Origin of the sequence: Nonomuraea sp. NPDC050783 (assembly GCF_040802095.1) — a bacterium.
Taxonomy (GTDB): domain Bacteria; phylum Actinomycetota; class Actinomycetes; order Streptosporangiales; family Streptosporangiaceae; genus Nonomuraea.
Genome location: NZ_JBFAHK010000028.1, coordinates 1 through 56,642, shown reverse-complemented (window position 1 = coordinate 56,642; position 56,642 = coordinate 1). Strand labels below are relative to the sequence as shown.

The 56,642-nt window shown below is 71.7% G+C and carries 50 protein-coding genes and 5 pseudogenes (1 of these 55 running past the window's edge); 28 read left to right on the top strand and 27 right to left on the bottom strand.

The window, feature by feature from the left end:
- Window positions 1-725, top strand: the 3' portion of a protein-coding gene (locus tag AB0H75_RS43650; protein WP_367806685.1) for a hypothetical protein. The gene continues 262 nt to the left of window position 1, outside the view; 725 of the gene's 987 nt are visible here — the last part of the coding sequence; its start codon lies off the left edge, out of view; it ends in the stop codon at window positions 723-725.
- A 102-nt stretch (window positions 726-827) separates the two neighbouring features.
- Here AB0H75_RS43650 and AB0H75_RS43645 read toward each other — a convergent pair whose 3' ends face one another.
- Window positions 828-965 carry a helix-turn-helix domain-containing protein gene (locus AB0H75_RS43645; RefSeq protein ID WP_367806723.1) on the bottom strand — a complete coding sequence of 46 codons (138 nt, stop codon included), beginning with the start codon at window positions 963-965 and terminating at the stop codon, window positions 828-830.
- Between the two features lie 290 nt (window positions 966-1,255).
- On the opposite strand from AB0H75_RS43645, the gene AB0H75_RS43640 reads away from it, so the two are divergent.
- Window positions 1,256-2,050 (top strand): integrase, encoded by a 795-nt coding sequence (locus AB0H75_RS43640; protein WP_367806683.1) that lies wholly within the window; start codon window positions 1,256-1,258, stop codon window positions 2,048-2,050.
- Between the two features lie 998 nt (window positions 2,051-3,048).
- On the opposite strand, the gene AB0H75_RS43635 is transcribed toward AB0H75_RS43640, so the two are convergent.
- The 6 genes from AB0H75_RS43635 to AB0H75_RS43610 are packed head-to-tail and all read right to left on the bottom strand — an operon-like array spanning window position 3,049 to window position 9,592.
- Window positions 3,049-3,768, bottom strand: a complete 720-nt coding sequence (locus AB0H75_RS43635) for an alpha/beta fold hydrolase (protein ID WP_367806681.1) — start codon at window positions 3,766-3,768, stop codon at window positions 3,049-3,051.
- Complete coding sequence (locus AB0H75_RS43630; RefSeq protein WP_367806679.1) at window positions 3,765-5,180, bottom strand: alpha/beta hydrolase family protein; 1,416 nt, start codon at window positions 5,178-5,180, stop codon at window positions 3,765-3,767. The genes AB0H75_RS43635 and AB0H75_RS43630 overlap by 4 nt, the downstream gene beginning before the upstream one ends.
- 8 nt (window positions 5,181-5,188) lie before the next feature.
- Window positions 5,189-6,451, bottom strand: a complete 1,263-nt coding sequence (locus AB0H75_RS43625) for a hypothetical protein (protein WP_367806677.1) — start codon at window positions 6,449-6,451, stop codon at window positions 5,189-5,191.
- A complete protein-coding gene (locus AB0H75_RS43620) occupies window positions 6,448-7,572 on the bottom strand; it encodes a PDZ domain-containing protein (RefSeq protein WP_367806675.1) in 1,125 nt (374 codons plus the stop codon). The genes AB0H75_RS43625 and AB0H75_RS43620 overlap by 4 nt, the downstream gene beginning before the upstream one ends.
- A complete protein-coding gene (locus AB0H75_RS43615; protein WP_367806673.1) occupies window positions 7,569-8,354 on the bottom strand; it encodes a DUF692 family multinuclear iron-containing protein in 786 nt (261 codons plus the stop codon). Before AB0H75_RS43615 ends, AB0H75_RS43620 begins: the two co-directional genes overlap by 4 nt.
- On the bottom strand, window positions 8,351-9,592 hold the full coding sequence (locus tag AB0H75_RS43610) for an MFS transporter (RefSeq protein ID WP_367806671.1): 1,242 nt from the start codon (window positions 9,590-9,592) through the stop codon (window positions 8,351-8,353). The genes AB0H75_RS43615 and AB0H75_RS43610 overlap by 4 nt, the downstream gene beginning before the upstream one ends.
- 352 nt (window positions 9,593-9,944) lie before the next feature.
- Between AB0H75_RS43610 and AB0H75_RS43605 the strand changes: the two genes are divergently transcribed.
- The gene (locus AB0H75_RS43605) at window positions 9,945-10,214 is read left to right on the top strand and encodes a hypothetical protein (RefSeq protein WP_367806669.1); all 270 of its coding nucleotides are present in this window, start codon (window positions 9,945-9,947) and stop codon (window positions 10,212-10,214) included.
- A gap of 37 nt (window positions 10,215-10,251) precedes the next feature.
- On the opposite strand, the pseudogene AB0H75_RS43600 reads toward AB0H75_RS43605, so the two are convergent.
- Window positions 10,252-10,374 (bottom strand): annotated as a pseudogene (locus tag AB0H75_RS43600) (IS3 family transposase); the annotation flags it as partial.
- Window positions 10,375-10,459: 85 nt separating this feature from the next.
- On the opposite strand from AB0H75_RS43600, the gene AB0H75_RS43595 reads away from it, so the two are divergent.
- The 3 genes from AB0H75_RS43595 (at window position 10,460) to AB0H75_RS43585 (ending at window position 13,026) form a co-directional block, all read left to right on the top strand.
- Complete coding sequence (locus tag AB0H75_RS43595; RefSeq protein WP_367806667.1) at window positions 10,460-11,257, top strand: tyrosine-type recombinase/integrase; 798 nt, start codon at window positions 10,460-10,462, stop codon at window positions 11,255-11,257.
- 256 nt (window positions 11,258-11,513) lie between these two features.
- Window positions 11,514-11,720, top strand: coding sequence for a hypothetical protein (locus tag AB0H75_RS43590; protein WP_367806665.1), 207 nt, complete (start codon window positions 11,514-11,516; stop codon window positions 11,718-11,720).
- Window positions 11,721-11,784: 64 nt separating this feature from the next.
- On the top strand, window positions 11,785-13,026 hold the full coding sequence (locus tag AB0H75_RS43585; RefSeq protein WP_367806663.1) for an MFS transporter: 1,242 nt from the start codon (window positions 11,785-11,787) through the stop codon (window positions 13,024-13,026).
- 429 nt (window positions 13,027-13,455) lie between these two features.
- On the opposite strand, the gene AB0H75_RS43580 is transcribed toward AB0H75_RS43585, so the two are convergent.
- A complete protein-coding gene (locus tag AB0H75_RS43580; RefSeq protein WP_367806661.1) occupies window positions 13,456-13,671 on the bottom strand; it encodes a hypothetical protein in 216 nt (71 codons plus the stop codon).
- Window positions 13,672-14,848: 1,177 nt separating this feature from the next.
- On the opposite strand from AB0H75_RS43580, the gene AB0H75_RS43575 reads away from it, so the two are divergent.
- The 3 genes and pseudogenes from AB0H75_RS43575 to AB0H75_RS43565 all read left to right on the top strand — a co-directional run bounded on the left by AB0H75_RS43575 (window position 14,849) and on the right by AB0H75_RS43565 (window position 17,465).
- Window positions 14,849-15,943, top strand: coding sequence for a serine hydrolase domain-containing protein (locus AB0H75_RS43575; protein ID WP_367806659.1), 1,095 nt, complete (start codon window positions 14,849-14,851; stop codon window positions 15,941-15,943).
- Between the two features lie 624 nt (window positions 15,944-16,567).
- Window positions 16,568-17,191: pseudogene (locus tag AB0H75_RS43570) on the top strand (BTAD domain-containing putative transcriptional regulator).
- On the top strand, window positions 17,109-17,465 hold the full coding sequence (locus tag AB0H75_RS43565; RefSeq protein WP_367806727.1) for a hypothetical protein: 357 nt from the start codon (window positions 17,109-17,111) through the stop codon (window positions 17,463-17,465). The pseudogene AB0H75_RS43570 and the gene AB0H75_RS43565 overlap by 83 nt, the downstream one beginning before the upstream one ends.
- A 309-nt stretch (window positions 17,466-17,774) precedes the next feature.
- Here AB0H75_RS43565 and AB0H75_RS43560 read toward each other — a convergent pair whose 3' ends face one another.
- On the bottom strand, window positions 17,775-18,836 hold the full coding sequence (locus AB0H75_RS43560) for a hypothetical protein (RefSeq protein WP_367806657.1): 1,062 nt from the start codon (window positions 18,834-18,836) through the stop codon (window positions 17,775-17,777).
- 658 nt (window positions 18,837-19,494) lie between these two features.
- Here AB0H75_RS43560 and AB0H75_RS43555 point away from each other — a divergent pair.
- The 4 genes and pseudogenes from AB0H75_RS43555 to AB0H75_RS43540 all read left to right on the top strand — a co-directional run.
- Window positions 19,495-19,674 (top strand): annotated as a pseudogene (locus AB0H75_RS43555) (DUF4158 domain-containing protein); the annotation flags it as partial.
- A 182-nt stretch (window positions 19,675-19,856) separates the two neighbouring features.
- Entirely contained in the window at window positions 19,857-20,339 is a 483-nt protein-coding gene (locus tag AB0H75_RS43550) for a hypothetical protein (RefSeq protein WP_367806725.1), read from the top strand.
- Between the two features lie 229 nt (window positions 20,340-20,568).
- Window positions 20,569-21,531, top strand: coding sequence for a hypothetical protein (locus AB0H75_RS43545; RefSeq protein ID WP_367806655.1), 963 nt, complete (start codon window positions 20,569-20,571; stop codon window positions 21,529-21,531).
- Window positions 21,532-21,709: 178 nt separating this feature from the next.
- A complete protein-coding gene (locus AB0H75_RS43540; protein WP_367806653.1) occupies window positions 21,710-26,767 on the top strand; it encodes a DNRLRE domain-containing protein in 5,058 nt (1,685 codons plus the stop codon).
- Between the two features lie 48 nt (window positions 26,768-26,815).
- On the opposite strand, the gene AB0H75_RS43535 is transcribed toward AB0H75_RS43540, so the two are convergent.
- Window positions 26,816-27,154, bottom strand: a complete 339-nt coding sequence (locus AB0H75_RS43535) for a hypothetical protein (RefSeq protein ID WP_367806651.1) — start codon at window positions 27,152-27,154, stop codon at window positions 26,816-26,818.
- A gap of 658 nt (window positions 27,155-27,812) precedes the next feature.
- On the opposite strand from AB0H75_RS43535, the gene AB0H75_RS43530 reads away from it, so the two are divergent.
- The 5 genes from AB0H75_RS43530 (at window position 27,813) to AB0H75_RS43510 (ending at window position 35,040) form a co-directional block, all read left to right on the top strand.
- Complete coding sequence (locus AB0H75_RS43530) at window positions 27,813-28,019, top strand: LacI family DNA-binding transcriptional regulator (RefSeq protein ID WP_367806649.1); 207 nt, start codon at window positions 27,813-27,815, stop codon at window positions 28,017-28,019.
- A gap of 90 nt (window positions 28,020-28,109) precedes the next feature.
- Window positions 28,110-30,284 carry a DUF6351 family protein gene (locus AB0H75_RS43525; protein WP_367806647.1) on the top strand — a complete coding sequence of 725 codons (2,175 nt, stop codon included), beginning with the start codon at window positions 28,110-28,112 and terminating at the stop codon, window positions 30,282-30,284.
- 292 nt (window positions 30,285-30,576) lie between these two features.
- Window positions 30,577-31,653, top strand: a complete 1,077-nt coding sequence (locus AB0H75_RS43520; RefSeq protein WP_367806645.1) for a LacI family DNA-binding transcriptional regulator — start codon at window positions 30,577-30,579, stop codon at window positions 31,651-31,653.
- A gap of 85 nt (window positions 31,654-31,738) precedes the next feature.
- A complete protein-coding gene (locus tag AB0H75_RS43515; protein ID WP_367806643.1) occupies window positions 31,739-31,948 on the top strand; it encodes a hypothetical protein in 210 nt (69 codons plus the stop codon).
- A gap of 227 nt (window positions 31,949-32,175) precedes the next feature.
- On the top strand, window positions 32,176-35,040 hold the full coding sequence (locus AB0H75_RS43510; protein ID WP_367806641.1) for an exo-alpha-sialidase: 2,865 nt from the start codon (window positions 32,176-32,178) through the stop codon (window positions 35,038-35,040).
- 399 nt (window positions 35,041-35,439) lie between these two features.
- Here the strand turns inward: AB0H75_RS43510 and AB0H75_RS43505 are convergent, their stop codons facing one another.
- From AB0H75_RS43505 to AB0H75_RS43495, 3 genes and pseudogenes are all read right to left on the bottom strand, one after another.
- The gene (locus AB0H75_RS43505) at window positions 35,440-36,351 is read right to left on the bottom strand and encodes a GDSL-type esterase/lipase family protein (protein WP_367806639.1); all 912 of its coding nucleotides are present in this window, start codon (window positions 36,349-36,351) and stop codon (window positions 35,440-35,442) included.
- Complete coding sequence (locus AB0H75_RS43500; protein ID WP_367806637.1) at window positions 36,348-37,328, bottom strand: S8 family serine peptidase; 981 nt, start codon at window positions 37,326-37,328, stop codon at window positions 36,348-36,350. Before AB0H75_RS43500 ends, AB0H75_RS43505 begins: the two co-directional genes overlap by 4 nt.
- Before the next feature lie 20 nt (window positions 37,329-37,348).
- Window positions 37,349-37,554 (bottom strand): annotated as a pseudogene (locus tag AB0H75_RS43495) (carboxylesterase family protein); the annotation flags it as partial.
- Window positions 37,555-37,706: 152 nt separating this feature from the next.
- Between AB0H75_RS43495 and AB0H75_RS43490 the strand changes: the two are divergent.
- Window positions 37,707-37,862: pseudogene (locus AB0H75_RS43490) on the top strand (IS630 family transposase); the annotation flags it as partial.
- Between the two features lie 9 nt (window positions 37,863-37,871).
- Here AB0H75_RS43490 and AB0H75_RS43485 read toward each other — a convergent pair.
- Window positions 37,872-38,282 carry a bleomycin resistance protein gene (locus tag AB0H75_RS43485; RefSeq protein WP_367806635.1) on the bottom strand — a complete coding sequence of 137 codons (411 nt, stop codon included), beginning with the start codon at window positions 38,280-38,282 and terminating at the stop codon, window positions 37,872-37,874.
- A gap of 281 nt (window positions 38,283-38,563) precedes the next feature.
- A complete protein-coding gene (locus tag AB0H75_RS43480) occupies window positions 38,564-39,049 on the bottom strand; it encodes a hypothetical protein (protein WP_367806633.1) in 486 nt (161 codons plus the stop codon).
- A gap of 32 nt (window positions 39,050-39,081) precedes the next feature.
- Between AB0H75_RS43480 and AB0H75_RS43475 the strand changes: the two genes are divergently transcribed.
- The 4 genes from AB0H75_RS43475 to AB0H75_RS43460 all read left to right on the top strand — a co-directional run bounded on the left by AB0H75_RS43475 (window position 39,082) and on the right by AB0H75_RS43460 (window position 41,166).
- Window positions 39,082-39,237, top strand: coding sequence for a trypco2 family protein (locus AB0H75_RS43475; RefSeq protein WP_367806631.1), 156 nt, complete (start codon window positions 39,082-39,084; stop codon window positions 39,235-39,237).
- Window positions 39,234-39,368 carry a hypothetical protein gene (locus AB0H75_RS43470; protein WP_367806629.1) on the top strand — a complete coding sequence of 45 codons (135 nt, stop codon included), beginning with the start codon at window positions 39,234-39,236 and terminating at the stop codon, window positions 39,366-39,368. The genes AB0H75_RS43475 and AB0H75_RS43470 overlap by 4 nt, the downstream gene beginning before the upstream one ends.
- Window positions 39,369-40,397: 1,029 nt before the next feature.
- Window positions 40,398-40,706 carry a DUF6355 family natural product biosynthesis protein gene (locus AB0H75_RS43465; RefSeq protein ID WP_367806627.1) on the top strand — a complete coding sequence of 103 codons (309 nt, stop codon included), beginning with the start codon at window positions 40,398-40,400 and terminating at the stop codon, window positions 40,704-40,706.
- Window positions 40,678-41,166, top strand: a complete 489-nt coding sequence (locus AB0H75_RS43460; protein WP_367806625.1) for a CHAT domain-containing protein — start codon at window positions 40,678-40,680, stop codon at window positions 41,164-41,166. The genes AB0H75_RS43465 and AB0H75_RS43460 overlap by 29 nt, the downstream gene beginning before the upstream one ends.
- Before the next feature lie 230 nt (window positions 41,167-41,396).
- On the opposite strand, the gene AB0H75_RS43455 is transcribed toward AB0H75_RS43460, so the two are convergent.
- From AB0H75_RS43455 to AB0H75_RS43445, 3 genes are all read right to left on the bottom strand, one after another.
- Complete coding sequence (locus AB0H75_RS43455; protein WP_367806623.1) at window positions 41,397-42,290, bottom strand: CU044_5270 family protein; 894 nt, start codon at window positions 42,288-42,290, stop codon at window positions 41,397-41,399.
- Between the two features lie 2 nt (window positions 42,291-42,292).
- Window positions 42,293-42,793, bottom strand: coding sequence for an RNA polymerase sigma factor (locus AB0H75_RS43450; protein ID WP_367806621.1), 501 nt, complete (start codon window positions 42,791-42,793; stop codon window positions 42,293-42,295).
- 431 nt (window positions 42,794-43,224) lie between these two features.
- Window positions 43,225-43,986: a helix-turn-helix transcriptional regulator gene (locus tag AB0H75_RS43445; RefSeq protein ID WP_367806619.1), complete on the bottom strand. Its 762-nt coding sequence runs from the start codon at window positions 43,984-43,986 to the stop codon at window positions 43,225-43,227.
- Between the two features lie 116 nt (window positions 43,987-44,102).
- On the opposite strand from AB0H75_RS43445, the gene AB0H75_RS43440 reads away from it, so the two are divergent.
- Together AB0H75_RS43440 and AB0H75_RS43435 are read left to right on the top strand one after the other, a co-directional pair.
- Window positions 44,103-45,182, top strand: coding sequence for a zinc-binding dehydrogenase (locus AB0H75_RS43440; protein ID WP_367806617.1), 1,080 nt, complete (start codon window positions 44,103-44,105; stop codon window positions 45,180-45,182).
- A 294-nt stretch (window positions 45,183-45,476) separates the two neighbouring features.
- Window positions 45,477-46,040, top strand: coding sequence for a hypothetical protein (locus tag AB0H75_RS43435; RefSeq protein ID WP_367806615.1), 564 nt, complete (start codon window positions 45,477-45,479; stop codon window positions 46,038-46,040).
- A gap of 491 nt (window positions 46,041-46,531) precedes the next feature.
- On the opposite strand, the gene AB0H75_RS43430 is transcribed toward AB0H75_RS43435, so the two are convergent.
- Complete coding sequence (locus AB0H75_RS43430) at window positions 46,532-47,971, bottom strand: amidohydrolase family protein (protein WP_367806613.1); 1,440 nt, start codon at window positions 47,969-47,971, stop codon at window positions 46,532-46,534.
- A 296-nt stretch (window positions 47,972-48,267) separates the two neighbouring features.
- On the bottom strand, window positions 48,268-49,137 hold the full coding sequence (locus tag AB0H75_RS43425; RefSeq protein ID WP_367806611.1) for a LysR family transcriptional regulator: 870 nt from the start codon (window positions 49,135-49,137) through the stop codon (window positions 48,268-48,270).
- Window positions 49,138-49,233: 96 nt separating this feature from the next.
- Here AB0H75_RS43425 and AB0H75_RS43420 point away from each other — a divergent pair, with 96 nt between their 5' ends.
- Complete coding sequence (locus AB0H75_RS43420) at window positions 49,234-50,073, top strand: TIGR03620 family F420-dependent LLM class oxidoreductase (protein WP_367806609.1); 840 nt, start codon at window positions 49,234-49,236, stop codon at window positions 50,071-50,073.
- Here AB0H75_RS43420 and AB0H75_RS43415 read toward each other — a convergent pair.
- Entirely contained in the window at window positions 50,060-51,208 is a 1,149-nt protein-coding gene (locus tag AB0H75_RS43415) for an amidohydrolase family protein (protein ID WP_367806607.1), read from the bottom strand. The genes AB0H75_RS43420 and AB0H75_RS43415 overlap by 14 nt on opposite strands.
- A 115-nt stretch (window positions 51,209-51,323) precedes the next feature.
- On the opposite strand from AB0H75_RS43415, the gene AB0H75_RS43410 reads away from it, so the two are divergent.
- Complete coding sequence (locus AB0H75_RS43410; protein ID WP_367806605.1) at window positions 51,324-51,902, top strand: TetR/AcrR family transcriptional regulator; 579 nt, start codon at window positions 51,324-51,326, stop codon at window positions 51,900-51,902.
- A gap of 73 nt (window positions 51,903-51,975) precedes the next feature.
- Here the strand turns inward: AB0H75_RS43410 and AB0H75_RS43405 are convergent, their stop codons facing one another.
- Window positions 51,976-52,935: an NADP-dependent oxidoreductase gene (locus tag AB0H75_RS43405; RefSeq protein ID WP_367806603.1), complete on the bottom strand. Its 960-nt coding sequence runs from the start codon at window positions 52,933-52,935 to the stop codon at window positions 51,976-51,978.
- 83 nt (window positions 52,936-53,018) lie between these two features.
- Between AB0H75_RS43405 and AB0H75_RS43400 the strand changes: the two genes are divergently transcribed.
- Window positions 53,019-53,471, top strand: coding sequence for a winged helix-turn-helix transcriptional regulator (locus AB0H75_RS43400; RefSeq protein WP_367806601.1), 453 nt, complete (start codon window positions 53,019-53,021; stop codon window positions 53,469-53,471).
- A gap of 32 nt (window positions 53,472-53,503) precedes the next feature.
- On the opposite strand, the gene AB0H75_RS43395 is transcribed toward AB0H75_RS43400, so the two are convergent.
- From AB0H75_RS43395 to AB0H75_RS43380, 4 genes are all read right to left on the bottom strand, one after another.
- Window positions 53,504-54,856: an FAD-binding oxidoreductase gene (locus AB0H75_RS43395; protein ID WP_367806599.1), complete on the bottom strand. Its 1,353-nt coding sequence runs from the start codon at window positions 54,854-54,856 to the stop codon at window positions 53,504-53,506.
- Window positions 54,857-54,886: 30 nt separating this feature from the next.
- Entirely contained in the window at window positions 54,887-55,828 is a 942-nt protein-coding gene (locus AB0H75_RS43390; RefSeq protein WP_367806597.1) for an NmrA/HSCARG family protein, read from the bottom strand.
- A gap of 124 nt (window positions 55,829-55,952) precedes the next feature.
- Complete coding sequence (locus AB0H75_RS43385; protein WP_367806595.1) at window positions 55,953-56,159, bottom strand: alpha/beta hydrolase; 207 nt, start codon at window positions 56,157-56,159, stop codon at window positions 55,953-55,955.
- Between the two features lie 45 nt (window positions 56,160-56,204).
- Window positions 56,205-56,642: zinc-binding dehydrogenase (locus AB0H75_RS43380; RefSeq protein WP_367806593.1), on the bottom strand; the 438-nt coding region annotated here is incomplete at its 5' end.

Sequence of the window (56,642 nt, the reverse complement as noted above, 5' to 3'; positions counted from 1 at the left end):
GGTTGCGGTTGCTCGACTACGGGTTCATTCCGGCGCTGGGCATCGGCGCCTACTGGACGGTGTTCGTTCTGGCCATCCATGGGGTGTGGAGCATCGCGGTGCCGATCTCGATGGTAGAGGCGGGCTCACGCCGGTCGGACACGCCCTGGCTCGGCAAGGTCGGCCTCACCGCGTCAGCCGTCCTGTTCCTGCTGGGCGGCGCGGCGCCCATCGCCCTTGCCGGTCCGGCCATCTACCCGTTGTCGGCCGCTCAGATCATCTGGACGCTGATCGCGGCCGTCGCCCTGATCATCGCCGCGTTCCTGTCCGTTCGATTCCGCCGCCTCCGTCTCCCGGCTACGCCGGCCAGCCCGTGGGCCGTCTTCGCGATCACCATCGCGGCCGGGCTGGCGTTCTGGCTCCCCACTCTGCTCGCCATGGCGGGAATCGAGCTGGAGTCCATCGTGCCCGCGTGGGTCACGGTCGGCTTCTACCTCGCGCTTTACGCGACAATGGCGCTGCTCATCCTGCGCTGGTCCCGGCGCATGGGCTGGGGGCCCTGGCACAGGTTCGCCCTGGGCGCTGCCGGCCTGATCACCTACGCCTGGCACGGCTTCCCTCAGCCGCCGAGTTTCCCCGCGCCCGCCAATGTGGACCTCATGGGCAATGCGGTCTTTGCGCTGGCCGCCCTCGGGCTGCTCGCCTTTGTGGTGGTACGGCTCCGCCGCACCGCTCCGGCAACTTAACCTTCAACCTTGGCGTTTGGGAGATCGCTCCAGGTCCCTCAAGAACAAGCTCGGCCTGGCCTTGGCGTCGTAGTAGGTGACCGGGGCAGCACTGGGCTCCTCCTACGCGGAGACCAGCTTGTCGGGATCGAGGTGGCGGTAGATCGTGGCGCGGCTGACGCCGAGCCGGTCGGCGATCTGCTGAACGGTGTAGCGGCGCTCACCGTCATCGCCCTTCATCTCGTACAGCGCGCGGGCCATCCCCACCCGTGAGCGTCCAGGGCCGCCGGCCGACTGGGTGCACGATGTGCTGCTCGCCTGGCCGGCGGCGCAGCGGGCGGTCCCGCGCTGCTGGTCGCCGCAGTGGTTTTGTTCGTGGGAACTGACCGCAGTTGCTCGTGAGTCTTGACCGCACTTGGCGGCTGGAAGCATGATCGACGTTCGCGAGGAGTGACCGCAGTTTGGCGGCTGCGGGTCCGCGTGTCGGAATCGTTTCGGCGCCACGGCGGATGCCCCATCTCCGCCTTGATCGGAGGGAGGGGCGGCAGGACATGCGGGTGACGATGATGAGCGCTCCAAAACGGACTGACCGCGCGAATGAGGACTTCACCTGCGTAGGACCGACGGCAGCGGTGCTGATTGACGGCGCCGGCATCCCCGGCACCGAATCGATCTGTCGGCACGGCGTCGCCTGGTATGCCGATCGCCTGGGAAGCAGCCTCCTCAGCCTTTTGTCACTCGTGCAGGACCGCAGTGTTTCTGCGCTGCTCGCCGAGGCCATCGAGCAGGTGACCAACGATCATCGTGACACCTGCGACGTGGCCAACCCCATCAGCCCGTCGGCGACCGTAGCCATCCTGCGCCTGTCCGATGGCCTCCTCGAGTACCTGGTGCTCGGTGACTCGGTCCTCGCGCTCGACAGAGCAGATGATGCGCCGCTCGTCGTATCCGATCCCCGGGAGGTGAGCATCAGCCGGTCGTACCAGCCCGCGATCGAGGCCGCCGCCAAGGGGAGCGACGAGTACCACCGGCTCCTGCGAGACTTACGCGCCCACCGCAACCAGCCAGGCGGCTTCTGGCTGGCCAAGGACGACCCGCGGGCGGCAGCCGAGGCGATCACCGGAAGCTGCCCGATCTCCGAGCTGTCCGGCGCCGTCCTGCTCAGCAATGGAGCCAGCCGTATCGTGGACCGGTTCCAGCTCGCCGACTGGCCCGAGGTGATGGCCCTCCTAGCGTCGAGCGGGCCTGCCGAAATCATCCGTCGTGTCCGGCAGGCGGAGGCGCGCCAGGCAGTGGCGGCGGACGATGCGACGATCACACACTGCACCGACCTCGGCGAGGCCTGACCGTCGCCGGCGGAGCCGGACCGGTGGTCAGTTCTGCTGGGCTGCGTGGGTCTGGGCGAGGCGGTAGGAGTCGGTGCCGGTCTCGATGATGTTCCCCGTCAAGTCTGCGTGTCGAAGCTCTTGCCGCTGTCCCACGTCATCCTGATGACCGAGACAAGACGTGAGCCGGGACGGGTGCCGTCCGAGCGAGGGGCGCGGAGGAAGGGAAGACGAACCAGCCGCTGTGTCCTGAGGTGCCGGAACCGGCGGGTTCGTCCGGGGGCCTTGGCGCTCTTCGGTCTGCCTGCCCCGAGAGCGGGCGGGCATCGGCGGGGTGGCCACGCAAGGCCGTCAGGACCAGGGCGGCCACCTCGCGTACCCGGTCGGCATCGTCGTGCATGATGCGGATCTGGACCATCACGGGGGCGGCCGGAATACGCCGGAAAGGGGCCAGGGGTTGCTGTAGCCGCAGCTCAGCACGGGTTCGGCGGTGGACGCGACATCCTCTGAGGTGGGTGACCCAGGGTCGCTGGTGGCGGCTCTTGGCCTGCAACTCCGTGGCGGTACGCCCGCCTGGTGACGGGGTAGATGTCGGCGGCCGCGGGCGCGCGAGATCTGGAGTCAGGGGCGCGCCGGTCGGCCAGGAACACCGGCGCGGCGGAGCCGGAGGCCGAGGTCTTCGACGTCGAGAGGGAGAGGATTTCCTCGGCACGGGCGGCGGTTTCGTACAGCATCCGCCACAGCAGGCGTTCTCGCAGGTTCTGCGGCGTTGCAGGCGGTGAGCGGGGTTGGCGGCCAGCACGTCCTGGCACTGGGCCCGGATGGTGAAGGAGACCAGCGCGGACAGGTGCCGGTTCCAGGTCGCGCCGGCCCCGGCCTTCATCGCGCCGGCCGCGGTCTTCACGTGCTCCATCATCGCGGCGTAGTCCTCCGGCTGGAGTTCGGCGACCGGCCGAGGGCCGGCGAGCGCGGGCCACGTGTCGGGTCGGCGGATCCCGGGGTTGCGGATGCCGGGCATCTCATGGTGTGTGGTCACCGCGCGGGTCGAGTGCGCTGGTCACGATCTTCTCCAGGGTGCCCTCGGCGCGCAGCGCTCTCGCGATCGCGTGGCCCGAAACATCGTGGGTGACCACGCGCACGCCGGGCAGCCCGGCGAGCCGCCGCACGGCGCGCTCGTCCGCGTCGTGCCGGCCGACATGCAGGAAGATCCGGCACTCGTACCGCCGCCCCCCGAGGAAGGCGCGCAGGTCGTCGTACGGCTCCCGGGCGTGCCCCCGCCACCAGCGCCGCAGCAAGGGCGTTGACCAGCGGAAGTCCCTGGCCGCCCAGCGGTGCAGCGGCCTGAGGTCGGTCTGCGGGCTGAACGCGTGGACCTCGTCCACGCCGGCCAGGACGCCCGCGACGACGGCGGCGAACCCGCCCGCCGAGGCGCCGACGAAGACCGTCCTGGTCGCGCCGGCGCCGTCGGCGACGCGGGCCAGCCGGGCGGCGACCTCCGGCAGCGAGCCGCCCAGCCCGCGCACGCCGGACCGGTACCAGACCTGCCGCAGGTCCCTGACGAAGCAGGTGGAAACATCCATGGACCGCGTGAGCCCCACGAACTCGTAATGCGGCACGGGGGCATCGCCGCGCAGGCCGGCGAACGCGACCAGCAGCGGCCGCTGCGGGGCGGCGTCCAGCAGGAACTCGCTGACGGCGGCGCGCGCGAGGCTGAGTGCCTCGCCCGGAGGTGCGATCATCGCCCGGGTCTCCTCTCCGTGAGCCAGGCCGCGAGGCCCGCGTACGCCCGCGCGGCTCCCTCGTCGGTGACGATCCCGTGTCCTTCGCCGGGCAGTTCCAGCAGCGTGTGCGCGGGATGGCCGGTCCCCTCCGCGCGGATCGCCGCCAGGGGGATGCGGTCGTCGGCGCGCCCGTGGACGGCGAGCAGCGGGACGGCGGCCAGAGCGTCCAGATCCGGCCCCGGCAGCGGGCGCGCCTCGCGGAACGCCTTGACCGCCGGATGGGACGAGGCCTCCAGCGTCTCCGGGGTCAGGAACCCCGACAGCGCAACCAGGCCCGCGCAGCGGACGCCCGCGCCGATCGCCCTTCCCGCCAGGTACGCGCCGTAGCTCCACCCCGCCAGTACGAGGGGCAGACCGTCGTCCCTGGCCTCGGCGAGGCGCGCCACGTCGAGCGCGTCGTCCACACCGTAGCGGCACGCGTTCGGCGAGAACCGGGAGCCCAGCGAGCTGCTGCGCGGGTTCACCGCGAGGACTTCCCAGCCGAGCCGGCACAGGAAGGCGACGAGCGGCGAGTAGACAGGCCACACGGCGGAGTGCGGGCCGCCGTGCAGCATCATGATCCGCCCGATCGGGTCGCCGGGCGGCGTGTGGACGACCGCGCAGGCGTCCTCGACGAAGACGGTGCTCACCGTGTAGGGACGGTCGGCGAAACCCGGGGAGAAGGCGTTCAGCTCAGCGGCCAGCTCCGGCACGCTGTCCGCGGCGATGACCGACGTGGGGGTGTAGGGGTCGGCCCAGACGGCGGCGGCCCGCCCCGGCGCGGCGATCAGGTTGGCGAGGGCTCCGACGGGCAGGGGTAGGCGTTGCGTGACCTGGCGGGAGCGCAGGGACCAGCCCACCAGCTCCTGCCGCGGCCACGCCTCGTACCGGAGCCACAGCGTGTCGTCCTCCCAGGCGGGGAGCCCCGCCGTGGGGGCCCGCCACCTCGCGACGACCTCGCCGCTCCTCGTGTCGCTGACCTCGCAGACGCTCATTCCCGGGTACGCGCGCCGCTCCCGGTAGGCGAACGGCTCCTGCGGGTGGAGGACCCCCAGATGGCCGGGTTGTCCAGGGATATCGCGTTCCGTCCAGGCGCGGCCGCTGTAGCCCGCGCCGCGTAGGACGTCCCCCGACACCGGGTCGCCGCTCCACGCCCGCAACTCCGCGTCGCCGCTCTCGATGTGGTGCAACCATTCGCCCGCCGGCACGTGCCGCTGCCAGCCGCCGGGCCGCAGCTCGTACAGCCAGCGGCCGGAGTGACGGTCCCCGACGGCGAAGAGGCGTCCGCCGAGGACCGCCAGGCAGCGTTCGGTGCCCGACAGGGCGCCGACCCGGGCCTGGTCGAAGTCGGGGCTGAGCGCGGACGCGGGGTTCGTGACACGCTCCCCCAACGGGACGATCATGGCGCCCCGCGCAGCCGCGCGTGCCCGGCCGCGGCCAGCCCGGCGATCGCCCCGGCCAGCGCCTGCCGCAGCTCGCCGGACGGGGGCGTGGTGGGTGGGGTGGACGCGAGCGGGGTGGTCACGATCGCTTGGATGGTCGCGACCGTTCCGGCGCCGCCGACGTACGTCATGCCCACCGCCGCGATCGCCGCCTCCGTGGTGAGGCCGCAGCGGGCGGTGTTCGCGGCGATGTCCCGCCAGGTGCCGGGGTCGTCCGGGTCAATGGACAACATCGTCGTCGCCCACCTCGTCACCTCCCCGGCGTCACGGGCACCGCCGGCCGCCTTGAGGTGTGACTCGGCGACGATCTTCATGTTCTCCGCGGCGACCAGCCGGTCATAGCGGGGCCGCGTCCGGCTGAGGCGTTCCAGCTCCAGGGCCGTCTCCAGCGAGCGTTCCATGGCGGCGGCCTGGCCGGACGGGTCCGTACGGCGCAGGGCGACCAGCGCGGCCAGACGGGAGACGCGGCTCTGGAGCAGCGCGCGGAGGAAGCCGTCGAGGTCCGCCTCGGCCTCGGCGTACCCACCCCGCGCGGCGTCCACCTGGGCCGTCGCGTTCTCCAGGTCGCCCCGCAGGCGTACGGCCATCGCGCCGAGCTGCACGCGGGCCAGGACGCGCAGCACAGGGTCGGTGCTCTCCGCGACGCCCTCCAGGATCGGGCGGGCCAGCGGGTTGTAACGGCGCAGCAGGGCGCGGCCGACCTCGTACAGGACCCGGGAGCCCGCAGCGGTGCGCGGGTGGTCGGGCGTCGCGCGCGGGACGAGGGAGATGACGGTCGCCTGCTCGGTCAGGCAATTGAGGCAAGACAGGAGTTCCGCCTGCCGCTCCGGGGGCAGCTCGGCGAAGGCGGCGATGCCGGCGCGCAGCGCGGTAAGCGCCTGGCCGGCCCCGTCGCTCGCCGCCGCGTGCAGGTCGGCGTCCGCTTCGGCGAGCCCGAGGGCGCGGACGAGTGACGCCCGCAGGCCCGACGGTGTCAGGATGGACGACATCGGGACGCCGGCGCCGCCGAGGTCTCCGGTGGCCAGCAGCGGGGCGTGGCGGAAGTGGAGCGGGCCCCGGTCGCTCTCGCGGAGCGTCAGCATCGTCTCCCAGACGACGCGCGCGACCGCCGCCGGCGCCGCCTCGACGACGACCGGGAGGGGCGACGTGCCCGGGGAAGTGACGGGGCTCTGCGGGGCCGTGGTTGAAGTTGCCGCGTTCGGAGTGGTGTGAGGGGTCATCGGCGGGGCGTCCACTGGTCCCCCTGCCTGATCAGGAGCCGCTGGCGGGCTTCTTCGACGCCTTCGACCGTCACCGTCACCGTGCGGTCGCCCAGCTCGAACGCGCCGCTCTCGCCCGGCTTGCGCTCGTCGATCCAGTCGTGGAAGTCGTCCAGCGAGGCCAGCGGCAGCCCTTCGACGGACCTGATGACATCCCCGGGCCGGATGCCGGCCTGCTCGGCGGGCGAGCCCTGGACGACGTCGTAGACGAGCAGCCCCTGTCCGGGCGCCCCGCCGACGAACTGCAGGCCCGCCAGCGCGTACGGGGTGGGCTTGCCCGGCCGTTCCTCCAGGTGGGCGGCGAGGTCACCGATGCCCTGCCGCCAATGCCGGGAATGCCCGTCGAACTCGAAGAACCCGACGCCCTCCGCCGGGAACCCGGAGTGGATGAGCCACAGGTCGCACTCGGGCCCGACGTCCATGCCGAACATCGCGAACGACGGCTGGATCTGGAACGACATGTGGGTGACGTCCTTGCCGAAGGGCAGCACCCAGTCCAGGGCCAGCAACCGGTAGGGAATCACCTTGCGGACGGTGCCGGTGAAGCTGAGGAACTTCTCGCCACTGACCTTGCCGCGCGCCTCCCACGTCAGGTGGAACGGCGCGCCCTCCTTCAGGGGCAGACTGGCGTCGGTGAGGCCGAGCCAGCGGGTCAGCCCCTCCTCGGTGGCCAGCGCGCGCCAGATCGTCTCGCGGTCGGCGCGGATGTGCTGGATGAAGTCGATGGTGTTCTCGGTGCGGGGCCATGGGTGCAGGTTCGCCATGTGGGCTCCTCGGTCAGGTGTCGGATCGGATGATGGTGCGGTACGTGTGCCAGGCGGCGGGATCCAGGCGTACGGGGCCGATGCCGCTCTGGTGGCGGAAGCCGGGACGGGCCCCGTCCGGCTGCCGGGCGCGGAAAAGGCGTCGGTGTCCGGCCGCAGCCGCTCGCCGAGAGCCGCGAAGAGCGCGGCGGCGAGGGCGGGGTGGCCGGCGTACAGCTCGTTGCGCAGGATGCGCAGAGCGGACAACGCGAGGACGCGCTCGCGGCTGCCCGGCGGCAGCGCGGCCACCAGGCGCGGCGCGGGGTAGGCAACGCTCACGCTCCGACCCCCGCGGTCAGGCGGGCGCGGCGCAGGTCGGCGCGCCATTCGTCGAGGTCGTCGATGCGGTCGCGCTCCACCGTGAGCGTGGCCACCGCGTCGCCGGCCGACTCCAGCAGCCGCCACGCCTCCTCCGCGACCGGCCGATCATGGGAGTCGACGATGAAGGAGGGGTCCAGGTCGGAGGGACGGTAACCGCTGATGTGGCAGTGCGCGACGGGCGGTCCGCAGGTCAGCCAGTCGGCCGCCGGGTCAGCACCGTTGCGCTCGGCCACGAGCGCGTTGGACAGGTCCAGCAGGGGCCGGATGCCGGTGGCGCGCGCCAGCTCGGCGAAGAACGCGACCTGTCCCCCGCCATGGGGCGAGCAGGAGGGGAAGTTCTCCAGCAGCAGGTCGTAGCCGAGCAGGTCCTGCCAGCGCGCAGCGGCCTCCAGCAGCGGGCGGGGGCGGTGGTAGTCGGCCTCCACCATGTCGGGCAGGAACTGCCCGCCCGCCATGTGCACGCCGAGGTGGTCGGACACGTACAGAGGGCGGACGGCGGCCAGTAAGGGACGCATCCTGGCGGCCAGCTCGGCCAGCTCCTCGGCGGTCCGGTGCAGGAAGCGGGAGGACATGATGTGGATGGCGGCGGGCCTGCCGTCGAGCTCGCGAGCCAGCAGCACGGGGTCCACGCGCAGGAAGTTGTCGAGCATCAGCTCGTAGTAGCCGATCAGCCCCTCGTCCCAGAAGGCGTGCGCGAACGCGAACCCTCTCGGCGAGGTGACGTTAACACCGATGATCATGTCTGTTCCTTCGACATCGACAGGACGTAGCCGTGCGCGCCGCCGCGCAGCGCGCCGTCGCTGAGCAGCCAGCAGGTGAGTGCCAGCAGAAGCAGCGCGCCGCCCAGCAGGAAGGGCCGCGCTCCCCCACCGGCCACGACGGGCACCATGACCAGCGGGCCGAGCGGCATCAGGACGCGGACCAGCATCCGGTAGGCGCCGACCGCGCTGGCCTTGACCTCGGGCGCGAAACTGCTGTCCAGGTACGAGATGCGCGCGATGCGGGCCATCCCCTGCGGCAGGAAGAACAGCGCGACCCCCGCCAGCAGGCCGGGCGTCCCCGCCGGCAGGGCGAGGACCAGCAGCCCGGCCGCGCGCAGCGTCGGCTCCAGCACCACCGAGCCGAGCAACCAGGGCCCGTGGCGCAGGTAGGTGCCGAGCAGCGAGCCGGCGAACGTCGCGAGGATGCCGGCCGTGCCGGCCCAGGCGATCCGGTCGAGCGGCAGGGCGCGTTCGGTCACCAGGAGGGGCACCGCGAAGACCACGGCCACGCCGAGGACGTTCATGACCGCGAGGGCCAGCGCGGGCCCTCTGACCAGCGGTGCGCGCAGCACCAGGCCCAGTCCGAGCGAAAGGGACGGCCGCTCGCGCGGCGGGCCCGCCCCCGCGGGGGCGCTCGCCTTGAGCCGTCGGGCGACGGGGATCATGAGCAGCGCGCCGGCGGCAAAACTGACGGCGTCCAGCAGGATCAGGGTCCGCGGCCCCACCGTGCCGACCAGCAGGCTTGCCAGGACCGGGCCGACGGCCAGCCCGGCGCTCATCAGCGTGCTCGTCCAGCTCAGCACCCGCGCGGCCAGGTCGGGCCGGTCGGGCGGCGTGAGCTGGGAGACGCGCGCCTGCCAGACGATCCCGATGGTCAGGCTCAGCCCACCGAGCGCGAAGGCCGCGCAGTAGGCGGCCGGCACCGCGTGCGGCGTCGCCCAGGACGCCCACACCGCCAGGCAGCAGGCGGCCGAGGCGGCGAAGGCGGCCAGCAGGACGTGGTGGTTGAGCGCCCGGTGGCGGTCCAGCCAGGCGCCCAGCAGGCCGCCGAGCAGCGGCGGCGCGGAGATGAGGAAGCCGAGCAGGCCCAGGTTGAGCCGGTCGTCCCCATCGACCGCCCGCACGAGGTAGACGTAGTGCAGCAGTTCATCGCCGATCACCGAGATCGTGAGCGCCGACGAGCCGAGTACGAGGTACGGCGGAAAGGCACGAGACATCGGTTCCCCCACGAATTGAAAGACGAGCCCCGGGCCGGCGCCGGGCCCGGGGCGTCATCTCAATCGGTCACCAGAAGGCTCAGTAGCACTTCTGGCAGATGACGACGTTGAACTCGTCCTCGACGATTTCCTCGGTGACGAACTCGGTGGTGTTGAGAACGGCGTCCATATCGCGACACCATGCTGTCAGGGCCATTCCTGCCAGCCCGGCAGCTACGAAATTGGGGTACCGTCGTCGGCACAACGACAAAACACTTTCGCGAGGGGGTGGAAATGCTTCTGCATTACGTATGTGAATTCATCGTGCTGTGCGGCCAGGTCGGCGACGGATTCTCGTGGGGATAGTGGCGGTGTGCAGCTCGTGCTGATCAAACTCAGGGCGAAGGACGAGCGCGCGGGTGAGGCGCCGCTGCAGCGGATCACGGACGCGTTCTGGACGCACGCGCGCAGCGACGACCGCTTGGAGCACGTCTACGTCAGCGCCGACGGCGACGGGCTCGGGGTCGCCATGTACCTCGCCCACACCGATCCGTCGGCGGCGCGCGCGGCCGCCGTCACGATGTGCTGCCGGGTGCTGGACTGCTCTCCGGCGCTGTTGTCATGGAGGTTCGAGTGGAGATGACGCCCATGACCAAGGCAGAGACGACCCGGGCCGCGCCGCGCTCCGCCCGGGCCGGCGCGGCTTTGCGCCACCGGTAGAAGCCCGAGCGTGACACCTTCAGCACCCGGCACAGCCGCTTCACGCCGAAGGCGCCCGCGTGGTCGTCGACGAACTCGAAGCGGTCGCAGGAGCCCGGGTCCGCTTCCGAGACTACGAAGCGCCGTCCGGGTGCCCGCCCCACCCGGCTGCCGCCCGCCTACGACGGGGTGCTCGGCGAGTACGCCGCGGCGCTGGAGCGCGCGCCGCTGTCGGCCGAGACCCGGCGCGCCTACCGCTCGCGCGTGCGCATGTTCCTGTCCTGGCTGGCCGACCACGCCGCCACCTATTCTGCCGATCCCCTCGCCGATCGGCAGGCACGGGACTGGGCCGTACGCGACTACCGCATGTGGCTGCTGCGCGACGGCCCGGCCAGGCGCAGCCGCGTCTACGTCAATTCCGTCCTGACCGCGCCGGCCGGCCGCGCCCGCGTCCGCTGGCTGCGCGCTGTGGAGGCGCAGCTGTCGCCCCGGGGCCGGTGCATCGCGCTGATCCCGTACTACGCCGGCGCGCGCATCAGCGAGGTCGTCCGCCTCGACGTCGGCGACGTCCAGATGTCGGCCCGCAGGGGCAGGCTGCGCCTGTACGGCACGGGCGGCAAGTTCCGCGAGGTCGACATCCACCCCAAGCTCCGCAGCGAGCTGCAGCTCTGGCTGGATGAAGGCCCCGACTGGCCCCACGCGGGCGACAACCGGGCCCTGTTCCTCAACGCCAAGGGCGGACGGCTGAGCGCGCGGGCCGCCGGCGGCATCATCGCCGAGATCGCCCAGACGGCCGGGCTGGATGATCCCACCACCGTGCACGTCCTGCGTCACACGCTCGCCACCACGCTGGTCCGCGGCAGGACCGACCTGGTCGTGGTTGCCGAGATTCTTGGCCACGCCCGGTTGAAGACCACCCGCCGGTACAGCTTGCCGTCCGACAAGGACAAGGAAGACGCCCTCAGGCTGATCATGGTTGACCGCTGACCGCATGCCTGCCTGCCTGCGGAAACGGGCGTCGAGATCGACTCATGGCCGGTTTTCCCCGTATCTCGGCTGGACCCGCGATTCGCCAAGAGCTGCGCAAGACGATCACCGAGGGTGCAGATGCAGAGATCCGGTTTTCCGTGGGTGAGCCGTGCTGGTGGCGATCCAGGACCGGTGCGTCGAGGTGATCACCGTGGTCACCACCGGCCGGGGCGCCCCGATCCGATCACGGGTCCAGTGCGGATCATCGACCTGAATGTACGCCGACGAGAGCGGCTCGGCCGCGTACTCCAAGAACGGCAAACCGCCCGTGCTCCACACGGCTCATGTGGTGATCTTATGGCGCTTCATGTGGGGATTTTATGACGATGAGGGAGATCATGGTCGGCGGATGACAGCCATGATCGGGAGGGAGGTGTCCCATGACCCGCAAGGACAGCACCTGGGGCTGATCTCGAAGTGAAGCGCGGCCGGCCTGCGTAGTGTGCGTAGCCGGCCGCTTTCCTGTGATGCGTTATGGAGAGCGAGTGAACCGCCCGGTGACCGATGCGGAACGGCCGGCGCGGTACCGGGACCTGTTCGCCTTGACCGAGTACCGCGCGGTGTTCGCGGCAAGCGCCCTGTCCTGGATCGGGGACTACCTGTGCAAGGCCGCGGTGACGCTGTTGGTCTTCGACCGCACCGGCTCGGCCCTGGCCTCGGCTACCGCCTTCGGCCTGGGCTACTTGCCGTGGCTGACGTTCGGACCCGTGCTCGCGGCCATGGCCGAACGCTTTCCCGCGCGCTCGGTGATGGTCTGCTGCGACCTGATCAGAGCGGCGCTGATCGCGCTGGTCGCCCTTCCCGGCATGCCCGTCCCGGTGCTGCTCGGGCTGCTGTTCGTCAGCGGCATGCTGGCCCCGCCGTTCGAGGCGGCCAGGTCCGCCCAACTGCCGCAGATCCTGACCGGTGACCGGTACGCGCTCGGCCTGGCCTTCAACAACTCCGTCTTCAACCTGGCCCAGGTTGCCGGATACGCCGCCGGTGGGCTGATCGGCAGCTACAGCTCGCACCTGGCGCTGGCCGTGAACGCCGGCACCTTCCTCGGTTCGGCGCTGCTGCTGCGGCTGTGGGTCAGGCTCCGGGCGGCGACGCTTGCCGCCGCGCACCGCACCGGTCTGTGGCGCGAGACCAGGCAGGGGTACGCCGTCGTCTTCAGCGATCCGCTGATGCGGGCAATCGCGCTCATCTGCTTCGGTGTGGCCGCCTTCGTGGTCGTGCCGGAGGGCCTCGCGGTCTCCTGGGCAGCCGAGATCGACGCCGGCACCGGCACGGCGCAAGGTCTGATCATGGCGGCCAACCCGCTCGGTGTCGCCATCGGTGGCCTGTTGCTGACCCGGCTGCTCGCGCCGGGCCTGCGGACCAGGCTGATCCGGCCGCTGGCCGTCCTCGCGCCGCTCACCTTGGTGCCCGCGCTCCTGGACCCGCCTCTGGCCGTGGTGCTGCTGTCGGTCTGCGCCTCGGGAGTGGCCATGTCGCTGCTCATGCCCGCCGCCCAGGCGTTGTTCAACTCCGTACTGCCGCACCAGTTCAGGACCCGCGCCTTCGGTGCCATGGCGGCCGGTCTCCAGATCGCCCAGGGCGCCGCCATTCTGGCTACCGGCGCGCTCAGCGAGCGCTTCCCGACCTCGCTGGTCATCGGCGCGTGGTGCGCCGGCGGCGTGCTGCTGATGGCCTTCCTCACGATTCGCCCCCTTCTCACCCCTGCAGCCGACCCGATGGCCGAGTGAATACGCCGTCGTGTTCGCTCAGGGCTCCAGCAGCAGAAGGGAATCCCCGTGCGTGCCTGGTGAAAACCGTCGCGGCTTGCGGTCGTCAGCACAGCAGCCGCAGGTCTCGCCTGCACGGCAACCTCGGCGGCGATCGCCGGCCAGAACCAACGCCGTGACACTGTCGGCGATCTTCCGGAGGAGGGTTCAGGCTGGTGGGGGTGTCGGCCGGGGATGGGGGGCTGGTCGAAGAGACGAGGTCGATGTCGCTGAGTCCACGAGCGAGCGCGGGGATCTCCGCGAAGACGGTGGGCCAGCCCTGGACGGTCTGTCCGAAGGGCTTTCGCGGCCACCCGTGCCAGATGCTCGTCGCGGTCCGCCGCGTGCTCGCTGGGCGCGCCCGCGGCCAGCGTCGTTGATCGCCGCTGGATCGCTGATGTGACATTCGGGTCAGTGATCGTAGGGGATCAGGGATCGTTCCACGGGTGCGCCGATGGTCCAGTTGTGCCAGATGACGGCGCTGAGGGCGAGGATGCGCTGGCGTAACCAACCGGGGAAGGGCAGGGCGGGTCCGGGTTCGTCTTCGCGGGCCGGCCGGATCAGCCGGTGGCCCAGATCGGCGGCGGCTTTTGCGATGCCGGCGCCGGCGAATCCCTCGACGCACACGATCGGGCACGGCCCGGGTGCGATCGGGGTGACGTGCAGCAGGTGCAGCGCCCTGCTCGGAACTCCGGCGAGAACTGCCTGCGACGTCTTGCCACGTGCCTACCTCTTCCAGACTTCTGTCAGCTCATGTAGCCGACTGTCCGGAATCTGCTGGGCACCTCAGTCCGGGCTGGTAGGAGAGCAGCCGCCGCAGCGTTCACGGGCGACGGGTCCGGCGGTGAGGGTGAGTTGGTCGCGCAGGTGGCAGAACTCGTGGAAGGTCCGCCAGAGGTGGGCGTCGGTGCCGGTGGGAGCATCTCCAGGTGCCGACATAGATCGCCAGGTGGCATCGCGGCGGCGGGACCGTAGGCGCGCCTTGGAGATCACTACCTGGGCGTAGTGCTGCCCCATCGGTCATCGGGACGCTGGATCTGGCGGCGGACGGCGTGCGCGTCCTCCCGCCGTCCGATGTCGGGGCCGTTCACAGCGACGAGCCAGGTTCCTGGTGCGACGGGGGCGCAGCAGCCCGGCTTCGGTTCGCATCGGTTCGGCCGGCACACGCCGAGGCCGGCGATCAAGCGCTCAAAAGTGTGGGCACGGGTGCTGATTCGCGGTCCACGGACTGTCGCTGCCGCGCCGGTACCGCTCGTAAAATCCCCCGGGCATGAGCGTACGGGCCGGTGGTGTACCAGGTCAGGCCCGGGTGGCGGGTCTCCAACTCGTGCAGGGCCAGCGTGCCGAACCCGCAGTACTGCCACACTGCCGCTCAGGCGAGAAGCTGATCTTCTTCAGCAGGCCGACGCCGCAGGGCTCGCAGATCGCGTACTGCACCCGTCCGAGCGAACCATTGCCGCCGGCGGCGGCAGGCGCTGCAGGAGCGGTATGCGAGCCTGCCCGAAGTGGCCGGTCGGTGTCCCCTGTCCCCTGCTGACCTCCTCGGGTGCGTGCGGCGATCACCCCAACCGGCCGGCAGCCCGCCGCCAGGTGGCCGTTCTCCTTCAACAGCCTCGCGCACGCGGCGGTCGTGCCTGGTGGAAACACCGGGGAAACGGCCGACGCTCTACACCTGGTCCTCGAACGTTGCGGCGCCGGAAGACCTTCGCATCGCCTTCGCGTGGCGCTGCCGGCGTCTCAGAAGAAGGGAACTTTGGTGACAAGAGTGACTGCACGAAACCTGACTGCTGTGGGATGTGCCGCGTTGGCTTTCGCCACGGCGTTGCCTGGCACCTCGATGGCCACGGCCACCGTGGCCGAAAGCGCCGGCCGGCCGAAGATCGCCGATGTGCAGAAGGCGCTGGAGACGGTGGCCGCGACGCCCGGCGTGGTGGGCGTCATCGGGGAGGTGTACTACGACGGCAAGCGCATCGGCAAGGGCTCGGCCGGTTCGCGCCTGCTGGACGGAAAGGGCGGCAGGATCCCGTCCGATGCCCGATACCGGATCGGCTCGCAGACCAAGCAGATGACCGCCACCATCGTCATGCAGCTGGTCAAGGAGGGCAAGCTGAGCCTGGACGACAAGCTCAGCGAGGTCCTGCCGCAGGTGGCCGAGCAGGATCTGGTCGAGTACGCGTCCGACATCACCGTACGCCACCTCATCACCCTGACCAGCGGCATCCCGGAATACCTTCCCTCCGCGCCGTTCGACTTCACCACCCGCTACACCCCCATCCAGCTGCTGGAGATCTCCCGCAAGAGGCAGCGGCCGGTGGAGATCGGCACGTGGAACTACTCCAACACCAACTACCTCCTGCTCGGCATGATGATCGAGAAGGTCACCGGCCACAGCATGGCCGCCGAGTTCCAGCGGCGTCTGTTCGGCCCGCTGAAGATGACCGAGAGCTATCTGCCGACCAAGCCGCCGCAGGGCATCGAGGGCCCGCACGGGCACGGCTACTGGGCCGACGAAACCGGCAAGCTGCGCGACGTCGACCGGCTCAACGCCAGCACCCTGCTCACCGCCGGAGGCGTGATCTCCACCGCACGTGACGTCAGCCGCTTCCAGCAGGCGTTCCAGCAGGGCAAACTGCTGCCCGCCGACCTGCAGAAGGTCATCACCGACCCGCCGCCCGGCCAGGCCCCGCTGCCGCCCGGCGGCCCCTGCGCGGGCAACCCCGAACTGCTTCCCGGACATGGCGGCGCTGCGCCCGGCTTCGCCGCCACCACCTACACCTCCTCCGACGGCCGCCTGCAGTACGCCGTCTCCACGACGGTGGCCGGCCGGGAGCCGGAACGGGAGGCGGCCATGCGGGCCGTCTCCCAGTCCGTCAAGGCGGTGTTCTGCCCGTCGAAGTAGCACGGCAACGTCGTGATCAAGGGCTCGTGAAACAGGCGGCCCGGTCTCACGGCGCGTACGTCAGGCGCAGGCCGCGACCAGTACGTGAGGGTTCAGCCGGTTTTCCGGTTGGGCACCTCGCGGGGTCCGGTGTTCAAGCTCGTCGCGGTGTGGACGGACAGATCGATGCCCCTGGGGGAAGTACCGGCGGCGCTGACCGCTGGCATTCTCCCGGGTCACCGCAGGCGAGGGGGGATCCCGCCAGGTTGACTGACCTGTGTCTCTGGTGTGCCTGTGCGATTCGTCCTCACCGCCTCCCTCGCGGCCGGCCCGCAGAGGGCGGCAGACAAAGAACATCCTGGGCGGGTGACTCATGAGTGCAGGCGGCGGCCGTGGGCGTGGCCCAAGCGGCCATCGTCGTCTGAGGTCTTGACCCCTTCTCAGGCCATATGGAGATGATCTCGATAGGCGTGTGAGGAGTGTCCAGGAAGTGCTGCGACCGGAGCACTTCCTGGACGCACGCTCGAGACGGACGTGGTCGTGACGATCGCTGACGGTGGCCGCCCATTCTCGGATTCCGGACGCCCTCTTGTGAGAACGCAAGTGATCCGCTGGAGAGGAACCGCGTGGAGTCGACATGACCTGATGGCCAAGGTCCTGGGGCCGGTGCGACTCCACGGGACGGAAGGAACGGCTGGTGGAGACGCTGTGGGACGCCCCTCCCCCTCCGATCGGCAGTTCCGCACGGCTCTGGCGCTGTGGCGTGGGGAGCCCGCCGAGAGCGCCTGGCTCACTGGTCCGCTGCTGGGCCGAGTGACCGAACCGAACGAGCGTCTTGTCGCCGCAAGACTCGGGTGGGCCGAGACGAAGCTCGCCCTGGACCGGCCTGAAGAAGTGATCGAGGACCTCCGGCCGCTCATGGCCGAGCAGCCGCTGAACGAGCACGGGTGGCGGCGGCTGATGCTGGCGTGATCGCGAGCGGGGCAACGCGACAAAGCCCTTGACTCCTTCCGGCGCGCTCGTTCGGTGCTCATCGACGAGTTGGGCGTGGAGCCGGCCGAGGAACTTCAGCGGCTCAGCGCCGCCGTCCTGGCCGACGCCGTGCCGACGGCCGACGCCCCTCGGCAGGCGCGGGACGTCCCGGTGGAGGACGCGGAGCGGCGGCGTCTGCCAGTTACCGCCGGCCTTGCCGCTGTGCGTCATCTCGGGGCAGGACGGCGTCGGCAAGTCGGCCCTCGCCGTGCACGTCGCGCATCAGCTGCGGCGTGACTTCCCGGACGGGCAGTTGGACGTCAACCTACGCGGCGGTGGTCCACATGCCGCCGACCCCGAGGAAGTGCTGGGCCGGTTTCTACGCGCGCTCGGGCTGGACGACGCCGCGGTCCCCACCGGACTGGACCAGCGGGCCGAGCTGTACCGTGGCTTGCCGGCCGACGGCCGCTACCTCGTCGTGCTGGACGACGCCCGCGGCGCGGTCAGGTCCAGCCCCCGCTGCGGGGCACGCCCGGGTGCGCGGTGCTGGTCACGGCCAGGCATCGGCTGACCGCTCTGTCCCAGCTCGCCACGCGGCTGAGCGACACCCGCGAACGGCTGGGCCCGCTCTCACACGGCTCCCAGGCGGTACGCGCCGGCCTCGCGGTGGGCTGCCACGGGCTCACCGCTCCGGCGCGGCGGCTGTTCCGCCTGCTCGGCGTTGTGGGAGCGCTTGCTGTTCGCATCGTTGAGCGCGGCCAGACCTCACGAGGTCACGAACACTCGCGATCACTTCTCGCGGGCGCGACTGCCCGTGAACGCCTGGTCGGGGCGCCTACCACAGCAGCTGCCGCGCTGGGCCGCCTGTCCGCCGGGCCGGTCAGCCGGTGTAGTCGGTGGTGTGGGCGGTGCCGGCCGGCCACAGGTACTTGCCGTTGTCGGCCGGCGAGTAGCGAGTGTTGCCGTCGCCGGCGCGCGCCTGGACGAGGTTGTTCCGCCAGGTGGAGCCGCGGGCGGTGCCGCCCCAGATGTTGCCGTACAGGAAGCCGTAGAGCTGGCGGAGTTCGGCCGAGAACACGTTTCCGGTCACGGTGATGTTCTTGGCGTTGTTGATGGTGCCGATGCTCAGGGCGTAACCCCATCCGGAGATGTAGTTGTCGGTGACGGAGACGTTCTGGTAGACGCCCGTTCCCTGCAGGGCCAGGGCGTTGGTGTTACCCAGGGAGGCCAGGGTGTTGTGGCGGACGATCATGTTGCCGCCGTCGCCCTCGCTCTGCGGGCCGATGCCGTCGTGGTGGTAGACATCGTGCGCGGTGTCGGCCATGTCGTGGATGTAGTTGTTCGTCCATGTCGAGGGGCGGCCGGGGAAGCCCGTCACCATGATCATCCCAGCGTTGCCCCAGATGTCGTTGTGGTCCATGACCGCGACGGCCTCCTTCATCGTCGTCGCGAGCTGCCAGGAGTCCTCGAACGGCGTGCCCGGTGCGGCGTGCGCGGACGACACCGTGCCGTCGTTGCCGGGAGGCATCGCGTAGGAGCTGGGCTTGAACGTCGAATACAGGAACGTGACGTTGGTGTCGGAGTAGATCTGCACCAGGTTGTCGTTGGGGTTCGTGCCCTCGAACAGGCAGCCCACGAAGGTGAGATTGTCACCATAGATGTACGTCTTCAGGGCGGTGAAACGAGTGAAGGCGATCACGCTGTTGTCGGGGAACTCAACGCGCAGCGGCTTGTCAGGGCTCATGCCGGCCCGGTAGTCGGTGAGCTTCCCGGGATAGGCGCCCAGGCCGAGGCCGCCGGCGTTGGCGGGGGTGTGGGCATAGCCGGTGTTGGAGAAGTCCGGCCAGTGTCCCGAGCCGTCGTTGGGCCGCGCGTCGATGGCCGAGCGGGGGGTCGCTTCCTTGACGGCGGCGTGGCCGTCCGGCGTGTCCGTTCCGGTCACCAGGGCCGAGGTGAGCAGAACCGCGGCAGTGACAGCGCCGGCCCAGCGGATCAGGCGGTTCGCCGAGAAGCGGCGCGGCCGGAGTGAATGCGGGGATGACAACACGATGAACTCCCGAATGTCGCTGAATGACGGAGCTTCGGCGCGATCGCCTCGATCACACGATGGTGCGGCCGAACCAGACGTTGCGCGCGCGGAAGCGGGTATCGCCCATGGGCGCGGGCACCTGGTCCTCCCATCCGGGCCGCCCTTGCTCAGGCCGCCGGCGTAGGAGCCCATCCGCAGGTCGAGGATGAGCCACATGGGCTTGCCGATCCAGTCGCCCCTGTGGATCGCCCCGGACTTGCACCAGATGGGGCATCGGGGAGGGCCCGGGCTGGTCGCCGTGGACTCGGAGAGCCTGGTGGCGGTCATGGTCGGGGCCCCCCGCGAGCGAGAGCCGGCCGGCGTCCATCTCGGCGGTCGGCGCCGCGGGTCGCGCGGCGCGCGGACGCGGCCCGCGCGAGACCGGGAACGGTGGCCGGCCCTGGGGAGAGGCCGCCCAGGGCCGCGGCCGAGGTCAGCAGCCGACGTCGATTGATGCCCTGCTCCTGATGCCCTGCCCCGACATGACTCCCTTTCTTACCAGGTGTAATGCTGCCGACAGATCACACAGCGCATGATCGCCGACGGCGTCCCACAACCGCCACAGAGCCGGTACATTCGCCTCGTTATCGAGGCGCCACCGCTGTCAGACCTGGAGAAGTTCTTCTTCCTGGACAGCTTCGACCGGCATGTGATCGCGCGGTCGAGGGCCGATTCTCACCGGCTGGGCGTGGCCGTCCAGATCGGGACCGTTCGGTTCTGTCACCACGGCCGAGGGACGAGCGGTCGTTACCAGGCACCTATTGAACGACGTGCTCGCCATGATCACCGACGACGGGAACGACCCGCTGGCGTTCCTCCTCGACCAGTGCACGCTCCCCCCAACGGCACACGCCCTCCGCTCCTGACCCTCCTGAGCCCGCGAACGCCCTGCAGATGCTCGCGCGGGCCGCCGTCGAGCTCCACGGCACGTACGGCGACCGCGAGCAGGTGCTCACGAGCGCGCAGACAAACGTGGTCATCAGGGCCGCCCAGCTCCTGGCCGACCTGAGCGAGTTCGACGCCCTACCTGCCTCACCCCAAGGCGGCTCGGCCATGGACGGCCTTGCCGACCACGAGATCGTCGGCCTGGTGACGACCGCAGTGGAGTTGTGGGAAACCTACGGCGACCCCAACGACATCCTGTCCGCGTTCCAACGCGAGATCCTCGTCCGCGCCGCCGGCTTCCTGACCAGCCCGACCAACGCAGACGATGATGATCGGAATGTCATCGAAGCCGTCCAGCGACGGCTTGCCCGTTCCCTTGCGGGGCGTCCTGCCTGGCGACCGGGGCGCCGGCCGGGGTGGCTTCGGCGACGATCGGCTCTTCCAGCTTGCCGACCGACGCGAACGACAAGCGCTGCACGGTCGTGGCGGTGAAGTTCCGCTCGGACATCGCCGCAGGCGCTGACACCGGGCTGTCGCCACGCCGGCGCAGGGTCCGGCGGGCCTGCTCCGGCGTCCCCCGGCGCGGCGCGGTTCGAAAGACGACATCCGGAAGACGGGAAACGTTTACCGATCATCAACCCAAGATCACCCGATTGGCAGTCGGCGATCTTTACGTTTGCGGCGTTTGCGTACTTCCCCCACCGCATGTGGAAGGACATCCATGCGCAAGTCCGCTCGGACGTTCATCGTCGCCTTGACGGCCGTACTGGCCGTCAGCAGCGCGAACGTCATCGGAACCCCCTCCTTCGCGCAGGACGGCGACCCCACCCTGGCCGCCCTCACCAAGGTCGTCCCCGACATCGTCGAGGAGGCCAAGACCGTCCCGCCGACCGTGATCCCCGAAGGCGACGTCCAGCGCCCCTTCGCCGCCGCCACCGACGCCGACCACACGCTGTCGGCCTCGGTCAGCGAGAACGAGATCGGCATCGGCATGCCGGAGGCCAGCGGCGCCGGCAACCAGCCGCTGCCCGGCTTGGTCACCTACGCCGCCAAGCAGCCCAGCGTCACCTACGCCCACCAGCGCACCGGCCAGGTCGCCCGCGCGCTGACCGTCATCCACGACGCCTCCGCGCCGACCGAGTACCGCTTCCCGATCAGCGCGCCTGAGGGCTCCATGCTGGAGGTCGAGGACGACGACGGCACGGTCCTCATCTACAACAACGACTTCTACCTGGCCGAGATCGACCTGCCCTGGGCCAAGGACGCCAACGGCAACCCGGTACCGACCTCGTACCGGGTGGAGGGCATGACGCTCGTCCAGACCGTCGACCACGCGGGCGCCGCCTACCCCGTGGTCGCCGACCCGGCGCTCAAGCTGCAGTGCGAGTGGTGGAAGGCCATGTGCCGGGTGATCTTCTCCAAGAAGCTCACCAGCCAGATCTACGGCTCCTGGCTGTACGCCGGGGCGGCCGGCGCGGCCAAGGTGGCTGACGCCGCCTGCGACAAGGCCAAGAACAGCAAGATCAAGCTGGCCTGCAAGGTGCTCTTCGCGGCGGGCATCGCGCAGTACATCTACAAGATCCGGGAAGCCGCCAACAAGAAGCAGTGCTTCGCGCTGCGGATGCAGTACCCGGGCCCGATCGTCTGGGGTGAGGTCCGCAAGAAGAGCTGCCAGAGCAAGTAGATCGCCCCTGTGACAACCTGACGCCCCCGCCGATCCGGCGGGGGCGTCGCTCTACCCCGGAGCTCTCATGTCTGCCCTCCTGCCGCGGGCTCTCGCCGGTGGCCTCGCCTTCTTACTGCTTCCCCTGACCGTGCCCCCATCGCCGGCCGCCGCGGAACCTCCCGCCGCCGCTCAGGCCGTGGACGACCCCAGCGACCCGGCCCGGGTCGCCGCCGGGCCGAGCGCGCCCGACGAGGCCTCCGCCCGCCTGTCCGCCCGCCTGACGGGCCGGCGGGTGGAGGTGGCGGACGCCCGTACCGAGACCACCACCACCTACGCCGACCCGGACGGCACGCTGACGGTCGACACGTTCGCCGGCCCGGTCAGGTTCCGCCGCGACGGCGCGTGGACGCCGGTGGACGTCGCGCTCACCAAGGCCCCGTCGGGCGAGGTCGTGCCTCGCGGCCACGGCAGGGCGCTCAGGTTCGGCGGCGGGCGGACCGGCCTCGGCACCCAGCGGGCGGGCACGCCCGCGCTGACCGACCTGATCACGATCGGTGAGGGGGCCGCCAAGGTCACCCTGCAGTGGAAGGGCGCGTTGCCGGCGCCCCGCCTGAGCGGTGAGACGGCCACGTACCCGGACGTGCTGCCGGGCGCCGACCTGGTCGTCACCGCCACCCGGACGGGCGCCGAGCAGTTCCTGCTGCTGAAGGCGCGCCCGGCGGCGCCGCTGACGTACACGCTGCGGCTCAAGGCGCCGGGCCTCACGCCGCGCCAGGCCCGGGACGGCGGGGTGGAGCTGGTCGGCGCCGGAGGAAAGGTCGCCGCCACCATTCCCGCGCCGGTCATGTGGGACGCCTCCACGCACCCGGTCTCCCGCGAGCACCTGCGCCGGGCCCCCGTGGCGATGAAGGTCTCCGGCGACGACCTCGTCCTCACCCCGGATCCGGCCTTCCTGGACGACCCCGCCACGACGTACCCCGTCACCGTGGACCCCTCGCTCAACCTGGGCCAGGTGTTCGACACGTTCGTCCAGGAGGGTTACGGGACCGACCAGTCGGGCGCCACGGAGCTGAAGATCGGCGACAACGGCGGCGGCCAGGTCGCCCGCTCGTTCATCACGTGGAAGACGCCCGGCATCGTGGGCAAGAAGATCATCTCCGCCACGCTGAAGCTCTGGAACCACCACTCGTGGTCCTGCGACGCCCGCACGTGGGAGGTCTGGTCGGCCAACAAGTCCTCGACGGCCTCGCGCTGGCCGGGCCCCGCGATGATCAAGGAGTACGCCTCCTCCACGCAGACCAAGGGCTACGGCAGCGGCTGCGCCGACGGCTGGGTCACCGCCAACGTCACCTCACTGGCGCAGTACTGGGCCGACCAGGGCTACAAGGAGTCCGGCATGGGCCTGCGGGCGAGCAGCGAGTCCGACGAGTACGCCTGGAAGCGGTTCCACTCGGGCAACGCCCCGGCGCACGTGCCGGTCATCTCGGTGACCTACAACTCCTACCCGGACACGCCGGTCTCCACCTGGGTCTCGCCCTACGTCGACTACGGCGGCACCATCTGGACGAACACGCTCACCCCGCAGCTCCGCACCCACGTGCGCGACCCCGACGGGGGCAACGTGCGCGGCAAGTTCGACCTGTACCAGGGCGAGACGATGCTGCTCGACGACCACTACGGCGCGTACGTGGCCAGCAACGGCTTCTCCGGCGCGACCGTGCCGGCGGGCAAGCTGGCCAACGGCAAGTCGTACATGTTCCGGTCGTGGGCCCAGGACGGCTCGCTGGTCTCGAAGCTCTGGCAGACGGCGTACTTCACCGTCGACACCGTCAAGCCGCCCGCCCCCGCAGTCACCTCCACCGACTATCCCGGCGACGGGAGCTGGAACGGCGACGCGGGCAAGGAAGGCGTCTTCACCCTCGCCCCCACCAGCACCGACGCCGGCTGGGTCGCCTACAAGCTCGACAGCGGCGCCACCACCAAGGTGACCACCGTCGGCCAGGCCGTCAAGGTCAAGCTCACCCCGCCCACCACGGGCGCCCACAAGCTCAGCGTCCACACCCTCGACAAGGCCGGCAACGCCTCCCCGGCCACCACCTACACCTTCAACGTCGGCTCCGGCACGGCCGTGGCCTCGCTCGCCGCCCCCGCGGACGGCCTGCGCACCACCGGCGTGGTGCCGCTCGCCGTGACGGGCACGGCCTTCACCCAGGCCACCTTCCAGTACCGGCGCTCCGAGAGCGACGCCTGGGCGGACCTGCCCGTCGCGAACGTCACCGGCGCGGACGGCAAGCCGCTCACCGCCTGGCCCGTCGCCGCCCCCGGCACCCTGTCCGGGCTCACCTGGGACGCGGGCACGCAGCTCGGCGACGCCGTGCTCCAGGTACGCGCGGTCGTCACGGGCGCCACCACCGCCGAATCCGACCCGGTCGAGGTCGTGGTGGACCGGCGCGCCACCCAGGCGGCCACGACGGAGGTCGGCCCGGGCGTGCTCAACCTCCAGACCGGCGATTACCACCTGCGGACCACGGCGGGCGGCCCCTTCGGCCTGACGCTCACCCGCACGGCCTCCTCCCGCGACGCCGGCTGGTCGCTCCCGCTGCCCGCGCTCAGGGAGACCTCGCCCACCTCGGTCGAGCTGACCCGGGCAGACGGCACGGCGGTGCGCTTCACCAGGGCCGGCGACGGCTGGAAGCCGGAGCCCGGCGCCGAGCACCTCACCCTCACCGGCACGTACACGCTCACCGACGCCGGCGGCGAGGTCACCACGTTCACCCGGCAAGGCGACCTGTACGTCCCCGAGGGCCACGCCTACGACCAGGGCCGGCCGAAGTCGATCACCCGCTCCGGGCACACCCTGGAGCTCGGCTACGACGCCGCGGGACGCCTCGCCACCGTCTCGATCGAGGGCGCGGTGATCACCCAGTACGGCTACGACGGCGCGGGACGGCTCGCCGAGGTCTGGGACCCGCGCATCAGCCCCGCGCTCAAGACGCTCTACGGCTACGACGCCGCGGGCCGCGTCACCTCGCTCACCCCGCCGGGCGAGCTGCCGTGGACCTTCGCCTACGACGGCGACGGCCGGCTGCGCACGGTCACCCGCGCCACGCTCAAGCCCGGCACCGCCGACCAGGTCGCCGGCGAGGCAAGGACCACCGTCACCTACGGGGTGCCGCTCACCAGGGCAGGCGGCGGCCCCGCCGACGTGACGGCCGGGGAGATCGCCGCCTGGGGGCAGTCCTCGGTGCCCGTGACGGCGACGGCGGTGCAGCCGCCCGGCCTGGCCCCCACCGTGACCTACCTCGACGCGTCGGGGCGGGCGGTCAACGTCCTGACGCCCGGCGGGCACCTGTCGGCCACCGACCACGACCGGTTCGGCCACGTCGTGCGCGAGCTGACCGCCGCCAACAGGGAGCTGTCGCAGCGCGACATAACCGACTACCGGCTGGCCGAGCTCGCCATCACCGGCTACGCCACCGACGAGCGCGCCGAGCTGCTGTCCACCCGTTCCGTCTACGACGCCACGGGGCGGCGCAAGCTCCAGGAGCTGAGCCCGGTCCACATCGTGAGCCTGGAGTCCGACGTGGACGACCTGCCCGCCGGGTACGCCATCGGCGCCAGGACCCGCACCGTCCACACCTACGACGAGGGACGCCCGGCCACCGCGACGGCCCGCGACCTGCCGACCACCGTCAAGGTCGGCGCGGCGATCGTCGGGCGCGAGTCCAAGCCGGACGCGGACGTCCGCACCACCACCATCACCTACGACTGGGCCACCGGGCGGCAGGTCAGGACGGTCCGCGACCCCGGCGGCCAGGCCATGACCACCGACGCCCCCGTCACCACCCGGTACGCGGCCACCGGCGACGGCCCGTGCGGCGGGCGGCCCGCATGGGCGGGCCTGGTCTGCCAGGAAGGCGGCAGGACCTACACCTACACCGCCTCCGGCCTGCCCGCCACCGTCACCGAGGGGGACACGGTCACCGTGCTCGGGCACGACGCGGCCGGCCGGCTCGTCACCGTCAAGGCCGGCGGCGAGGCCGAGACCGGACTCGGCTACGACCCCGGGACCGGCCGGCCGGCGCAGCGGTGGCGCGGCACGGAGAAGGTCGTCACCGCCTACGACCGGCTGGGCCGGGTGATCTCCCACACCGACGCGGACGGCGGCCAGACCCGCACCGCGTACGACGACCTCGGCCGCCCGGTCAAGGTCACCGACTCCGCCCCGTCCACGAGGGTCTACACCTACGACGCCACGATCGAGCCGCGCGGCCTGCCCACCTCGGTGACCGACTCGGTCGCGGGCACGTTCACCGCCCGCTACGACGCCGAGGGCCGCCAGGTCGAGGGCGACCTGCCGGGCGGCCTGCACTTCCAGGGCGGCTACGACGAGCGCGGGCAGGGCTTCGCCCGGATCTACACCCGGGACGGCCTGGAGGGCCCGGTGATGATCGACCAGGTCGGCCGGAACGTCCACGGCCAGGAGGCGCTGAGCATGCGGACCGACCTCATGGCCGAGCGGCAGCTCGGCTACGACAAGGCGGGCCGGCTGGTCTCCGCGCTGGACATGGCGTTCCCGACGTGCACCCTGCGCCGCTACGGCTACGACGGGACGGGCAACAGGACCCGGATGGCGGTGCAGTCGTCGGAGGAGGACTGCCCGGTGGCCGACGACCCGGCCGCGACGATCACCACGTACGCCTACGGCCCCGACGGCAGACTGAGCGGCGACGGCTACGCCTACGACGCGGCCGGCCGCACCACCGCGCTGCCCGGCGGGCGTACCATCGGCTACTTCGCCGACGGGCTGCCGTCCCGCATGACCTCCGGCGAGCGCAGCCTGAGCTGGGCGCGCGACCCGGCGGGCCGGATCCGTTCGGAGACGGCCGGGACGGGCGCGGTCACCGTCCACCACTACGCCTCCGACGACGACCGGCCCTCCTGGACCTCCGGGAACAACGGAGTCACCCGCGTCGTCCCCGGGGTCGGCGGCGACCTGGCCGCGCTCACCGGCGCGGCCGGATCGGTGCGCCTTCAGCTGCTCACCGTCGGCGGGCACGTCGGGACCGAGCTGGAGCTGGGCACGGGCATGGCCACGGTGGTCGGGTACGACGAGTGGGGCGTGCCGTCCCTGCCGATCCGTTACGGCTGGCTCGGCGGGGCCTACCGCCCGACCGCGCTGGACGGGACGGTCCTGGTGGGGGGCCGCGTGTACGAACCGGCGCTCGGCCGCCACCTCCAGCGTCCGTACTGACCACACCCGGTGAGGCCCGGGTGATCCGTCACCCGGGCCTCACCGGGCTCAGGCCGCGCAGTGGCCGGCGGGCTTGACGGACAGCACGGTGTGGGCGCGCGTCACCGCCTTCCTGGCACCCAGGGTGTAACCGTAGGGCGTGCCGCTGACGCAGTAGGTCACGCCGGTCTGGTTGGACACCTGGGAGACCTGCAGCCCGTCCGGGAAGGACCGGCTGCCACCCTGCTCGACCAGCACGGGCCTGGCCGAGGACGAGCTCGGCTGGAGGCACAGGTAACCGGCCGGGCAGGTGGCCCGGCCGGTGGCGGAGGCAGGCTGGGCGGCGAGGGTGGCGGCCGTGGCCAGCGCGGCCGCGGTGGCGGCGAGGAGCTTGCTCTTGATCTTCATGTGGTCTTGGTACCGGGCGGGACTGACGCCCAGGTGAACGATCTTGCTCCTCCCGGCGAACTTCCGGTCGGACCGCCTCAGGAGATCGGGCGCCGCCAGGAGAAGCGGCCGGGCCCGGTGCGGTACGCGGTGCCGTCCGGGAACCGGATCCGCGTCCGGGAGCCTGCGGGGACGCCGGCCGAGGTGGCCGCCCTGGAGGTCCCCTGCCGACGGCGATCCTGCCCTGGGGACCGTCGAACGTGCCCGCCGCCCACGTGATCGACTCGTCCGGCACGCCTCCACGAGCGGCGTCACCGCCTGGTCACCCTGGCTGATGAAGGGTCCTCGGTTCGAGCCGGCTCGCGGCGCTCATCTGGGGGACGTACGCGGTGAAGGAGTTCCAGAAGCCGGTGTTGGAGCGGGGGTAGTCCACTGGCACGTTCGGAGAGTGTTGCCCGCCGTGGCCGCGACATCTATGACGGGCCTCACGCTGACCGGCCAGGCTCCCGCGAGCCGGGCTGGAGGTCGCCCACTTCGCCCCGGCGGCTGCGTACGGCCTCCTCGCCACCATGGTGGGAGCGCGCACCCGGATGGTTGACCAAGTCATCTATTGACGCGACCGAACTCGGTGCCTAGCATTTCGGCACCATTCCTAATACGTATTAACCAGGAGTTTCAGATGGCTCCTCCCCCACGGCACCGCCGCGCCACCCGGGCGGACATCGCCAGGCACGCGGGTGTCTCCCAGGCGACCGTGTCGCTCGTGCTCAGCGGCGGCGCGATCAGCGACCAGATCGCCGAGTCGACGCGGCAGACCGTCCTGGTGGGACGACACCTTCTCCCTGCCGTCCATCCCGCTGCCGGAGAACACGGGGTGCTCCGATGACCTCGGCGACCTCTCCCTGCTCTCCAGCGCCGACGCCGTCCGGTTGCTCCCCGTCAGGTGAACCGGATTCCATCGACACCGGAGGTAACAATGTCTCTTCGTGGCGCAGGCGCCCGCTGGCGCGCCTGGCGGGCGATCCCCGTCGTGGTCGTCCTGCTCGTGATCGCGCCGGTCAGCGGCGTCCAAGCCGCACCCGAAGAACCCGGTCTGCTACGGATCGTGTCCCTGTCCGGCCCCGCCGGGACCGTGAGCGGCGACGATGTGCTGATCCGGGTGGAGGCCAAGGGACGCTTTCCCCTCGATCGGATCACCATCAAGCACGACGGGAGGGACGTGACGCACCTGTTCACCCCCGACCCGCAGCGGCACCACTTGACCGGTCTGGTCACCCGCTTACAGCCGGGTACGAACCACCTGGCCGCCGCCATCCGGGGCGACGTGGGCCGCGCAGCCCGCCTCACCGTCGTCAACCACCCGATCACGGGCCCTGTCATCAGCGGCCCGCACGAGCAGCCGTACATGTGCGCCACCCAGCGCTTCCGGCTCCTCGACGGAACAACGCTGGGCGCCGCCCTGGACGCCAACTGCTCGGCCGCGACCCGGGTGGACTACGCCTACCGCTCTACCACGGGAGCCATCAAGGCGCTGCCCGACCCGGCCGTACGCCCGCCCGACCTCGCCCAGACCACCACCTCGGACGGCGTGAGCGTCCCGTTCCTGATCCGGATCGAGACCGGAACGATCAACCGGGCCATCTACCAGATCTCCATGCTGCACGACCCGGCGGACGCCGCGCCCACCCGCTCAAGCCCGAGCCAGGGCTGGAACGGCCGGCTGATCTACACCTTCGGCGGCGGGTGCCGAAGCGGCTGGTACGTCCAGGGATCGAACACCGGCGGCGTCACGAGCCCGGAGATGCTCGGCCGCGGATACGCCGTCGCCTCCTCGTCGCTGAACGTGATGGGCAACAACTGCAACGACCTCCTGTCCGCCGAGACCATGATGATGGTCAAGGAACACATCATCGAGCAGTACGGTTCACCGCGTTTCACGATCGGCTGGGGCTCATCGGGCGGTTCCTACCAGAGCTACCAGATCGCCGACAACTACCCCGGCTTGCTCGACGGCATCATCGTGGGGCAGAGCTTCCCCGACGTCGCCTCGGCCACCAACTTCACGCTCATGGACGCCCGGCTGCTCGACCTGTACTTCAAGGAGCGGGCGCCCGGCGCGTTCACCCCCGAACAGCAGCGTCAGATCGCCGGGTTCAGGGTCTCCGCCGGCATTCCCAACCTGAGCGACGGAGCTGCACGGCTGGACCCGGACGGCGAGTTCGCATCCTACGTACCGGCCGCGCTGCGCTACAACGCCCTCACCCGTCCTGACGGTGCCCGCGGAGACGTCTACGACCACACCGTGAACGTCTACGGCAGGGACCCCGACACCGGCTTCGCGCTCCGGCCGCTGGACAACGTGGGCATCCAGTACGGCCTTTCCGCACTCAACCGGGCAGTCATCACCAAGCAGCAGTTCCTCGACCTCAACGCCGGGATCGGCGGCCTGGACATCGACGCGGACCACATCCCGCAGCGCACCGTGGCGGATCTCCCCGCCACCCGCGCGGCGTACGAGAGCGGCCGGATCCTGTCCGGCGCAGGCGGGCTGGCGGCCACTCCCATCATCGACTACCGCGCGTACTCGGACGACACCACCGATGGCGACATCCACATGATGGTGCACGGATTCTCCACCCGCGCCCGGCTCGTGACCGCGAACGGAGACGCGCGGAACCACGTGATGCTCGTGGAGGACAACCAGTTCGGGGGCTTCAGCCTGAACAGCCCGGTGCTGCGCGGCGCCTTGGCGAGCATGGACGCCTGGCTCACCGGCATCACCGCCGACACCTCGGCCGAGAGCCTGCGGAGCAAGGTACTCCTGCACAGGCCGGCCGACCTGACCGACGCCTGCTGGACCCCGGAAACGCCGCCACGCAAGATCAGCCAGGCGCTGTCGGCGGACAACCAGGGTGAGTGCGGCGCGCTGTTCCCGGCCTTCGGCACGCCGCGGCTCGAAGCCGGTGCCCCACTGGCCGACGACGTGGTGAAGTGCCGGCTCAAGCCCGTCGACCTCACGGACTACGACGTCGAGTTCACGGCGGCCGAGGTCACCCGGTTGCGGAGCGTCTTCCCGGACGGGGTGTGCGACTGGTCGGCGACCGGCGTGGAACAGCGGCCGCTCAAGGGGACCTGGCTCACCTTCGACTGACCATCTGTACGTGTCCGTGGGCGGCGCGATCGTGCCGCGGGGGGGCGTGGCCCGCCCGTGGCCGCTCACGACGATCATGCCGTAGCGGCAGACGTCGACCACGGAACCGGCGGCGACCTCGACGGGCACCGCGGATGAAGCGTTCGTCACGGCTCCATCACCGACGTCGCGGCCTCGTTGCCGCCGTGGTGCGAGCGCGCATCGGGATGGCTAAGCGAGTCATCTGTTGACGTGCCCGAGATCGAGAATTAGCCTTTTGTCCACTTCTTAATACGTATTAACAAGGATTCACATGGCTCCTCCCCGGCCGCAACGCCGACCCACCCAGGTGGACATCGCCAGACGCGCGGGTGTCTCCCAGGCGACCGTGTCGCTCGTGCTCAGCGGCGGCGCGGTCAGCGACCAGGTTGCCGAGGCAACGCGGCAGGCGGTCCTCGCGGCGGCGGCCGAGCTGGGCTACTCGGTCAACATCGCCGCGCGCAGCCTCAAGGGCGGGCGCAACCACCTGCTGGGCCTGTACACCTTCGAGCCCGTCTTCCCGACCGATCAGCGCGACTTCTACTTCCCGTTCCTGATGGGCGTGGAGGAGGAGACCGCGCGGCAGGGCTACGACCTGCTGCTGTTCAGCTCGGTCAGCTCGGGCGACCGGGCGATCTACAGCGGCGGGGTGAACCGGCTCAAGCTCGCCGACGGCTGCGTGCTGCTCGGCCGCAACGTCCGGCGCGAGGAGCTGGCGGAGCTGGTCAGGGAGGACTTCCCGTTCGTCTTCATCGGCCGCCGCGAGCTGCCGGGCGCCGAGCTGTCCTACGTCGCGGCCGACTACGTGACGGCCACCAGCGACCTGGTCGCCGAGCTCGTCCGGCTCGGCCACCGGAGGATCCTCTACCTGCGCGAGCCCGCCGGCACCGAGCCGACCCGCGACCGCGAGGCGGGCTACCGCCAGGGCCTCGCCGCCGCCGGCATCGAGGTGGACGAGTCGCTCATCCACGAGCTCGCCGACCCGGCCGACCTGTCGCCCGCGTTCGCCGAGCACTGGACCGGCACCGCCGGGGTCACCGCGATCCTCGTGGAGCCCAGCGAGGACAACCGGCTGACCACCGCCCTGGACGCGACCAGCAGGGCGGCCACGATGCGCTTCCCCGATGACTGCTCGATCGCGCTGCTCGGCGACCCGCCGTCGTGGACCCCGGAGCTGCGGGACTGGACCCGCTTCTCCCTGCCCCGCGCCGACATGGCCCGTACGGCCGTGCAGATCCTCATCGACCTGCTCGGTGCGCCGCGCGGCGCGGCCCGACAGGTCACCCTGCCCTGCAGCTTCGTGCCGGGCGACTCCGTCGGCCCGGCGCCCGACCGGAGGTGGCCGCGATGATCAGGATGATCGTCCGCCGGCTGCTGAAGGGAGCAGACGTGCTCCGCACCAGGCTGGATCCGCGTATCCGGACGGAGGCCAGGTCATGACCTCGGTGACGAACGGCACCGTGATCCTGCCCGGACAGGTCGCCACGCGCCGGTGGCGCCGGGGTGCGCCGGCCCGGCCGCCGTACGTGGTGATCACGCCGTACGTGCCGATGGCGGCGATCGGGCCGCTCCCTATCGCCTCCGACCCGGTGCACACCGTGGCGGACAGCCGCGCCCCCACGCCAGCCTGCTCCCGGCGCGGGTAGCGGGCTTGGCCGGTGTCCCCTGCTGCCTCTACGGTCGGGTCCGCCACCGGCGCAAACAGTGGTGTTCACCTCCGTTCCTCATGCTGCCTCGATCAGCCGGGGCCCATCTGCGAAGAAGCGGGTGGATTCCGGCAGTGTGACGGCGCAGCAGCCCACCCTGTTCTGGTAGCGACCCCATCAGGAGGATCGAGATGTCACGTCCGCCCCGTGCGCGGCCCGGAGTGCTGGTGGCGCTCCTGCGTTTGACACTGGTGTCGTGCGTAGTGGCCCTGGGGACTCTGTTCTCTCCGGCGCCTGCCGCGGTCGCGGTGCCGCCGGGTGGCGGCTCGTTCAGCGAGACCGAGCTGTGGGACGCGACTGATACCGATGACCCGTACGTACGCATGCATGTGCAGGCGTTCGCCGTGGTTCCGGCGGGAACACTCCTGCCCGCCTCGGGCGGCCAGGAGGCCCTGGCCGGCGATGTCGTGCTTGCCGTCACCGAGGGGCGTAAGTCCGACTGCGACTGCGCCAAGAAGGACCTGCTGCTGCGGCGCAGTCTGGACGGCGCGCGTACCTGGTCCGCCAGTGTCGTGGTGGTCGCCGACGACGCGCCCGAGGGTGACAGCATTGGCAGCCCGTCGTTGCTGGTGGATGGGCAGACAGGTGCGGTGTTCCTGTTCTACCGCGGCGCGGACGCGTCGACGTTCGTCAAGCGGAGCGACGACGCCGGCGCGACCTGGGGTGCACGGGTGGACCTGAGTTCGCTGTACGCCACCAACCCGAACGGCTGGACGAGCCAGGCCCCCACCCCGGGTCACGGGATCCAGCTCGTCAACGGCCGGCTGCTGATGCCCGTCAGCCACAAGGCCTCCGGCTCCGAACCCCACTATGGGGTCGATCTGCTGCTCAGCGACGACCACGGGATCAGCTGGCGGCGCAGCGCGCCGATCCCGTTCTCCACGAGCTATCCGATCGGCGAGAGCCGGGTCTTTCAGCGCAGCGACGGTGCGGTTGTGATCAACGGCCGGTGGGGCGCGGGCGGGACCCATTACCGCATCACGTCGACCAGCACTGACGGCGGGGCGACATGGTCTCCGCCGGTGGTCGACGGCTCGGTCGAGCAGTTCGTCGCCGTCGACGCCGGTCTGATCCGGTACACCCGCGGACCGGTCAACCGGATCTTGTACAGCCGGCCGGATGCCGCGGCGCGGGAGAACATGACCGTCTCGGTCTCCTACGACGAGGGCGCCAGCTACCGCTACAGCCGGGTGGTCAATCCTGGCCCGTCCTACTACTCCGACCTCGCGTCGCTGTCCGACGGCACGATCCTGCTGATCTACGGACGCGACGGCGATTCGCGCGCCTTCCCGGAACGCATCACGGTGGCTCGGTTCGACCTTGAGTGGCTGACGAACGGGCGCGACAGCCTGGCCAGTGGGCCGGGATTCGCCCAGCGCGAATACGAGCTCGCCGTCCCGCAGGCCCGGACCAACACCGGCGGCGCGCCGCGTCTGGTCTCGGACGCCAATGCCGGAGGCGGCAAGGTCATCCGGCACGAGGCGAACGGTCTCGGTGACTACGTCGAGGTCCCGTTCGACGTCGCGATCGCGGGCAGCTATGAGGTGTCCGTACGCCAGCACCGTCGCAGCGACCGGGGCCGGATCCGCACGAGCGTCGACGGGACGGATCTGCCGTACAGCCGGGTCGATCCGACGATGACGACGGGTGAGGGCTTCCGGCTCTATCCCCTGGGCGTGGTCACGTTGACCGCAGGCACGCACTGGATCCGGTTCACCCTTGTCGACGCGGGCCGTGGTGGCGGGAAGGTGATCGCTCCCGATCAGCTCATGCTGATCTCGGGCGGGCCCGCCGCTGATCCGCCGCGAACCGTCGCGGACAACAACGCGCCGACCGGCTTCGACATCGTGTCCGGCACGTGGGACACCAATGCGACCGGGGTGGCGGGGTACTACGGGCAGTTCTACGCGACCCATCCGGCGGGTACCGGCGGCGCGGTGGCGCGGTTCCGGCCCGACGTGCGGATGACCGGGACGTACGAGGTGGCCGTCCGGTATCCGGCGCACTCGAACCGGGCCTCGAACGCGCCCTACGTGGTCAAACATGCGGACGGGCAGGCGACCTTCCGGGTCGACCAGCGCACCGAGGGCGGACGGTGGGTGGTGCTGGGCGCCTTCTCCTTCATCGCCGGCGACACGGCCACCGTCGAGTTGTCCGACGACGCGGACGGGTACGTCGTCGCCGACGCTGTGCGCCTTGTCCGGCTCGGAGGCGTCGCGGACAACAGCGCGACCGGCTTCGAGATGGTGTCCGGCTCCTGGAATCCGGCGACCGGCGTGTCCGGGTACTACGGGCAGGATTACCGGACCGCTCCGGCGGGCACCGGCGCGTCGAAGGTCCGCTGGCGGCCGGACGTACCGGAGAGCGGGGTGTACCAGGTTGCGGTCTGGTACACCGCGGACGGGAACCGGGCGTCGAACGCGCCGTACGTGGTGAACCACGCGGGCGGGGCGACGACGATCCGCATCGACCAGCGGACTCGGGGTTCCCAGTGGGTGTCACTGGGCTACTTCCTGTTCGCTGTCGGCACGGGCACGGTCGAGTTGTCCGACGACGCGGACGGGTACGTCGTCGCCGACGCGGTGCGGCTCATCTATCAGGGCACGGTGGCCGACAACGCCTCGACCAGCTTCTCCGTGGTGGCCGGTACCTGGAACACCAACGCGCAGAGCGTGCCCGGGTATTACGGGCGGGACTACGCCACCAGCCCGGCGGGCACCGGCGCGGCAAGGGCGCGGTGGACCCTGGCGGTGCCGACGAGCGGGGTGTACCAGGTTGCGGTCTGGTACACCGCGGACGGGAACCGGGCGTCGAACGCGCCGTACGTGGTGAACCACGCGGGCGGGTCAGCAACGGTCCGGGTCGACCAACGGTCCCGCAACGGGCGGTGGGTGTCGCTCGGTGAGTACTCGTTCGCTGCCGGCGTGGCCACCGTCGAGCTGGCCGACGACGCCAACGGATACGTCGTCGCCGACGCGGTACGGATTCTGTACCAGCGCAGCATAAATGCATCGGATTCGGATATTCATTGACCCCTTTTCGTGCGCCCAGCAGAGCAGGAGGTGAAGCCATGACATAGCGGCTGATCTTTTGTTCGTGAGCTCATCGTCGCTTGCCGGTGGAAGTCCGGTCCGGGTAGCTGCCGCCAGGGTTGACGTCCACGGGAGTCGTGGATGAATCGATCGTCGAGTGATCCTGTTTCTGCAGGTTGAGCGCTACCCGGCCCAGCCCGCCGACAGCTGATCCGCCACGCTGCTTTCCGCACGCCGTCAGCGTTGCGCTCGCCCGGCACTATCCCCGCTCCTCCCGATCACGACGCCCCATCGGGGCGGCAACGCGGAGCGGATCGCGGGGTGGGCCGGGAGGATCGCCGCCGAGCTGCGGTGACACCGGCTCGGACGGGACGGCTCGGGCCATCGGGGCCCGGGCCGTCACGGGTGGGTGCGGAGGTGCTCCACGACCAGTCCGGCTACGGCCGTCATGCCCGTCAGGGTCGGGTGGTACGGCACCGCCGCCTTCCGCCGCAGGAGCGAGCCCTCGTAGCCGGTCACCCACGGTTCGGGTGACAGCGGGCCGTGGCCGAGGCTCGCCGCCGAGGCGCGGACCAGCTCGGCCCCGCTGCGTTCGGCGGCGGCGGCGAACGCAGCGGCCAGCAGCTCGGCCGTGCGGGCGGCCTGGCGCAGCTCGGCGGGCGTGAGCGGCAGCAGGGGCGCGGGGACGACGGCGGCCCGCTCGCAGCTCCCCACGATCGTGAGATAGTCCACGAACAGCACCCGCGCGGCCGGCGCCCGCCGCCGCACGGCTTCGCCGACAGCCGTCATGGCCCGCTCGGCTGCCTCCACGCGGTCGCCGTCCACCTCCAGGGACACGCGGTCGCGCACCCAGCGGGCGGCCATGCGCGAGAGGCGGCCGCCCCGGTCCCGGTCGGCTCGGTCCCGGTCGGCTCGGCTCCGGTCGGCTCGGTCCTGGGGGTCGAGGCGGCGGGCGATGGCGGCGGCGAGCCCGGCCTTGATCAGGCCGCCGATGTAGCCGAGGTCGTTGCCGCCCACGGTGATCGTGACGAGCGCCGTGCCGGCCGTGACGGCGCCGACCTGCGGCGGCACCCCGCGCCGGCCCTCCAGGACGTCGGCCGTCGTCGCCCCCGAGCGGGTGACGTCCGTCAGGCGCAGACCGAGGGCGTCGGCGACCTGGTGGGGGTAGTTGCGGCCGGACCTGCCCGCCCGGCGCTCGACGATGGGCGGAATGCCGGGGCCGGCGGCGAACGAACTGCCGATCGCGACGTAGAGCGCGCCCTCGGCAATGCGACGCGACGCTCCCGCGCCCGCCTCCGTCTCTGCGTTCACCCTTGGGCCCACCGCTGGGTCCACCGCTGGGTCCACCGCTGGGCCCACCACTGGGCCCCGGGCCGCGTCCGGTCCAGGGCCCGTCCCGTCGTCCGCCGTCGCCATGCGTCCTCCCTCGTCGTCGCGTCCGCCACACCCTGCCCTGGACCGCCTCCCGACGGCAAGATCGAGGCCTGGGCTTGCGGCTCGCCCCGCCGGCCGACGCGGCCGCGCGGGAGGAGGTCAGGCGGGCCGCGGCCGGGCTGCCCGAGGAACTGCTGGAGCAGGTCGCGGCGGCGTACGGGGGGCGGCATCGAGGCGTGGGAGCCGGTGGCGGTGCCCCTGCCGTCGGCGTGGGACGAGCGGCGGCTGCCCGAGCCGTACGGGTCGACGGAGGAGCTGGTGCGTGGCCTGGTGGCCGTCACGTGGTCGGACGATCCCCATGAGGTAGAACACCTTCTGGCGGGGCCGGCCACCTGGCCGGCGCGCGACCGCGGCGGGCTGCGGGTGGCGTTGCGTCCGTGGGGGGGAGCCGCGGCCACGCCGCGGTAACGCCCGTCGGACGCCGCGCCGCTCCCGGCGATCGTCGAGGCCACGTGGGTGCCATGCCCGACCGGGTCCCTCTCGTCGGGCTCATCCGTGAAGTCCTTCCCGCCGCTCACCCTGTCCACCGGGTCGGCGTGGGTGGCGTCGATCCCGGTGTCCAGGACCGCGACCTTGACGCCCTTGCCGGTCAAGCCGCCGGCCCGGTCCACGGATGCGCCGATCTGCGGGACGCTGGTGTCCAGCGACACCTTCCCGGGCCCGTCCAGCGACACCTTCCGGAGCCCGTCCAGCAAGCCGGCCTCCAGCAGCGGCACCGCGTCGTTCGGGACCACGCGCAGCCTGCCTCCGCTCTCGTCGGTGCTGAGCAACACGACCGAACCGGTGATCGCGGCCTTGCCGTTGGCGGTGAACAGCCGGGTCTCCTCGGTGGTCGTGGTCACCAGCAGCGGCACCCGGGCGGCGGCACCTGGCCAGGATCGCCACCGAACGCCGCCACGTTCTCCCGCACCCATCGCAGGGCGGCGATCTGGTCGCGCAGGGCCAGGTTGGCGGGCACGCCGTCGCCGTACCAGAGCCCGGGCAGCCCGAGCCGGACACGAACGCGCCGCCGTGCAGGAACACCAGCACCGGCCGGCCGCCCTCGCAGGAGGGTGTCCAGACGTTGAGGCACAGGCAGTCCTCACCGGAGGTGGCGGGGTCGAGCTCCAGGCCGGGCACCTCGTCGGCGGTGAGGCCGCGCAAGGTGCCCAGCGGTGTGCGGGCGAGCGTCATCGGGCGAGGCCGAGGAAGGCCGTGGCGTTGCCGCCGAGGACGGCGGCGCGGGCGGCGTCGTCCAGACCCGCGCCCTGCATGCCTACCTGCGCTGGCGCAACGCCCACGCCCGCCATCCCGATGTGCCGGCCGCCCAACGCCGCGAACGCGCCCGTTTCCGCAGTGAGCAAGGCATCCATCGGGGAGGCCGCGCCCGTGCCAAAGCCGCGGCATGACGTGGGTGGCTATCGGGGGCGGATCCCCAGGTGCTGAGAGATGCGCAGTAGGTAGCCGTCGGGGTCCTGCACCGCGAACTGGCGCACGCCCACGGCGTCGACGGTGCGCTCGTACCAGCGCTCTTCCAAAGGCAGCCACATCTCGTAGCCGGCGGCAAGCAGCGTGGTGTGAATCTGGTCCACGTCATCCACTTCGACAGTGAGGTTGATCCCCCGCCCGTAGGGGTGGTCCAGCTCCGCGCGCGGGTAGAGACGGTCTCGGCTCAACGGCTGCTCCAGCATCAGATCCGCCCCACCACGTTCTAAGTAAGCAAATCGCTCCTGGGGACGCTCGTAGCGAATCCTGAAGCCCAGCAGGCGGTAGAAACCCAGGCTGGCCTGGATGTCGGAGCAGATCAGTTCAGGAACAAGTCGAGACACCTGGTCACTCTGGCAGTTCCCCGAACACTCCAGCAATCTCATAGTCGTGCCATGGGGCTTTCGAGGAGCACCATCAACCGGTGATCGTTTCCGGTCACAGCACAGCCTCAGGCTGCACGGTTCGTTAGCCGGCAACCGTCAGAAGCCTAGCGGTCCGGCTCGTAAGTCATTCGAGGGTCCACGCGGTCGCTGGTAGTGCGGCAGGCTGATGGTCACAGCCAACGGGCTGTTGGAAGTGGCGCTCCTTCTGTTCGTGTCGCTCGATCCGGGCCGGCAGGTCCTCAAGGCCGGCCGGGGTGAACTTCCATCTGAAGGCCGGTGAAGTCGTGGGGTGTGACCACCCTGCGCCGCACGATGGAAAAGAAGATCTCCACTTGGTTCAGCCAGGATGCGTGCACGGGCGTGTGGACCATCACCGCGTGGGGGAAGCGGGCGGTGAGCCGGTCGGCGGCTGCCTTGCCACAATGGGAGGAGCCGTTGTCCACGACCCAGAACACCCGCCGGGCCGAGGCGTAGGGTTCTTGCGTCACGACCTGCTCGGCCAGGTCCATGAACGGGATGATGCCCGTCTTGGGCGAGCAGCGCCCGAACACGCGGGCCTGGACCGAGGTCTTCTCATCGGCGGAGATCACGTACTCGTTGCCGGCCAAGGGCCGGCCGTTCCAGAGGCGCTGGCAGAGGTCGAGCACGTGGGTCGCCTTGGTAGCGAAGTCAGGGTCGCGGATGAAGATCCAGGCGGATGAGCGGAGGGTGAACGCGATGGACAACGAGCTGACTCAGGCGGTGGAGGGGCTGCGGGATGAGCTGGCGGCGGCGGTGGCCGGAGCCGGGCAGCCAGATCGCGTTCGCCGTGGGGCCGATCGAGCTGGAGTTCGCGGTGGAGCTGAAGGCCGACGCCAAGGCCAAGGCGGGTTTCAAGGCGTGGGTGGTCACCGCCGGGGCGGAGGCCGGGTGAGCCGGGGCCGTACGCACAAGGTGAAGCTCACGCTGACGCCCAAGCACCCCGACGGCGGCGACGTACTGACCGCCGGCACCGCGGATCGGCCGGCCGGGCCCGGTGATGTGTCCGGTCACCTCGAACCCTGACCCGCACGCCCCGGGCGCCGGCATCGTTCGGGGACATGGCCAGTGAAGGCCACGGCCCGCGACCAGGGCCACGAAGCAGATCAGGAGGCGCCGAGGCGAGACGGCAGATGCCGGGAGGGCGAATGCAGCGACCGCGGGTGGTGGGCGTGGATGCGGCCCGGCCGGCCGCAGGTCTATGCCGGCGAGGTGGTGGGGCAGGGAGCCACGGGCAGGCGTGACGATGCGGCGCTGCTGCTGATCAGGGACGACGCCTGGCGGCCGCCGGCGGGCGGGCCGGCGCGCTGGGGGCCGGCCTGTCGGGAGCGGCGCTGTTCTGCGGCAAGTTGCCGGCCGGGGGCGGTCAGCGGCGCGCCGGCCGCCGTTCGGCGTCCGGCCAGCGGCGCGCCGGGTGAGCCGAGGTGGCCCGGATGGCGGCGTGGTTGTCCCGGTCGGTGGCGAGGGTGGGGGCTCGTTCGGCGGCGAAGCGGGGGTGGCACCCGACGAGGTCGGCGAGGACGGGGGCGGGGATCTCGCGGAGGAGTTGACTGAAGGCCGCGGTTCGGCTGGTGTGTGTGACGCCGAGATCCCGGAGCCGTCTGCATAGGTGGCTGGGGGTGATCGGACGGTGGGGGTGTTGGCCGAGAAGCAGCCAGGGCGAGGTGGGGTTGGCGGCGCCATCTCGTCCGAGGATCGCGAGCGAGCTGATCATCCTGGCCGTCTCTGGAAGGCCCTCCGCTCGGGTTCGGGCGATGGGCTCCAAAGTAACGTCGGTGCCTTGTCCCTGGAGACCCACGCCCCGATCCGCGCCTGGAAACGACTGCACGGTCATGCATGACGGCTCTTCGGAGGCCAAATGATCTTCTGTCCGGGCTTGGCCACCGAGTGGACGCGTCTGGCCGCGTCTGGCCGAGTCTGTCCGCAGCCCTGTTGGACACCGTCACCACGTGGCTTTGCTGATTCTCAAGACGGTGCCGGCCACACACCTCGGCGGCTCCATGACACGACTGACGGTCATCCGGACCTGAGGTCCTCCACAGAACAGGAATCAACATGCGTGCTCAGATGAAGACGGCCGCCCTCGCCCTCACCGCCCTCACCGTCCTCACCGCACTCGCCACGCCGGCCGATGCGCGGTCAGATGGTATGCGGCCCACTGCGCTGAAGGGCGAAACGTGCGGCCACTACACCACCCCGGTGCTGGAGTACTACCGCAACTGCGCTTCCCAGAGCGAATACATCTGGGTCACCTACAGGATCGAGAGCTACAACAAGCACATCTGTGTCCTACCGGGAACGCAGGTGCAGCTCGGCAACCTCTTCAATGTCTACGGTGTCTATCACGACAGCTGGGGCTGCTGACGTTCAGGCCGAGCGGGGGGCGCAGGTGCTGTCGGCCAGGCGGGTGCCGGTGGTGGTGCTGGACGTCTGCCGGTCCTGGCAGGTCGGCAGCCAGGTGGAAGCGGCGGTGGCGACCCGGCTGGTGCAGGGCGGGGCGGCCTCGGTGGTGGCGATGGCCTACAGCGTGTACGCCATCGCCGCGGCGGAGTTCATGACCGTCTTTTATGAGCGGCTGTTCGCCGGGGACCGGGTCGCCGATGCGGTCACCGCCGGACGGGCCCGCCTGGCCCTGCACGACAAAAGGCCCAGCCCCAAGGGTCCGCCGCCGCTGGCGGAATGGATGGTGCCGGTGCACTGCCTGCGCAGCGGCCCCGCCAGGACCGACAGGCGGCAGATGAGCCGGCGCCGAACGGCGCGTTCGTGGGCCGCGACGACCTGTTCCACGGCTTGGAGGCTGCGGCCCGGCCGCACCGCGTGGTGATCCTGCGCGGGCCCGGCGGGACCGGCAAACGGAGCCGGCCAAGGCGTTCGGCCGGTGGTGGCGCGATACCGGTGGCGTCGACCGGCCGGACTTCGTGATCTGGGACTCGTTGGAGCCGGGCCTGCCCTCCTTCGGCCTGGAACGAAGGTGTGCTCCGGAGCTGACGATGGCCCGGCGTGCAGCCGGGAGCATCGCCACGGGCTCGCTCCTGCGGGGAGCAGAAGCACACGTCACTCGGGCGGGAGCTGGTCCGTCCACTCGGCGTCGATCGTCCGCATGCCGTCCGGGTCATGGGCCATTCCGCCTGTGAGCGGCGCCCATACGGAGGTTTCGCGGATCCGTCCGGTGTCGGGGTCGACGACCATGGTGCCCATCCCGGAAGCCATCGGGACCTGCAGGCGCCGCCCGCCCTCTGTCTCGCCGAGATCGACGACTCCGGGTCGTGAGGCGAGCGCTCGATAGGCGGCGGCACGGACCTGGGGCGAGACCGGCGCCTCACTGATCAGCGAGATCAGCGACTCCATGGCGAGGCCGTCCTGTTCGGCGGCTGTGATCGGTTCCCTGCTGGAGCGGACACCGCTTGCAGGGACAGCCGACCAGAGCCGGGTGTACAGGGCCTTCTCGTCGGCGGGCAGCGACCGCAGCTCTTCGAAGGTCATGCGCAGCGGCCCCACCGCGAAAGGCTGAGGCTTCGTCGGCCACTCCAAGAGCTTGCCTTCCCCCTTCAGCCCCTTGCCTTTGATCCAGAAATGACCGTCGCGCCGATACCAGTACTCCTCGCTCGCGGCCCCCTCTCTTGTGATGGTGATGTGCCAGTACGTCCCAGCGCCCTCAGGGGTGCGCTCCGCCGTGTCGGCGGCGACGAGCAGGACGTCTCGCGAACTCATGGCCGGCGGCCGGGAGTCGCCGCCACGGCCCGGCACGATCACGAGCGCGGCAGCGACGGCCGCTGCGACCGCTGGGATCAGGATCCATCGCGCCCGCCGCCAGAGGGTGCGGCGGCGCGCCGTGGGCGACGGGCTGCCGGCGCGCTCCAGCAGGGCCGCGCGGGCGGCCGTATGGGCGGCGTGTGAGGGGGCGTCGGGTTGCGGGCGCGCCGCGTGCAGCATCTCGATGTCGTCCATGGTCAACCGTCCTTTCCGGCTGTTGTCGGCTCGGCGCCGTTCAGTGAGGCGCGCAGGGTCTTGCGGGCCCGGTGCAGCCGGGTTCGGACGGCGGCGCCGGTGATGCCGAGCGCTTCGGCCGCCTCCTCGGAGCTCAGCCCGCCCCAGGCGATGAGCAGGAGCACCTCACGGTGGGAGCGAGGGATCTTCGCGAGCGCCGCCATCAGGGACGCCCGTTGCACCTGGGCGTCGACACGGCCGGCAACCTGGTCGGCGGGGCCGTCGTCGGCCTGCGCGTGAGGTGTCCGGGAAAGCGCCCGATACCGCCTGGCCTCCGCCCGGTGGTGCCGGGCGATCATGTTGGCGACGATCCCGTGCGGTGCCAGGAAGGGCAACGGGCCGAGCCACGACGTGCGTATGGGCGTGGCCGCGCGCCTGTCGCGCAAGCGGGCCAGCCGGTTGGGACGCATCCGTGAACCGGTCAGGCGGTGTCCGATGACGACCACCTCAGCGTGGAGGTTCACGCCTGCCCGATGGCCTCCTGCGCCGCCCCGGCCGGGCACGGCCGGGGTGGCGGTCACGCTGGTGGTGCACGAGCACAAACGGCTCGGCCGCGGCCTCGACCTGGGCGCCCTCGCGAGCGGCTGCGCGCCGCCGGCATCGGCCTGGAGTTCCTCACCGGCGAGCTGCAGGGCTCCCATGATCCCTCGGGTGTGGTGTTCACCGTGCCGGCGGCCCTGTCGGGGATGGAACGCGAGTACATCCGCGACCGCGACCCGACCGGGCCCGGCCCCGTCAACGCCCCGGGAACGGCTGAACGCCGAAGCCATGCCAGGCGGATCGCCTCGCCCGAGGCCACGGCTTCACATCCAACGAGGTTCCTCGGGCTCTTCAGGTTGGCGCCCCGGACGGGGCCTTCACCGACTGGTGAGCCGGGTGTGCGAGGCGCCGGGAGTCATCGCGGGGTGTAGACCGTCAGGCGGAGACCGGGATCCTCGTTGGCCTGGAAGGTCGCGTAGTCGAAGGCGCGCCCGCGCAGCACCTTGCCGCCCGCGCCGCCCCGCGTGACGTCGTGCCGCGCCCACCAGCGGCCGAACTCCGGGCAGCCACGGCGCAGGCGGGCGGCCAGGCCCGTGAAGGCCGGGTCAGGCGCCCACAGGTCGAACGCGGCGCGGAACTGAGCGGTGGCGTGCCGCGCCTGCGCGGCCCAGCCGTCCCCGAACAACTCGCGGGCCGCCGGCGTGAGCAGCAGGTAGACCAGCACGTTGCGGTCGCCGGGCGGCAGCCGGTCCAGACCCGTGAACAGCTCGGCCGCGGCGGCGTTGACCGCCAGGACGTCCCAGCGGCGGCCGGTCAGGTAGGCGGGCCGGTCGAGGCTGTGCACCAGGCGGGCCGTGCCCTCCGGCACCCGTTCCCGGGTGAACGCGGGCAGGGCCGGCCGGCGGGCCAGCGTACGCAGGTGGGCGTGCTCGGTCTCGTCCAGGCGCAGCGCGCCGGCCAGGGCGTCGATCGTGGCGGCGGACGGGGTGACGGCTCGGCCCTGTTCGAGCCGTACGTACCAGTCGATGCCGATGCCCGCCAGCTCCGCCACCTCCTCCCGGCGCAGGCCCAGCGTACGGCGGCGCGGACGCGGCGGCAGCCCCACTGCCTCGGGGGTCAGCCGTTCCCGTCGGGAGCGCAGGAAGTCGCCGAGCGCGCGGCCGCTCAACTCGGCCATGATCACCGCCTTTCCGCAGGGTGGTACCGGCCCATCCCAGGACGATACCGGTCCTGGTCCCGGCGCCGGCCGGGCGGACAGGATGAAGCCCGCCAAGAGAGAGGAGCGCCACGATCATGAAGGCGGCTGTGCTGGCGGAGTTCGGTTCACCGTTGTCGGTGAAGCAGGTGCCGGAGCTCGTCCCGGGCTCCGGCGAGGTGGTGGTGGACGTCGTGGCGGCGCCGGTGCTGCCGTACGCGGCCGAGGTGTTCACCGGACAGCGGCAATACCTGCTGCCGCTGCCGGTGACGCCCGGCACGGGGGCGATCGGCCGGGTACGCGCGTGCGGGCCCGACGCCACCCGGCTCGCCCCGGGCGACTGGGTGCTGTGCGATCCAACCGTACGGTCCCGGGACGACGCGCTGACCCCCGACATCACGCTGCAGGGCCTGAGCTCCCGCGGCGAGGGCGGGCTGCGCCTGCAGCGGCGCTACGGCCAGGGCTCCTTCGCCGAGCGCCTGCTGATCCCCACCGAGAACGCCGTGCCCCTCGGCCCCCTCGAACCCGGCGAGGCGGCGCGGTGGAGCGCGCTGTGCGTGTGCCTCGTGCCGTACGGCGGGCTCCTCGCCGGCCGGCTCCAGCCTGGGGAGACGGTCCTGGTGAGCGGGGCCAGCGGCAACTTCGGCGGCGCGGCGGTCGCCGTGGCGCTGGCCATGGGAGCCGCCCGCGTCATCGCGCCGGGTCGCAACGAGCGTGCCCTGGCCGCCCTGGAACGCCGGTTCGGCACGCGGGTCAGCACCGTACGGATCACCGGCGGTGAGGACGAGGACCGCGAGCGCATGGCCGCGGCGGCGGCCGCCCCCGTGGACCTCGTGCTCGACCTCCTCCCGCCCACGGCCCAGGTCGCCGCCGTACGCGCCGCCGCCATGACCGTGCGCGAGGGCGGCCGGGTCGTGCTCATGGGCGGCGTCGGCATGCTGAACGGCGACGACCTGCCGCTGCCGTACCGGTGGCTCATGCGCAACAACGTCACGGTGCGCGGGCAATGGCTGTACCCGCGCGACGCCCCCGTACGGCTGGCCGCCCTGGCCCGCTCCGGGCTGCTCGACCTCGGCCAGTTCGCCGTCACCGAGTTCGCCCTCGACGACGCGGCGGCGGCCGTGACCCACGCCGCCGAGCACGCCGCCCCCTTCCGGCTGACCGTGATCCGCCCTTGACCGTCGTCGTCCGGGACAACGGGTTCGCGGGAACGCGGGTTCGGCCGCACCACGGGCGAGACAGCCGCCCGCGCCGGCCTCGCCGAACGCACGTTCTTCCGACAGTGCCGCAGGAAGAGCAGGGATCTCGGCGCAACCCGACTACAGGGCTATCCGGGGCGCATCCATCCAGGTAGCACAAAGTAACCTACGGTTACGTTCTGTAATTGATGGCTGGGTTATCACCCTGATAACCCCGCGTCCCTCATGCGCTTCTTGCCCCCAGGGACGCCATCCCCATCAGAAGGCAGCATCATGAAACGTCTCACCACCACCCTCGCAGCAGCCACCTCCCTCGCGTTCAGCCTCCCGGGCCTTGCCGCCTCGCCCGCCACCGCCAATCCGGACAACGACTACGAGTGCGCAGAACTCGCCCAAGCCGCGCCCGGTGTCGTCTTCGGCTCGCCGCCCTGCTCCTCCAGACACGGCAAACCCGACGACCGCTCCCTGATCCTCAAAACCGGCGAAACCACACCTCAATACTCCTGCGAGGACGCCGCTCTCGGCGAGGAAGGCGCTCTCCTCGCCACCGACTGCACCGAAGCGACCAAGAGCGCCAACACGGGGTCGAGCGTCGCGCTCACGGCGGCCCTCGCCCGGCCCGCGGCCGCTACCTCCACTCTCTCCAGCGCACCCCACGTCGCCGCCGACCTGAGCGACCAGGGCTACGACTATTACAGCTGGTACTACCGTCTCTCAAAGTGCAGATACGAGGGAAACGACGGCATCGCACTGCGCGCGTGGACCGACTACGAATGCGTGGGCATCAACGGCGGCTCCGGCATCTTCGGCTACTACCAACTCTGGACCCGTCGCTAGTAACAGCCCTCCACCTCGGTGTCCGTCGGCGTCAACAACGTCTGGAAGCCCGCAGCGACAGAGCTTGCCTGACCTGGGAGAACCCCGCTGACGCCGGATCCCGCTCATCGTGGTGCACGGCGATGTGGACCGCGATGAGGACACGGGGCGTCCCGTCCGGGCGGATCTGATGGAGGCGCCCCGGGTGCCGGTCCCGGCGCTCCAGCCCCTCGCGCCCAGGCCGGGCGCGATCTCGTACCCGAGAAGCCCTGTGCACCGAAGGCGGGTCGCGATCCTGCCGGCCCCGCACCCGCTCGCCGGCCGCTCCCAGGTCCGCATGGCCGACGTCACCGCACAGCCGCCCGCGTACCGTCGCCGATCTGGTACGCGTCGCGACGCGCCTCCGAACGGCGCCGGCCCAGCCGAGGGTCCGCCCTTCTCGCAGGCGGCCAGGAGGTCCGGGCCCTTCGAGCCGGTTCTCGGCCGCCCCGCTCGCCTTCGGTGCCCTGGGATCAACAACACGCAGGCCGGCCGGCCAGCCGGGAGGGCGCGGTGGCCGGGGCGGCGACGGCTGCTTCGACCCCGGCCAGCATGTCGTCGAGTCGTCGGCGGTCGAGCAGGCGGCCGCGCACGACGACCGAACGGATCTTCTGGGTGTTACGGATGTCCCGCAACGGATCGGCGTCCAGCACCAGGAGGTCGGCCGCCTTGCCGGCGGCGAGTGTCCCGACGAGGTCTTGCAGACCGAGGCAGCGGGCCGCCTCGCTGGTCATGCTGCGCAGTGCCTGCCCGGGCGACAGCCCGGCCCGCACCAGCAGCGCCAGCTCGTCGTGGACACCGGAACCGGGGAAGACGTACGGGTTCGGGGTGTCGGTCCCGCCGATGATGCTCACACCCGCGGCGTGCATCTCGGCCACCATGTCCATCCGGTAGCGCAGGAAGGCGCTCTGCTCGGCGATCTGCTTCGGCGTCGACGGGGCCAGCTCGCCGAGACGTTCGCGCCAGTACGCGCGCACGTCCTGAGGGACGTACTTGAGCCGCGGATCGTCGGCGAAGGTGTCGGCGGGTGAGGAGGCCACCGACAGGATCCTGAGCGTCGGGGACTGCCAGGTGTTGTTGCGGGCCAGGCGCTCGAACAGCCTGGCCGCCTTGGCCGGGACATGGCTGAGCGACGCCTGCCGGTCGAGCTCCCGGGCCAGGTCGTAGTAGCGCCTCGGGTCGGCCGGATCGATGGGGGTCTCCGCGAGCGTCCGCCGGATCTCCTCCTCGCGGGCGGAAACCGCGGTCGGGAGGCCGAACAGGTGCTCCATGCTGTGCATGCCGGCGTCACTGGCCCGGCCGGCGCCCACGCGCCAGGGCAGATGGCCGGCCACCGGCAGGTCGTGACGCCTGGCTTCGTCGAGAATGGCGCCGAAGATGTCGTCGCCGAGGTGGGAGTACACCTTGACGAACTCCGCGCCTTCCGCCGCGGTCGCTCGCACCGCCGCGCGGCCTTCCTCGGGAGAGGCGACCTGTGTGGCGTCCGGCCACACGGAGGGCACGCCGTCGACGATGCTCCCGGCGGTGACGATGCGCGGGCCGAGCAGCGCTCCGGCCTCGATCCTCGTCCTGAGCGCGTAGAGCGTGGGATCTCCCCACATCTCCCTGATGCCGGTGACCCCGTGGGCGAGGTAGAGGGGCGGGTAGACCCGTTCGTCCGTGGCGGTCATGTGCGTGTGCATGTCCCACAGGCCAGGGATGACGAACGTGCCGCGCGCGTTGACGACCGTGGCGCCGTGAGGGACCACCGCCTGGGCGGAGGGCCCTGACCAGATGATGAGGCCCCCGGCCATCACGATGGTCTGATCGCGCGCAGGAGGGCCGTCGGTGCCGTCGATGACGGTCGCGCCGGCCACGGCCAGCACGCCGGTGCCGTCCGTCGCGTGAGCAGGCGTGGCGCGTGAGGTGAACATTCCCGCCGTGAGGCCTGCGCCGCCAAGGGCCAGCCAGCGCGCGAAAGTGCGGCGGCTGACACGTCGAGGCTCTGTCCCTGACATTTTCTCCATCACTTTCGGAACGTGGTGATCGAAGCTTTCTGGTAAGGCGGCTTTCCGGATGCCGGTTCTCCGCCACGGGGGGCGGGCGTGCCTGCGAGGGCCGCGTGGCCGGCTCGCAGCGGTTCTTCGCGGCTTTCCCCACGATCTGGAGATCCTAGGAAGGATCCCCGCTCGGCAAAATCTGTCAGATGACTGGTCTCACAGTGGACGGGTCAGTCTCCGAAGGCTGCCTGGTGGGCGGCGGCGCAGGTGTGCGGGAGGTCGAGCGGCACCACGACGCTGCCGGTGACCGTGGCCCGCGGCGCGAACGGGATCGCCCGCACCCGGGTGGAGCGGATCTCCGCGACCTGGTCGCCCGGCAGCACGGTCCAGCTCCGCGGATGGGAACCGACCTCGACGATCGTGTCCTGGACCGTCCCGCCGGCAAGGCGGTCGATACGCGTTTCGGCCCCGGCCTTCCGTATCGCGGCGGTCAGAGCCTCCGGCAGGAGCAGGCCGTGGTCCCGCGACGGGATCCGCAGTTCGCCGGGGGCGAGATCGGCCACGTCGGCCGTCGCGCGACCGGCGGCGCGGTGCCGCACGGACACGACCGCGAACAGCTGCTCCGTCCAGGCCGGCAGCACCCTCAGCCCGGGTGCCGAGCGCACCCCCCGCGCCAGTGCCATGTCGATCTCCCCCCGTCGCACGCCGTCCAGACGAGCCGCCAGGGGAAGGTCGACCAGTTCGACGCCGACGCCGAGCGCCGAGGGGTGCTCGCGCAACGCGTCGATCCCGCGCTCCAGGCGAGCGGTGAACCCGGCGGCGGTACCGATGCGCATGGTGCCCGCCCGCGTGCCGGCGGCGTCCCGGACCCGGTCCACGGCCGCGAGCGCATCACGCGCCGCGGCGAGCACCCGATGCCCCGCGGCGGTGAGCCGGACCCGGCGCGGCGAACGGTCCAGCAGCCGGACTCCCAGCTCCCGTTCCAGTCGGGCGATCTGCCTGCTGACCGCGGGCTGGGCGATGTGCAGCCGCTCGGCGGCCCGCCCGAAGTGCAGCTCGTCGGCCACCGCGACGAAGTAGCGCAGTGCGCGTAGTTCCACCGGGCCGCCCCCTGTCCTGCGACGATGCCTCCAGGTTATCGAGCGCGTCGCAACTGGTCCTGGTTCCCGGCGGGGACGTGGTGCTGGGATCGGATCATGGATATCGACCTGGGTCTGCTCGGCGCCCACCTGCGCGAGCACGAGGTGAGCCCGGAGAGCGCGGTGGAGGTGGAGCGGGCCGGCTATGGCACGCTCTGGCTGGACGCGTCGCCACCGGCCGACCTCGCCTTCGCGGAGAAGCTCCTCGACGCCACCACCCGGCTGGTGGTCGGCACGAGCGTGGTCAACGTGTGGACCGCCGACGCCGGGACCGTCGCCGCCTCCTACCACCGGATCGTCGCCAGGCACCCCGACCGGTTCATGCTGGGCATCGGGATCGGGCACCGCGAGGTCCACGCCGAGTGGGCCTCGCCGTACGACACCCTGGTGTCCTACCTGGACCGGCTGGCGCTGGCCGGCGTCCCGTCCGAGCGGGTGGTGCTGGCCGCCCTCGGCCCGAGAATGACGCGGCTGGCCCGCGACCGCACCGCGGGCGCCATCCCCTGCATGGTCACGCCCGAGCACACCCGGCGGGCCAGGGAGATCCTGGGGGCGGGCAAGCTGCTCCTTCCCGGACACTTCGCGCTCGCGGAGCCCGATGCCGAGCGGGCCCGCGCCGTCGCCAGAGCCGCCCCGCCCGGGCAGGCGTTGCGGGTCTCCAACTACGCGGGCAACCTCCGGCGGCTGGGCTTCACCGACGAGGACCTCTCCGGCACCGGCAGTGACCGCGTCATCGACGCGCTGCTCGCCTACGGCGACCCGGCCGGACTCGCGCGCGGCCTGGTCGCGCACCTCGATGCCGGCGCGGACCACGTCGGCGTCTACCCCCTCGGCGACGACCCCGTCGCCACCCTTCGAGCGGTCGCCGACGCCGTGCCGGCCATCAGGCGCGAGTGACCGGGCGCGCGCCGGGGTCGAGGTCAGGCTTCACGCGGTGGCCGGCGTGACGGGGTGGCCGGTGTGACGGGGTGGCCGGTGTGACGGGGTGGCCGGCGCACCAGACGGCGCGGATGGCGCGGGTGGCCGTGATGTCCCGGGTCGGGTCGCCGTCGACCAGCAACAGGTCGGCCCGCATGCCCGGCCGGACGGCGCCCCGGTCGGGCAGGCCGAAGGCGTGGGCGGGCAGCACGGTGGCCGAGCGCAGGATCTCCACCGGCGTCATTCCGGCCCGTGCCATCAGCTCGAACTCGTGGTGCAGGCTCTCGCCGTGGGGCACGGGCAGCGGCGCGGACGGCTCGGCGTTCGCGTCCGTCCCGGCGAGGATCTCGACTCCGGCCCGGTGCAGCCGGCCGACGTCGGCCAGGACCTCCTCCAGCCGGCCGGCCCGTCCGGGCGGCGGGGTGGAGGTCAGGAGGGCGGTGAGCAACGCCTCCGTCATGGTGATCGTCGGGATGGACCTCTGGCCGGCGCTCCTCATCGCGGCGAGGGCGTGCGCCCCGATCCCGCCGGTGATCGGCGTGTGTGTGACGAACTCGGCTCCCGACTCCACGGCCACGGTGTAGGCGCCCGGGGTGGCGGCGTGCACGACCGTCTTGAGCCCGTGCCCGCGCGCCGCCTCCACCAGGGCGCGCAGCGCGTCCGCGGGTGGCCCGCCCTCGCCGGGGGCCTCGGCGACGCCCTTGATGTAGTCGGCGCCTTCCGCCACCCGCGCCTCGACGTGCCGGCGGGCATCGGCTGCCGTCAGGATGACGGCTTCCGGTGGCATTGCCGGCATGCGCGCGTGGTGGCCGCCCGGCCCGATCGCGGGCAGTCCGGCGGTGCGGAAGTCGGCCACCCCTGCCGCCCGGCGCAGCGCGGTCACCCGCTCGGCGGGCCAGCAGGCCATGTCGAGCCCGGTCGTCACGCCCCAGGCGGCCAGGGTGGCCAGGTCCTCGGGGCCGTGCAGGTGGACGTGCGCGTCGATCAGCCCGGGCAGCAGCGCCGCCCCGGCCGCGTCGATCTCCTCGGCGCCCTCGGGATCGTCGCCGATCAGCGCGCCGTCGATGACGACGGTACGGGGCTCGCCGAGCCGCATGCCGTCGAAGACCCGCACGTTGCGCAAGGCTGTTCTGCCGGCCCTGAACATGGGTCACCCGCCTCCCCAGATAAGGAACAGATTTGTTCACTAGCGACGCTAGCACGGCGGAGCCCGTGATATATCCGTCCCCATGAGCCCCACCCGCCGCCGCGGAGACGCCCTCACCACCGCGATCTTCCAGGCCGTCCTGAGCGAACTGGCCGGGAGCAGCTTCGAGGAGCTGACGTTCGACAAGATCGCCTCCGCGGCCGGCACCGGGAAGGCGGCCCTGTACCGGCGCTGGTCCACCCCGGCCGAGCTCGTCCTGGCCGCGCTGAGCGACCCCGCGACCGGCTTCGGCGACCCGCCGGCACCGCCCGGCACCGGCGCGCTGCGCGAGGACCTGATCGCCCTGCTCCAGCACTTCGTGCGGGCGCTCGGCGAGCCGCGCGGCCGCGCGCTGCTCCCGCTCATCGCGCACCGCCACCGCCATCCCGAGCTGTTCGAGCAGGTCCACCGGGTGGTGGTGCGCCCGCACCAGGAAGTGCTCCTGTCCGTCCTGCGTCAGGCCGTCGAACGCGGCGAAGCCGCGCCCGGCAGCCTCACCCCGCGCGTCGTGTCCGTCGGGCCGCGCCTGATCCTCCTCCAGGCGTGGGAGGGCGGCGTCGTGGACTCCGGCGAGATCGCCTCCATCGTGGACGAGGTGCTCATCCCGCTGGTCAGGCCGTGATCGCGCGCCGTGGAGCGACGTCCGGAGGTTTCGGGTGATCCGCGCGCAGCCGGGCCGGGGCCGTTGGGGGGGCTCAGCGGGCGACGCTGAGCACGATCTTGCCTCGGGTGCGCCCTGTCTCGCTGATCGCGTGCGCCCGGGCCGCTGCTTCGAGAGGCAGCACGTCCTGGACGACGACCTGGAGACCGCCGTCCTCGACCAGGGTGCCGATGTCCCGCAGGTCGGCTCCTGAAGGGGTCACGTAGAACTCGGTGAACCGGATGCCGCGCGCCGCGGCCGCGTCGCGGGCCCGGTCCCGCCCGGCCCCGGCGCCGGTGGTGCCCATCACGTCGATCAGCAGCCCGCCGGGCGTCATGGTGTCCAGGGAGCGGAGCCCGTACTCGCCGCCGACCGTGTCGAGCACGACATCGACGTCGCGTACGGCAGCGGCGAAGTCCGTACGGGTGTGGTCGATGAGCTCGTCGGCTCCCAGCTCGTACAGGAAGGGGTGGTTGACCGTCCGCGCGGTGCCGATGACGTGGGCACCGCGGCTCCTGGCGATCTGGACCGCGAGGTGACCGACCCCGCCGGCCGCGGCATGGATCAGGACCCGCTGCCCCGCGGCGAGCGCGGCGACACTGGTCAAGGTCTGCCAGGCGGTCAGAGCCGACAGGGGCAGCGCCGCGCTGTGGAGGTGGTCGAGACCCGCGGGCGGGACGGCGAGCGCGTCCGCCGGGGCGGCCACGTACTCGGCGTACGCGCCGTGTGGCGGGAGGACCATGCCGTGGACCCTGTCGCCGGGAGCGAACCGGACGACCTGGTCGCCGACGGCCTCCACGACGCCGGCCACGTCCACTCCCACGGTGAGCGGCGGATCACCGAACACCGGCACCCTGCCCGCGCGGACCTTGCAGTCCGACGCGTTGACACCGGCCGCGTGGACCCGCACCAGCACCTCGCCAGGGCCCGGCTCGGGCCGCCGGACGCGCACCAGCTCCAGGACCTCCGGACCCCCGAAGACGCGCTGGCTCACAGCGCGCATCCACTCAGACATCGACGATGTTCCTCTCGCGCAGCCGACGTTCGTCGATGATGATCCTGGAAGAGGTCGGTACCGTTTGGGAAGAAGGCACCTTCATGACATCTAGGTTCCCCGGAGATACCGCGAGCGCTGACGCCCCGCCGGACGTGATGGGGCCCTACCGGCCGGACTGCCCCTCGCGTACCGTCGTCGAGACGTTCGCCAACAAGTGGTCCATGCTCGTTCTCGGCATCCTCAAGGTGCAGGAGGGGCCACTGCGCTTCAACGAGCTGCGGCGCCGTCTCGACGGCATCACGCAGAAGGTCCTCACCCGGACGCTGCGCGCTCTGGAGCGCGACGGCCTGGTACGCCGCACCGTTCACCCGACCACGCCGCCCCAGGTGGAATACGCCCTCACCGACCTCGGGATCAGCGCAGGGCACCTGGCCAACGCGATCGCCGCATGGTCCGCCGTCAACGTGCCCGACATCATCAGGGCACGCGAGGACTTCGACCGCCGGGGCACGGCAGGAGCCGGCCGGCAGGAGCGGGACCGTACCGGTCGTTGACCGGCCCGGGGCGGCGCCCGCGTCGCCGTCCGCTACGGCGGCGGCGCGTCGAGGGTCGGCGCGACGTCGCCGGCGAACAGGCCGGTCGGATCGACGGCCAGGCGCACGCGCTCCACCCGGACCCGGGTGTGGTTGTCGTGCGTACGCTGGGGCTTCGCGACGTGGGCGACGAAGTTGGGCGCGGTGTATCCCGTCAGGAAGGGCTGGAGGGCGGCCCGTACGGCCCCGAGCTCCCTCGCGGTCTCCTCGCCGGCCACGCCGACCCCGTGATAGAGCAGCGGCGCCGCGAGATGGTCGAGCACGCCGCCGTACGGAGGCGACACGCCGAAGGCGCCGCCGAGCTGGCGCAGCTCGAACGCCGTCAGGCCCGGCCCCGCGTCCAGCGCTCCCGCCCAGCCGGCGGCGTCGATCTCCCGGACCAGCGCGGAGTCCGAGTCGAAGGGCACCGGTCGCAGCGGATCCAGGTGGGTCAGCGGCAGGGCCTGCGGCGGGGCGAGCGCCCACGTGTTCGCCACGGGCGGGGCGAGCGCGGACAGCGGGGACAACATCTCGTCCAGCACGCGCCGCGCGGCGGGCAGGTCGGACTCGGCCGACACCGTCACCGCGCCGTCCAGGGCGACCACGCGCCTGCCGGCCAGGTACGGCGGCAGGGAGGGCAGCGGCGGCAGGGACAGCAGGCGGAAACTGGTGGTGACCTCCCGCGGGGCGTCCCTCGCCCACGCCTGCCAGGCCGGTGCCAGGCGGGCGACGTCGGCGGGGTCCCAGACCGCCATGCCGGTCAGGACACGGTGCATGGGGATCAGTTCGATCTCCGCCTCCACCACGACGCCGAACCCGCCGCCGCCACCGCGCAGCGCCCAGAACAGATCCGGGCGGCACGTGGCGCTCGCCTCGACGACCTCGCCGTCGGCCAGGACGACGGTGAGGGACCGGACGAGGTTCGCGGCGAGGCCGAACCGGCGGCCGTAGAAGCTGAGGCCGCCGCCGAGCAGGTAGCCGATGACGCCGACGCCGGAGGACGAGCCGTGCAGGGCGGTCAGCCCGTACCGGGTCGCCTCGGGCAGGATGTCGCCCCAGGTCCTGCCGGCGGGCACCCGGGCCGTCCGGCTGTCGGGATCGACGCGGACGGCCGCGTCGATGAGCGGACGCAGCAGCAGCGAGCCGGTCAGCGGGCCGGTCCGGCCCATAGCGTGGCCGGTGGTGCTCACTCGCAGCGGCAGCCCCGCCCGGCGCGCGGCGGCGACGGCGCGGACGACGTCGCCGATCGAGCGGGCGGTGAACGCCCCGGCCGGATCGACCGGTGCCGCGAGCTGGAAGGAGGCGCCCGCTTCCGCGTAGCCGGGGGTGCCGGGCGGGCTGAACAGGGTGGGGCCGGTGCCGGTCATGGACACTCCGCCGAGCCGCCGGGCGACCGGTCAGGCTTCGAGCTCGGCACGGTGCGCGGCCAGGAAGTCGATCAGGCTCAACGGCTCCGGGTCGAACGCGCGCGTGGCTTCGCGGTCGCGGAGGCCGAGGTAGGACCCGGAGAACTCGGCGTAGTACTGGAACATGTTCCCCAGCTCGTCGGCGCCGGGCAGGCCGAGGCCGCGGAACTGGTCGTGGCTGAGCGGGCGGTAGGCCACCGGCTCACCGAGCACCGTGCCGAGCGCCGCCGCCATCTGCTCGCCGGTCAGGTGCTCCCCGGCCACGGGGACGGTGGCGCCGACGGTCTCCGACGGCCGCCGCAGCACGCGCAGCACCGCCTGGCCGATGTCGTCGGAGGCGACGCCCGCCACGGCCGCGTCGCCGAGCGGGAGGTGCAGGGCGAGCGTCCCGTCGGGGTCGCGTTGCGGTTTGGCGAGGGTGAGCAGGTTGTCCCAGAAGAAGGAGAGCAACAGGTACGTCACGGGCAGGCCCGACGTGGCGAACAGGGCGTCGGCGGCCCCGCCCTTCACGTCGAAGTGCGGCACCCGGTAGCCGTCGCCGATGAACGGCATCCGGGTGTCGTCGGCGGCGATCGCCTTCCGGGTGTCCTCCAGCGTCGACCAGATGACGTGCCGCAGACCGGCTGCCCGGGCGGCGCCGATGAGGTTGTCCACCTCGGCCAGTTCCCGGGCGGGCGAGCGGTGCTCCCAGTACGGCGTGACGAGGAACGCGCCGTACGCCCCGTCGAACGCCCGGCGCAGGCTGCCCTCGTCGGTGAGGGTCGCCTCCACGACCTCGGCGCCGAGCCGCGCCAGGCTCCGCGCCTTGGGCGAGGCGGCGTCGCGCGTCACCGCCCGTACGGTGTGGCCGCCGTCGGCCAGCAGCGCACGCGCGACGGCACCGCCCTGGGTGCCGGTGGCGCCGAGCACCGTGATCACGTTGTCGTGGGACATCGTCGTTCTCCTGTCGTAGCCGGTGGTCAGTCAGATCGGGGCCGCGGTGGCCGGTGCGGCCGCGACGGGTTCCGGAGGGTCCTTGTGACCCTCCTTCAGGGGTGGGGCGCGGGTCAGAGCGACCTCAGGACGCGTACGCGGTCCGCGACGGCGCGCCGGGCGACGCCGGAGCCGAAGGCGATGGAGTCGAACGCGCGCGGGGCGCCGCCGTGCCGCCGCCGGCGCTGTCGCCCATCACGCCGATGCGGCCGGGATCGACGCCCAGCTCGGACGCGTGCTCGTGCAGCCGGCGCGGCGCCTCGGCGATCCCGGGATCGAGCGAGAGCGGCATGGTCGTTTCCTTCCGGTCCTGCTGTCGGAGGGGGACGACGGGGTGTCAGGCGGCGGGTACGACGATGACGGTCTTGCCGCCGGGCAGCGTGCCCGCGGCGGCCTGGGCGTGCACGGCCGGCAGTTCGGCCAGCGGCACGCGCTGGGCGACCTGGACGCGCAGGTCGCCGGAGTCGACCAGGGCCACCAGGTGGGCGAGCCGGCCGGCGTCGCTGCGGACGTACAGGTCGATGCCGCGCACGCCGCGCTCGGCGTCGCTCGGGGCGGGCATCCACACCGTGGTGTTGACCAGCACCCCGCCGGGGCGGATCAGGGTGAGCAGCGCGGCGAGGCGGTCGGGGTCGAGGGGGGCGAGGTTGAGCGCGACATCGACCGGCCCGCCCACCGCTGCGGGGGTCAGGTCGGTGGTGGTGTGGTCGATGATCTCGTCGGCGCCGGCGGCGGTGACGCGGGCGCGGCTGCGCGGGCCGGCGGTGGCGATCAC

Bases quoted from the DNA above. Each gene is read 5' to 3' on its own strand.
- AB0H75_RS43645 (WP_367806723.1), bottom strand. From the start codon at position 965: ATGGCCCGCGCGCTGTACGAGATGAAGGGCGATGACGGTGAGCGCCGC.
- AB0H75_RS43640 (WP_367806683.1), top strand. From the start codon at position 1,256: ATGCGGGTGACGATGATGAGCGCTCCAAAACGGACTGACCGCGCGAAT.
- AB0H75_RS43635 (WP_367806681.1), bottom strand. From the start codon at position 3,768: ATGATCGCACCTCCGGGCGAGGCACTCAGCCTCGCGCGCGCCGCCGTC.
- AB0H75_RS43625 (WP_367806677.1), bottom strand. From the start codon at position 6,451: ATGACCCCTCACACCACTCCGAACGCGGCAACTTCAACCACGGCCCCG.
- AB0H75_RS43615 (WP_367806673.1), bottom strand. From the start codon at position 8,354: ATGATCATCGGTGTTAACGTCACCTCGCCGAGAGGGTTCGCGTTCGCG.
- AB0H75_RS43610 (WP_367806671.1), bottom strand. From the start codon at position 9,592: ATGTCTCGTGCCTTTCCGCCGTACCTCGTACTCGGCTCGTCGGCGCTC.
- AB0H75_RS43590 (WP_367806665.1), top strand. From the start codon at position 11,514: ATGTACGCCGACGAGAGCGGCTCGGCCGCGTACTCCAAGAACGGCAAA.
- AB0H75_RS43550 (WP_367806725.1), top strand. From the start codon at position 19,857: ATGCTCGCGCGGGCCGCCGTCGAGCTCCACGGCACGTACGGCGACCGC.
- AB0H75_RS43545 (WP_367806655.1), top strand. From the start codon at position 20,569: ATGCGCAAGTCCGCTCGGACGTTCATCGTCGCCTTGACGGCCGTACTG.
- AB0H75_RS43535 (WP_367806651.1), bottom strand. From the start codon at position 27,154: ATGAAGATCAAGAGCAAGCTCCTCGCCGCCACCGCGGCCGCGCTGGCC.
- AB0H75_RS43530 (WP_367806649.1), top strand. From the start codon at position 27,813: ATGGCTCCTCCCCCACGGCACCGCCGCGCCACCCGGGCGGACATCGCC.
- AB0H75_RS43525 (WP_367806647.1), top strand. From the start codon at position 28,110: ATGTCTCTTCGTGGCGCAGGCGCCCGCTGGCGCGCCTGGCGGGCGATC.
- AB0H75_RS43520 (WP_367806645.1), top strand. From the start codon at position 30,577: ATGGCTCCTCCCCGGCCGCAACGCCGACCCACCCAGGTGGACATCGCC.
- AB0H75_RS43515 (WP_367806643.1), top strand. From the start codon at position 31,739: ATGACCTCGGTGACGAACGGCACCGTGATCCTGCCCGGACAGGTCGCC.
- AB0H75_RS43475 (WP_367806631.1), top strand. From the start codon at position 39,082: ATGAGCTGGCGGCGGCGGTGGCCGGAGCCGGGCAGCCAGATCGCGTTC.
- AB0H75_RS43465 (WP_367806627.1), top strand. From the start codon at position 40,398: ATGCGTGCTCAGATGAAGACGGCCGCCCTCGCCCTCACCGCCCTCACC.
- AB0H75_RS43455 (WP_367806623.1), bottom strand. From the start codon at position 42,290: ATGGACGACATCGAGATGCTGCACGCGGCGCGCCCGCAACCCGACGCC.
- AB0H75_RS43445 (WP_367806619.1), bottom strand. From the start codon at position 43,986: ATGGCCGAGTTGAGCGGCCGCGCGCTCGGCGACTTCCTGCGCTCCCGA.
- AB0H75_RS43440 (WP_367806617.1), top strand. From the start codon at position 44,103: ATGAAGGCGGCTGTGCTGGCGGAGTTCGGTTCACCGTTGTCGGTGAAG.
- AB0H75_RS43435 (WP_367806615.1), top strand. From the start codon at position 45,477: ATGAAACGTCTCACCACCACCCTCGCAGCAGCCACCTCCCTCGCGTTC.
- AB0H75_RS43430 (WP_367806613.1), bottom strand. From the start codon at position 47,971: ATGTTCACCTCACGCGCCACGCCTGCTCACGCGACGGACGGCACCGGC.
- AB0H75_RS43420 (WP_367806609.1), top strand. From the start codon at position 49,234: ATGGATATCGACCTGGGTCTGCTCGGCGCCCACCTGCGCGAGCACGAG.
- AB0H75_RS43410 (WP_367806605.1), top strand. From the start codon at position 51,324: ATGAGCCCCACCCGCCGCCGCGGAGACGCCCTCACCACCGCGATCTTC.
- AB0H75_RS43405 (WP_367806603.1), bottom strand. From the start codon at position 52,935: ATGTCTGAGTGGATGCGCGCTGTGAGCCAGCGCGTCTTCGGGGGTCCG.
- AB0H75_RS43400 (WP_367806601.1), top strand. From the start codon at position 53,019: ATGACATCTAGGTTCCCCGGAGATACCGCGAGCGCTGACGCCCCGCCG.
- AB0H75_RS43395 (WP_367806599.1), bottom strand. From the start codon at position 54,856: ATGACCGGCACCGGCCCCACCCTGTTCAGCCCGCCCGGCACCCCCGGC.
- AB0H75_RS43390 (WP_367806597.1), bottom strand. From the start codon at position 55,828: ATGTCCCACGACAACGTGATCACGGTGCTCGGCGCCACCGGCACCCAG.
- AB0H75_RS43385 (WP_367806595.1), bottom strand. From the start codon at position 56,159: ATGCCGCTCTCGCTCGATCCCGGGATCGCCGAGGCGCCGCGCCGGCTG.